Origin of the sequence: Desulfovibrio sp. JC022 (assembly GCF_010470665.1) — a bacterium.
Classification (GTDB): domain Bacteria; phylum Desulfobacterota; class Desulfovibrionia; order Desulfovibrionales; family Desulfovibrionaceae; genus Maridesulfovibrio.
The window spans coordinates 1-57,671 of record NZ_VOPZ01000004.1 but is presented as its reverse complement, the minus strand read 5'-3'; the positions used below and the strand labels follow the sequence as shown (position 1 = coordinate 57,671).

The window sequence follows — 57,671 nt, the reverse complement described above, 5'->3', positions numbered from 1 at the left end:
TTTTCTCATGGATCTCAACGTTGACGGCATGACTCTTTCCTCTGCTTTCAGCTATGAAGCGGCTGAAGATCAGGATGCATTCCTGACCCGTCCGCAGAGTGAAAAACTTTTCCGTGAAATTTTCACCATCGGTAAAGGCAAGAACTGGGATTTCAGCCACAGCAGCTTTTATCTCGACTTTCTTGCTGGAAACCAGCCTGATTACAAATGCTCCCCGTGGGGCAACCCCTGCCGTTCCGTGCATGGCTGGCAGCGTCCCTGTTATTTGCTGGAAGACGGCTTTGTTTCTTCCTACAAAGAACTAATGGAAGAGACTGACTGGGATAAGTTCGGTGTAGGTAACGATCCTCGCTGCGCAAACTGCATGGTCCATTGCGGTTTCGAACCCACAGCAGTTGCTGATTCCGTAAAGCGTCCCATCAAAGGTGCCATGCTTGCCCTGAAAGGCATAAGCGTAAAGTAGTTCTCTAAATTTACAGTAAAAGTAACTCCGCAATATTCTAGATGAGATTGCGGAGTTTTTTTTATTTTAAAATTGTACCAAGTGCTTTCAATGCCTTTGAATAATCTCGTCCCATGGGGATCAGTTCAAAAATTAAGGTGGGCCGTTTCATGATGGCTTTTAGGATGGGGCTTAGTTGCGTTTTTCCAGACTCATCTACACCGGAAAGTGATTCTTGGGGGATACCCCGTTTTGAATCGTCGCTGATGGCCCGGATGCACCCGAAAGGTATTTCCGCTTTTTTTGCTGCTTGAGCTACGGCGATGGATTCCATGTCTACTGCCAAAGCTCCGGTGCGTTCATGCATGAACAATTTATTCTGCGGGGTGAGTACTGCTTCCCCCGCAGTGATAAGCTTTCCACACTGAATCTCTCCGCAGGCAGGAATCAGTTCAATACGTTGCCTTGCGTCTTCATTTCCTTCAAACCACGAATCAAACTCCGCTATATCAGAATGAATGGTGGTGGCCGTAACAAGGGTTCCGGCTTCCAGTCCGGCTGCCAATCCTCCGGAAACACCGATACTTAGAATTAAATCCGGCTTTTCAGCGCAAAGCAGTTTTGCTGCCTCGGCAGCCCGAGCAGTTCCGATTCCAGAAATGATGCAGCGATAACTGACATTGTTTTTAAGCGTACCGCAAAGAAGTTGATATTTGCCGAGTGTCTTATGCTGCGGGGCGGGGCAGATAGCCTGTGCTTCCTGCTCCATGGCCGCGACGATGGCGATTTTTTTTAATTTCATTATTTTTCCTTAAATTGTTCTTGGGTAGAGAATAGATCAGATCTGAATATGGGTAAAGTTTAAGAATTACATGTAAGTTTATTTAAAATTCTGATGAAAACATATCTCAGTGCTATTCTATTACCATTAAACGTCAATATTGACACATAGCGAAAATGAAAATAACTAGCGCGACAGGGTTGTAGTGAGGGGATCATTTATAACTCTAATTAAGGTGGTGCCGAGATGAAATGGTTTAAAAATTTAAGAATGATGTACAAGATCATGCTGCCGGTGGGAGCTTTGCTCCTGTTGACTTTGGGTAGTATGGAGTATTTTGCGACTGTCAGCAGTTCAAAAGCTATTGAAAAGGTTGCACGAAAAGAAATTTCCGCCCTTGCGGGAGAATATAGCGGGCAGATCCTTAATTTTATGACCCATGCACAGGGTCAGGCTCAGGGACTTGCCAGTACTTTTGCTCAGTTCAGGCGTGAAAAGATAGAACTGAGCCGATCTGACGCTATATCCATGCTCGTCGGGCTGGTTAAAGGCGACGATAATTTTATCGGCGGCAGTAATGCTTGGGAGCCAAATGCTTTTGACGGCAGCGATGCTGAATATGCCAATACGGAATTGCACGACAAGACCGGACGGCACATTCCCTACGTTTACAGGGCCGGAGGCGGAATAGAGGTTGTGCCCCTTGCTGAATATTTTGTGCCCGGAGACGGTGATTATTACCTAAAGCCTATTGAAAGACGCAGGCCGTATATTACTCCGCCTTATCCTTATGATGTTGACGGCAAACGGCTCATGCTGACTACCATCGGTGCGCCGATCATGCTTGACGGGCGGCCTCTCGGTGTTGTCTGCGTGGATATGCCTATCACCAATATCAGTGATCTGGTTTCCGGAATCCGTCCTTACGGAACCGGTTATGCGTGGTTGATGATGCCTAATGGTGATTACATTTACCATCCCACTGACGAGCGTATCGGAAAGAATATTTTTGATACTGCTGAATTCGATGATGAAGCTGGACTCAGAAGAGCAATGGATGACGGTGAGCCTTTCTTTGAAGTGCGTATTGCAGCTGCAAACGGCGAGCGGTCCATGGTTCAGTATATTCCAATTGAATTCAAGGATAGCGGACAACGTTGGTACCTTGCCGTGAGTGCGCCCATGAACAAAATTCTTGCAGATGCGCACACTCTTACTTTTGATCTGCTGGCCATGGGCGGGGTTGCCCTCGTTCTGGTCATGATCGCAATTTTCTTTGTTGCCCGTTCTATTTCTAAGCCTATCGGAATTATGGCCGGTGCGGCTATGGAAGTTGCTGAAGGTAACTTCAAAGTCCGCCTTGACGGTTCCAAATTCGGTGGTGAGCTCAAAGATTTACATTCGGCTTTACGGGCTATGCTGAACGGGCTGGTGGAAAATATTTCCAAGGCTGAAAAAATGGCCGAGGAAGCCAAAGACCAGACTGATAAAGCTCAGGTAGCTCTTAAAGAGGCGGACGAAGCCCGCTCTGAAGCTGAAAATGCCAAACGAGAAGGGATGCTCCACGCTGCTGATCAGCTTGCAGGCATTGTTTCTCAGGTGGCCAGTGCAAGTCAGGAGCTTACCGCCCAGATTGATGAATCAAGCCGTGGTTCTGAAACCCAGCGTGAACGCACTGCTGAATCTGCAACCGCCATGGAACAGATGAATGCCAGTGTTATGGAAGTTGCCCGCAATGCCGCTGAAGCAGCTGACTCCGCTGATAACGCCCGTTCTGAGGCCGAGAATGGCGGAAATATCGTCAATGACGTTGTGGAGCGGATTAACCGGGTTCAGGGCATGACTGTTGAAATGGAAAAAGGTCTCGGCGTGCTCGGTGAGCAGGCTGACGGAATCGGCAAGATCATGAACGTGATCACCGACATCGCTGACCAGACCAACCTGCTGGCCTTGAACGCTGCCATTGAAGCTGCCAGAGCCGGTGATGCCGGACGCGGATTTGCAGTTGTTGCTGATGAAGTTCGCAAGCTGGCTGAAAAAACCATGGATGCCACCAAAGAAGTAGGGGATTTTATTTCCGCCATTCAGAGCGGAACCCGCGAGAACATTGACGGTATGACCAAGGCTGCGGCTGAAGTTTCCGCAAGTACCGACTCCGCCAACAAGGCCGGGGACGCGCTTAAGGATATTGTGGAGATTGTTGAAGAAACCGCAGGGCAGGTGCGCAGTATCGCCACTGCTTCTGAAGAACAGTCCGCCGCCAGCGAGCAGATTAACAGGGGCATTGAAGAGGTTAACCTCATTGCCAATGACAACGCACAGGCCATGCGTGAATCATCCACTGCTGTGGAAGAGCTTATGCATCTGGGTGAGCAGCTTTCCGAGCTTATCGAAGAGTTGCGCAGAGCATAGAGCTTGAGTTTATAAGTCTTATGAAAAGGTCGGGGTAATTCCCGGCCTTTTTTTTGTAGTGGGTGAGTAGTCCCTCGACTGATAGTGTTTGACTTGGGATTAACAGGAGAATATTCAGAGGTATCTTATACAATCGTTTAGTTAAGAGGTTTTCCCATTATGAATCAGCGGATGTTCTTTCTTGATAATCTGCGCGCTGTGACCATCTTTATGGTGGTGGTACTGCATGTATCCCTTTGCTATATGAAATTCGCACCGCAATGGTGGTTTGTTGTTGATCCGCAGCAGAGCATGTTTTTTACTTATGCTGTAATGCTCATTGATGTGCCCATTATGGCCATAATGTTTTTTCTGGCCGGGTATTTCGGGCTGCCGTCTTTGCAAAAGCACGGGCTGAGCGGATTCTGGTCCGCTAAATTCAGGCGGATTATTATTCCGTGGGTGCTGGGGGTGCTTTTTCTCTCTCCTCCGGCCATGTACATGATCCTGCTCTCTAGAGGTAAGGCTCCCGCCTTTATGGAGTTCTGGGCCGGGCCGTTCTGGACGACCATGTACAGCCAGTCTGTGTTCTGGTTTCTCGGGCTGCTGGCCCTGTTTTATCTGATTCTCAGCGGTTGCTATAAACTGTTTCCCAGCCTGCAAAGTCCGCCGAGGATCAGCCGCAATCCTTCTCCCTTGCTTCCGCTTCTGTTCATCACGCTGACTGCCGGTATTTTTCTGGGCATGAATCAGTTCTTCCCCGTGGATACATGGATAACCGACTATTACCTGATCGTTTTTCAACCTCTGAGGTTTTTCGTCTACTTGCTTTATTTCTGGCTTGGAATTCTGGCCTGGAAGCGGAACTGGTTTACCCGGCAGGGCTACACCCCGAAACTGCTGCCCTGGCTTATTGTGTGTGTTGTTTCAGCTGTTGTTTATCTTACTTTTAAAGGAATGATGGCTACCAGAGGTACCGAACTGCCTGTCCAGCTCGGCAATGCCCTCGGTTTCAACATTCTTGCCTACAGCACGCTCATGATCGGGATCGCTTTGTTTAAGCGTTTTGTAAACAGCTCCAACCCGTTCTGGAAGTCTTTTTCCGCCAGTTCATACGGGCTTTATCTTTTCCATTCACTTGCGGTCTATTATGGGGCTTATTACCTGCTGGGCATGGATGCTTCTCCGTTCATCAAGGCTCCCATCCTGCTGGTCGGTTCTACTGCGGCCTGCTGGGTGCTGACTGTTGCTTTGAAGAAGGTGAAGGGAATTTCTTCGGTGTTGTAAGTTGCTTTAAGTAGAATGACATTTGCGGGTTGCTTTTAAATGCTTACGCCTCGTTCCTTAGGAACGGGGCGTTTTTTTTGAGTTATGTAAGCCTTTTGTTGTGACATGTTATCTTCTTTGCTGTAACGTAGCCTGTGATATTCTGTTATTTGTTCTCAGGGTAAAAGTAATTTCAGGAGGGACTGATGGGCTGGTTTAAGAATCTTAAAATGCTTTACAAAATTTTGTTGCCTGTGGCTGCATTACTGTTGATTGCGCTTGTAAGCATTGAAGTCGTGGCGACTTATAAAAGTTCCGATGCTATCGAAGATGTTGCCGAAAGGGAGCTGTACGGACTTGCCGGAACTTACGGGGAAAAGGTGCTTGCCTATGTGGCAAAGGCACAGAATCAAGCTGAGGGATTTGCTGAAGCATTTGCCGGAATGAAAGCAGATGACAAAAGTATGGGCCGTGATGGTGTGATTTCCATGCTTAAGGGTTTTGTTTCTGCTAATCCCGAATTTGTAGGAGCCTGCGTTGGTTGGGAGCCTGATGCTTTTGATGGGCGGGATGCGGAATTTGCCGGAACACCCAACCATGATGAAAGCGGGCGTTTTGTTCCATATATTTACAGGGATGGCGGTAGTATTAAAGTGGACCCGCTGGTAGGGTATGATGTACCGGGTGACGGCGACTACTACCTGAAACCCAAGCAACTCCGATGCACATTTATCACCGATCCCTATTCATATAATGTTGGCGGGAAAGACGTAACCATGATCAGTATCTGCTCGCCAATTATAGCTGGCGGTGTTTTTCAGGGGGTTGTCTGTGTTGATTTACCTATAACTAATGTTATGGGACTCGTATCCAAGATCCGCCCTTATGAAACCGGATATGCATGGCTCATGAACCCGGACGGGGACTTTATCTACCATCCAAAGAAAGATTTTTTGGATAAAAATATTTACGACGTTGCAACATTTCAGGATGAAGCGGCTTTAAAAAGGGCGACTGAAGCCGGGGAGCCGTTTCTTGAATTCCGCAAGGCCGCTGCAACCGGACTTATGTCCATGGTGCAGTATGTTCCGGTGGAATTTCCCGGAATAGGACAGCGTTGGTATCTTGCGGTCAGTGCTCCCATGGATAAGATCCTGGCTAGTTCACAAAGTTTAACCAAGGATCTTATTGTTATTGGTATTGTCGCTTTTATTCTGGTTTTACTGGCCATCTTTTTTATTGCCAGATCCATATCTAAGCCTATCGGGGTTATTACTGAAGCAGCGCAGGATGTTGCCAAGGGTAATTTTGATGTCCGTCTTGACGAATCAATGTTCGGCGGTGAGTTGCATGATTTGAATATCTCGTTGCGGGATATGCTTACTTCTCTTGTTGATAATATATCCAAATCCGAAACAATGGCTAAAGAGGCTCAGGAGCAAACTGACAAGGCTCAAATTGCCCTTAGCGAGGCTGACGAAGCTCGTGCAGAGGCTGAAAATGCTAAACGTGAAGGTATGCTACAGGCTGCGGAAAGGCTTTCCGGTATTGTTTCACAGGTTTCCAGTGCTACTCAGGAATTAACTGCCCAGATTGATGAGTCCAGTCGCGGGTCAGAAACTCAGCGTGAACGTACTTCCGAATCCGCTACTGCCATGGAGCAGATGAATGCCAGTGTGTTGGAAGTTGCCCGTAACGCCGGAGATGCGTCTGATAGTGCTCTGGATGCAAAATCCAAAGCGGAAGACGGTGGTAAAATTGTTGCTAATGTGGTTTCCGCTATATCGGAAGTAAATCAGCATACGGAAGAAATGGTTGCCGGTCTTGATGTGCTTGGTGGGCATGCAGATGGCATCTCGCAAGTGATTACCGTCATTACCGATATTGCTGACCAGACCAACCTGTTGGCCTTGAACGCTGCCATTGAGGCTGCGCGAGCAGGCGATGCCGGGCGAGGGTTTGCCGTAGTTGCTGATGAGGTTCGAAAACTTGCTGAGAAGACCATGCAGGCTACGCAGGAAGTAGGGCAAGCCGTACATTCCATTCAGTCTGAAACACGCAGGAATATTGATAAGATGGGGAGTGCTGCAGAGATGGTCGGCTCCAGTACTGAATTGGCGGGCAGAGCCGGTGAAAGTCTTGAGGAGATTGTCGAAATTGTTGAGACTACTTCCGAACAGGTTCGCAGCATTGCAACTGCCTCTGAAGAGCAGTCTGCCGCCAGTGAACAGATTAACCGTGGCATTGAGGAAGTAAATCTTATTGCAAACGATAATGCGCAGGCAATGCGTGAATCAGCCACAGCGGTTGAAGAGTTGATGCGACTTGGAGAACAGTTGAGTGGGCTTATTGAGGAGTTGCGCAATTCGTAAATCCCAGTCCACAAATCCAAATTAAAATACCCGGCAATATTCTCGAAGATATTGCCGGGTTCTTAATTTGAAATTCGTCTTATCGCACTATACGCGAAGCGTACTGAAAAGTTTTGAGGGGATGGGGTCTGGGGAAGGGGAACTTTTGGAAAAGTTCCCCTTCCCCAGCCGCCGGAGGCATCTTTATTTTCCGCATCCGCAACTACCGCCGCTCTCCTTTTTCTTTTCATCCTTCTCATCATCCCCGCCGCCGAAGTTCTTCAGTCCTTCTGCCAGATCAGTGAGTCTTGCATCCACTTTTCCGTAGATGGATTCTTCAGGAAACTTACCTTCGTCGTTCGTTTCTCCTGCGGGCTGTCCGGTAAGGATTTCAATTCCCTGCTCAATGTTTTCCACCGACCAGATATGGAATTTCCCTTCGCGCACAGCTTCCACAACTTCCTTGCGCAGCATGAGATCTTTGACGTTGGGTTCGGGGATCATGACACCCTGATTTCCAGTCAGTCCGGCATGCTTGCAGCAGAGATAGAATCCTTCCACTTTCTGGTTTACGCCGCCGATGGGCTGGACCTCTCCTTTTTGGTTGACCGATCCGGTCACAGCAATGTCCTGCCGGATGGGCACTTCTGCAAGGGATGAAAGCAGGGCGTATAGTTCGGTGGATGAAGCTGAGTCGCCGTCAATGCCGCCGTAGGATTGCTCAAAGGCGATACTTGCGGTCAGCGAGAGCGGTTTGTCCTGCGCGAACTGGCGGCGCAGAAAACCGGAAAGGATAAATATACCCTTGTTATGGGTCGGGCCGGACATGTCGGCCTCGCGCTCAATGTTAATGATGCCGCCTTTACCCATGGCAGTTACTGCGGTTATGCGTGAAGGCTTGCCGAAAGAGTAATCACCCATGGAATAGACTGCCAGACCGTTGACCTGCCCGATAACCGTACCGTCGGTGTCAACGTAGATGCTGCCGCGGTCGATCATTTCCTGTAGCCGTTCTTCGGTCTGATTCGAACGTTTGCGGTGAGCATCAAGAGCCTGATCCACATGTTTCGCTTCTACTGCTGTAGAACCGTTGCGCGCTGCGTAGTAACTTGCTTCGCCGAGCAGGTCTGCCAGCAGAGGGAAGGCGGTGGATATTTTTTCCTGCCGCCCGGACATGCGCACAGCCTGTTCGATCATGGCGGCCACACCGCTGCGGTCGAAAGGCATCAGCTCGTCTTTATCCACCATGCGGCTGATGAAGTTGGATACGGAGTTAATGGCGTCCACGTCGCGGTCCATGGAAGTTTCAAAGTCCGCGCGGACCTTGAAGATTTTAGGAACATCAGGATCGTAATGGCGCAGCAGCTGGTAGAGGTAAGGTTCGCCCAGAACAACCACCTTCACATCCATATCAATGGGTTCCGGCTTCAGTCCGGTGGAAGATATGAAATAGTAGGGGTCGAAGGTCTGGATTTCGATTTTTTCTGTTTTCAGGGACCGTTTCAGGGTCGGCCAGACTCCCGGTTCCACAATGGCGTCCATAAGGTTGATGACCAGATATCCGCCGTTGGCCTTGATAAAAGAACCGGCTTTGATCTTGGTGAAGTCCGTGCGCCAGCCTCCGTGCCTGTCCATGACCCTTTCAATGGAGCCGAACAGGTTGCGGTAGGTGGGGTAGGATTCAAAGATTACCGGCGGGCTGTCCTGCTCGGTGTTGTCTACCAGCAGGTTTACCTTATAAGGATGCAGAATAGCGTCCGCCTGCGGAGGCATGAACATCATTCCGCCTTCCCCAGCCTGCGGTTTTTTGCCGATCATGCGTAGCGAGTCAAGGTCGTCGCTCATGTTTTCGAGCATGGCGTCAAAGTATTTAAGTATTTTTTCGTCAGTATATTTTTCTTGCAGGGGGCTGATCAGATCCTGTGCGAGAGTCATGAACATGAGCTTGTCCACGTCGTCGCTCTTTTTCTTTACTTCCTTCTGAAGTTTGCGGACCTGTGCGAGAATGTTATCAATTTCTTCTTTTAGTTCTTTTTGCTTCTCTTTAAGCCTGTCAAATTCCTCGCGGGGGAAACGGCCTTTTTCAACCTTTTCCTCCAGCTGGATCATGCGCAGGGGTTCTCCGTCCACCAGCGGAACCACGTCAGGCCTCTGGTACTGGCCCATCTGCATATTTACGATAACCAACCCTGAATCCTTGACCTTTTCTTCTATGCCCTGAAAGAATTCACGGGTCTGCTTTTCGTGCATCTCAATGATTTCATTTTTGCGGGCCATGTATTCCTGACTTTCGAATAGCTGCGGAACTTCCCGCTTGATGCCTTCCAGAAAGTCGTGGAGATTTTTTTTGAATGTACCGCCTTCACCGGCAGGCATGCGGATCAGGATAGGCGATTCAGTTGATTTGAAATTGTTGACGTAAAGTATGTCGTCCGGGCTTTTGTCAGACTTTGAAAGCTCGGTAAGCATTTTCTTTACTGTGGCCTGTTTGCCTGTGTTGGCGGGTCCGGTCACAAAAATGTTGTATCCCTTGAGGCCCATACCCATACCGAAGCGAAAGGCCTCAACACCCCGGCACTGGCCGATAATTTCATCCTCATGGTCAAGATCTTCTGTGGTGTTGAAGGGCAGTTCTTCCGGGTCAAGGGTCCATCTCAGTTTTTCAAGCGGCAGTTCTCTGTCTTTCAGGATGCTGGTCATGGCAGTCTCCGGGTTGATGACTATTCAGCGGTTATGGAAATAATTTTTTGAGGCTTGATGACGCATTTGTGAAGGACGATTTTAAGTACTCCGTCTTTGAACGTCGCGGTTACATTGTCCGGGTCCACTCTGCATGGCAGGGGGACTGTTTTTTTGAAATGGCTGGACTGAAGGCCGCCTTCAAAGGTTACATTCTTTTTTCCGGCAATGGTCATGGAAGTTTCAGTCACTTTTACTTCAAGGTCTTCGGCGTGGAATCCGGGCATGGTAGTGCTTACTTCAAGCGACTCACCATCTTCGTGCATATTAGTCTGCGGTGTGCAGTCGATGATTCCGCATACGGAAGGGATGCCGTAGTCATGGCAGAGGCTGTTGAACAGCCTGTCCATATCGGTTTTTAATCTGTCCAGTTCCCGGCTTCCCCACGAAGTAAGGTTTGGCATGTGCTCTCTCCTTGTTAGAACAGGTGGGAATATCAGTTAATTTGAGGTTAACACATGGCTGAAAAGATTAGCAACCGCTTTGCTGTTGGAAAGTACAAAAGATGTTGTATTTGTAATAACCGGAATATGCGGCCTTTTATTGCCCTGTTTTTTGGCATGATCCTCACATTTTTGACAAAAAAGGAGGTGTAAGTTCCGTTTTTGAGGAGATACAGTCTTGCAAGTTCGCGCTTCATGAGCTATTCCGTTCATCGCTTCTAATTTTAAAAGGCAGGATGGAAGCGTTTTCCGCAATGCCTTTTATAAATGTTACAGAAGCGGAATTTTACATTTTCTTTTTAGGAGTGACGCATGAAAAGGGTATTAGTAATTCTCATGGTTGCAATGATGCTGGCATTCGCAACCACCGCAATGGCAGGTGACGGTTCCCTCGAAAGAGTACAGAAAGCAGGCAAACTCGCTATCGGTCTTGATGACACTTTCGCTCCCATGGGTTTCCGTCAGGATGACGGTAAACTCGTTGGCTTTGACGTGGACGCAGCTGAAGAAGTCGGTAAACGTCTTGGTTTCAAAATTGTATGGCAGCCCACTGCATGGTCCGGCGTTATCCACTCCCTGAACGCCAAAAAATTTGACTGTATCTGGAACGGTATGACCATTACCCCCGAACGCCAGAAAGCAGTTTCTTTTTCCAAGCCTTACATTATGGATGGTCAGATCGCTGTTATCGCTATGGGCAACAAGTCCATCAAGGCTCATAAAGACCTCGGCGGTAAAGTTGTCGGCGTACAGAAAGGTTCCCCCGCTCTTGAGGCTGCAAAATCCCTCAAGCCCGCACCCAAGGAAATTCGCGAGTACGACACCAACGTTAAAGCTCTGCTTGACCTCGAATCCGGTCGTCTTGACGGTGTTGTTGTAGATAACATCGCAGGCCGCTACTCCATGGCTCAGCGTCCCGGTAAATACGTTGCGCTTCCCGGTTACATCACCAGTGAAGCTTTCGGTATTGCTTTCCGTCAGGGCGAAGATTCTCTGCGCGCAGCTGTACAGAAAACCATCGACGCTATGATCGCTGACGGCACCATGGGTAAAATCTCCCGCAAATGGTTCGGTGAAGATGTCACCAACCCCGCTAAATGGTAAGAAATGATTAGTATTACAAATAAACTCGGAAAGAGCGGGGCATTTGCCTCGCTCTTTCTGCTGTTTGCACTTCTGATTTTTCCGGCTGTTTCCACAGCCAGTGTGGACGCTGACGCTCTGCTCAAGCAGGCCCGCGATGCCCTGACAGTAGGGAAGATTGATCAGGCTCAGTCTTTATTCAAGCAGGTTCCCGCCCCCGGTTCTGACGGGGATGACGGGCAGTTTGTCTATTCCCGCATGCAGCTTGCGCGTATCAGCTATTCCATGAAAGATCCGGGCAAGGCCCGCGAATTTGCAGAGCAGGTTGTCGCTGTTTATCCCGACAACGTAGAAGCACAAAATTTCCTGACTTCCCTTGACCGTGAGACCAAGCCGGAATGGGAAAAGGCTGTTGAGGACTGTAAGCGGTTCATGCCCAATTTGCTCAAGGGCGCGTCCATGACACTCGTGCTGGTTTTCTTTACCATGATCGTTTCACCCATCGGCGGTTTGTTTATCGCCCTTGGCAAGATCAGCCGTATGCAGCCGTTCACGTTTATCAGCTGGTTCATCATTTGGTTTTTCCGTGGAACCCCGCTTCTGTTGCAGCTTTTTTTCATCTACTACGGGTTGCCTGCTATCGGCATTACTCTTTCCCCGCTTGCTGCGGCACTTATCGGTCTGGGGATCAACTATTCCGCGTATCTTGCTGAGATTATCAGGGCCGGTATCGAGTCCATTGATGACGGGCAGACCGAAGCTGCAAAAGCTATCGGCATGACCTACGGGCAGACTATGCGCCGGGTCATCATCCCGCAGACATACAAGCGGATCATTCCGCCTATTGCTAATGAATTCATCGCGCTGATCAAAGATACTGCGCTGGTTTCCACCATCGCCATGGTCGAACTCATGCGCGCTGCGGACCAGATGTTCAACGCATATTTCAACGTGACTGTACTGGTGATGGCTGCTGTTATTTATCTTATTTTTACCTCCGTATTTACCTTCGTTTTTGAGAAAATCGAATACAAGGTCGGGGTATACGAGAGGCGTTAAATGGAAACAATTTTAGAACTTAAAAAAGTCGTCAAGCGATTCGGTGAGCTGACTGCGGTCAACAATATCGACCTTAAGATCAGCCGTGGCGAAAAAGTGGTTATCGTCGGTCCCAGCGGGTCCGGTAAATCCACCCTGCTGCGGACCATGAACTTCCTAGAAACTATTGATTCCGGGGAAATTCAGTTCGAAGGCAAGCCCTGCGGATACATCTACAAAGATGGCAATCCGGTGCTTGACTCTCAGAAGAATCTCTGCGCCCTGCGTTCCGAGATCGGTATGGTCTTTCAGCAGTTCAACCTTTTTCCGCACATGACAGTTCTTCAGAATGTCATGGAAGGGCAGGTTACCGTGCTTGGTAAGTCCAAGGATGAAGCCCGAGAGGTTGCACTTCAGATGCTGGAAAAGGTCGGCCTTTCAGACCGCTCTACCGTTTTTCCGGTGACCCTGTCCGGTGGGCAGAAGCAGCGTGTGGCAATTGCCCGCGCCTTGGCTATGAAACCGAAGATGATGCTTTTTGACGAGCCTACTTCAGCTCTTGACCCGGAACTGGTCGGTGAGGTTTTCGATACCATCCGTTCACTTGCCGACGACGGTATGACCATGGTTATCGTTACCCACAACATGGGATTTGCCCGTGAGGTTGCTGATACCGTAATCTTTATGGAGACCGGGGATTTTATCGCTAAGGGAACTCCCAAAGAATTCTTCTCTGCCGAGACACGGCATCCTAGAATTAAAGAATTTATGGATAAGTTGCTGTAAGTAAATTTTAAATAGATCTGTTTGGAGACCGTAATATCTTTCACGATATTGCGGTCTTTTTTATTTTGTTTTGTGCTATTTGATGAGTGTCAGTTTAGATAAATTTGAATCCCAAGGAGTATTTCATGAAACTTAGCGGCCAACGTGTTTTGATGTTTATCGACAATGTTTTTGAGGATATGGAACTTCTTTATCCTTACTATCGTTTGATTGAGGAAGGCGCGGAAGTGGTTGTTGCCGGGCCGGAATATGGCGAAGTGTATACGGGCAAGAATGGTTATCCTTTCCGCTCTACCGCTGCCATTGAAGACATGAACGCTGCTGATTTTGACCTGCTGGTCATTGCGGGAGGGTTTGCCCCTGATAAATTGCGTCGTGATCCCAAAGTGCTCGAGCTTACTCGTGAGATTAACGAGGCCGGAAAGGTTGTGGCCCACATATGCCATGGGGGATGGATTCCTATTTCCGCCAAGATTATGCAGGGCTACAAATGCACATCCACTCCCGGTATTAAAGATGATCTTGAGAATGCTGGTGCTACATGGGTTGACGAAGAAGTGGTGGTGGATCGCAATCAGGTCTCATCCCGCAAGCCGGACGATCTGCCCGCATTCTGCCGCGAGATAATCAAACTCGCAGCCAAGTAGTAAAATATTACTTTATTATGATGTCTCCCCGCGCTATATGCAGATAATAATAAAAGAATTGATTTTTAAGATTTATATCTGACTATTAAGCGCGATCAGCGGCGAAGCCATAATAAAAGGTTTTGGGATTCTTAAACCCTTTTGCAAAAGGGTTTAAGGCCCCCGGCAGGGCCGCCGGAGGCATGTTATAACATATGAAAATAATTTCGGAATTTTATAGAATATTTATCAGGCCGGTTGATCCGGGTCTGTTCATGACCAAATATGCAGCCAAATCAATCTGCGCATGTCTGGTGGCTTTGCTGCTCGCTTATCTTGTGGGCATGAGTAATAAGTTTTTGCAATGGTCCGTTTACGGTTCCATGGTGGTGGTTGTTTTTCGGGCAGGTAGTACACTTGCTAAACGCAAGGCTGTGGCCCGCTGGCTGGCACTTGCGGTGATTTGTCTTGTGCCTGTTTCAACCCTGATCGGCAATTATCCGTACCTGCTGGAAATTTATTTGTTTCTACTCGCCTTTGCTGTTTTTTTTGTCCCGGTGCTGGGGGTGGCTGCTGCCACTGCTGCTATTGGGACACTTATTGTCAATTTGCTGGCACTTACCTCGCCGGCAACACTGCTTATCGGTCTGGAGCGGTCCGGGGCGGTCCTTTTTGGTGCCACGGTATCCTATCTGTTTATCTTTTATCTCTGGCCTATGAAACCTGAGAAAGTACTGACCAGAGCAGGGGCGGTGGCGTTAACTGATATCGGCGATTATTTTCGCGCAGTTGCATCATCTACTGGCAGCCGTCCTGATTTGAAGGAAATTTCCGAAATCCATGAGCGGTCTGTGGAATCCGTGCGCCGCTACCGTAGATTCATGGAAGCCATGAATGTGGACCCGGTCAAGGAGTTGGGCAGCTATGAGGGACCATCTGCATTATACGCACTGCTGGTGCGGATGATTGAGGCTGTGGTCGGGCTGGCAAACAGCCGTCAGTTTGCTGAGCACAGTGCCGTATTCTCGGATATGCGTTTCAAGTTCAGCGATATAGCAGGACGAAGTTCAATTGTTTTTGATGTGCTGGCGGCAAGCCTTTCTACAGGTTCGGGGGGTGTTGATCTGCAAGACATTGATGAAGGGATCGCTGAACTTGAAGGAGAGCTGCTTCGTTTGGGAGCTTACAAGCGTGACGAAGGATTGCGTGATGAATTTCTTGAGGCATGGGGCGCAATTTACGGTTTGCGCAACTTGAGCATGGAGTTTGCCGAGATGAGCAAGCTCTGTTGCAAAGGAGGGGCTTGCAGTGTTCGCTGATGAGCTTGCCACAATTAAAAAGGAATTCCGCTGGGATTCTGTGCCATTTCGCCATGCTCTCAAGGCAGCTATAGCGATTACTTTTGCCATTGTGGCTGCCCGTTTCCTGGAACTTCGGCATGCGGTCTGGCTGCCCATCAGTGTGATTGTGATCATGCGCCCTTCAGTGGGCGGGACTTTACGTATCGGCTGGAAACGGCTTTGGGGAACGGTCATCGGTGCGGCTCTCGGCGTGGGGATTTTGTTTTTGGAGCCAGCTACCTCGGTACTTGCTGGGTTGATTGTCTTATCATTTTTTCTGATGATTCTTGTGCGGGTCTTCAGCTATACTTTTTTCTCCGGTTGCCTGACTGTTGGCGTAATTTTACTGCTGGGCGTGCTCTTTACCGACGGCTGGCAGTTCGGGATTGAGCGAATTTTGGATACCGTGCTGGGTATAGCCATCGGCATTGCTGCATCGTTCGGGGTCTGGCCCAATATGGCTCGCAAGAATCTGCGGGCGAAGATGGCTAATCTGGTGGAATTGCAGTCCGCACATTTCAAGATTCTATCCGAATCCTACCTGCGTGGCGGGGTAAGTGAGGCTGAAATTGTTGAAAGCAGAATTCAAGCTTCCACCATGCTCGACACCTGTGCTGAGTCGTTTCGTGAGGCAGCTGCCGAGCCGGGTTTGCAGGGCTGGCAACGTGATGAGTTGACCCGGCTGATCCGCACCTTTACCCGTATGCACAGTTTGCTCATGACCATGGCGACGATCATCCGCAGGGGGTACGGCGGTCCGCTGCCGTCCATTGCTGATGGAATGGCGGAAATTCTCGGTGCTGCCGCTGATTATTATAAATGGCTGGAATGCTATTCATTGACCCCGGAGGATTGCCCTGATGAACCTGATTTTGATAAGGCTATCGATAACTTCATGGCAGCAGTGGGAGATGCCCGCATCCGGGGTGATTTCGAAGAAGTGCCGTTGGAACGACGTAATAATATTTCAGCATTCATTTGGAATATCCGGGCACTTGGCGGGGAAATCCGCAGGGCCGGAAAAAGGATGCATGAATTGCGCTACGGGCGTGGTAATTAATAGGAGATAAATATGCTGGACGACAATACCCCATATACTTTTGACCGCGTAATACGGCTGCTTTTAGCCGCCGGTTTCATCTGGGTAGCGGTAACCTTGCTTGATACCTTAAGTGCGGTGCTGGCTCCCTTTGCCGTGGCCCTGACCCTTGCTTATTTGCTGAATCCGCTGGTAAATTTCACTGCCCGGTTCATCAAGAACCGCACTGCTGCGGTACTGGCAACTCTGGTGGGGCTGTTGGTTCCGGCTACTTTTATTGTTTGGCGCGCGGTTCGTGCAGTAGGGGTGGAAATGAAACAGACCGGGGTGCTGCTGGCAAGTCTGGTAAATGATTCCACCGTGGCTCAGCGAGCGGCGGAGTATATACCGGAAGATCTCTGGCAGACAATAGTCGATCTGGCTAAACAGGAGAATGTGCGTTCATTCCTCAGTGAATCCGGTCTTACCGACATGCTCAAGGTGTCGGCCCAGAAGGCCCTGCCCGGAATCTGGAATCTGGTCAGCGGTTCGGCACATACTATAGGTGCTATTGCCGGGGTTTTTGTGATCATCCTTTACCTTGTCTTTCTGCTCACTGATTACGATAAACTCGGTAAATGGCGGGATCAGATTCCCAATAAGTACCGCGAAAAGGTCGCTTCATTCGTGGATGACTTCACCAACGTGACCAACCGTTATTTCCGCACACAGGCACTCATTGCCCTGATTATCGGGAGCCTGTTTTCACTGGGATTTTTGATCATAAAGCTTCCGCTGGCAATTCTGCTCGGCATGCTCATCGGGCTGCTGAATATGGTCCCCTATCTCCAGATAGCCGGGCTGATCCCGGCCTTTTTGCTTGCGGCTGTCAATGCGCTGGCAACAGGCGGTAACTTCTGGCTCGCTCTTGGCGGGGTAGGGGCTGTTTTTGCGGTGGTGCAGGTGTTGCAAGACGCGGTGCTGGTCCCGCGTTTGCAAGGCGAAAGCATGGGGTTATCCCCATGGATGATTTTATTGTCGCTCTCCATCTGGGGGCAGTTGCTAGGCTTCCTCGGGCTGGTAATGGCTCTTCCGCTGACCTGTATGGCCCTCGCGCTTTATCGCCAATGGGTGATGGAGCAGGGGGGGGGATCTAGTCAACGTTGAGCAATATAGGTTTAGTTGATCTGTGGATGTTCAATTTGTAGGATATAAGTATTTATTAAAAATGATAATTAATTAATTTGATTGGTGCACAGAACGGTTCGCGTTTTAGATTATGCCGCAATATGCGGGCTTGACAGAGATGTAAATATATGAGCTATCTCTTGCTCAAGGCGTATTTATGTCTTATTGTTATTTTGATTAGATATTAAAACGCCTATTCACGAGGTGTGTTATGAGTGTTTGTAATTGCTCAATTAGCGATTTCCCAATTAGGGGGTTTACTGGCTATACTAGATATTTGGTTGGTACGACATCTAATTGTGTTAATGTTGTTTCAACTCGAGTGGCTACGTTCTTTTGTTTGTGGCAGATAATTTTATTGTGCTATATTTTAAATTTTTTAAGTTCGGTAGCTCTTAAATTTACTGTTCGTCATTGGCAGTTTTTACTAACGATGGATGAATGTGAAAATTGTCAAATTGAGTTTTTGGATAATGTTAAAACAGTAAGAGATAATTTGGCTGAAGTTTATTCTTTATGTTCAAAATCTAAGGCTCCAAAATTACGAGGATTATCCGGGGGACTTATGGACTCCCTTGTAGAGTGGGATGATTTTGTTGAAGAGGTTGCTCTTTTTTCTGATGCTGAAATTCGTGATTTAACTTCTGAACTGTCTGAGCTTTTGTGATATATGGTAACTAGTGAAGAATTAGAGCCTTATCTTCTTAGGGAAAGAAAGATTTTTAAAAAGTATCCGCAAGCTAAATCTGATATGACTGAAGCTAAAGGGGCCTTAATTGATAATCCTACATTAGGTGATGTTTATCCGGGGCTTGCCATAGAGGCTGTGAGGAAAATAAGGGTTGGAATTAAGGCATTAAAGATGCCTCCTCGTTCAGCATTGAGATTTTATTACTTTTATGCAGTTGAAAAAAAGAAGATAGTGTACATACATCTTCTCAAAAAAGGGAAGCCTCAGCAAGAAAACAAGGTTATTAAAGAGGTAAAAAAAGCATTAAAAGAAATAATTAAAGAATTAAAATCCAAAACCGAAGATGTTACCTAAAGCCCTTGCAATGAAAATTGCGGGGCTTTTTAATTTTAAATCTTGTTCCGGGCGAGACACTATTATTCCAGCTTTTGAAATCGAACTGATAAATTTCCACGGCTGGACGGACTTGCATCAAGTACTTTCCAGCCAGTGGGGAGCGTGTAGATGACTCCGCCGGGAATTCCTCCGAGATTAAAGTTTCCTCTTAGAGTTGGAGCCTGAGTTCCATATTTAGGGAATACCCAGTTGCCGGCAATAAGATTTTGGGCTGCCATGCCTAAGCTGAAAGAAACTACGAGAGCTAAAATAAGTAAAAATTTACGCATAGAATTTCTCCGGAATATGTATGTGTTGTGTCTGGGGATTTTTATATCATTAATACCTGTTGTTGGGAAATGATTGGAAATACTCTACTGTACATGGTCCGAGAGGACGGAATTGATCTAGGCTATTGTTCTGCTGAGGATTTTGACCAAAGAAGTTTGCTTAATGAGATCCGCAAGGACTTTTTTTGATTTATTGCTCTTGAGAAATTCTATTCAAATACTGATCAAACATTGGAACCGTAAATGCATTGTCCCCGTGGGCGGGGCTGTAGATCATTCCTTTTTTGATTAGCGCGCTACGGAATGGAGCAACGTTTTGTACTCCTTTTTTTAGTACGCGGGCAATGTCTCCTGAACGGTGCGGGCCGGGGCCGAGGGAAGCCATGGCAAACAGGTATTGTTTTTCTGTCGGAGTCAGGCGGTCGAATCTTACCCGGAAGAAGCTTTCGTCAAGGTTTTTAATTACTTTGGGGGTAGCATTTCTTACATCATCAGCTGTGATGCTTTCACCTTCAGCTTCGTTCCATGCATAGTGGCCCCATGTCTGGAGGAAATATGGATACCCTTTGGTTAATGAGTATATATCTTCCAGTGCCTTTTTCGTTATATCTGCTCCTTCTTCTTTGATTGGCTCTCGGATTGCAAGGGCTGCGTCTTTGTTGTTCAAAGCACCGATTTCAGGGTAGTCAAAAAGTCTTTCTGCATAAGACTTGGAACGTCCAGCCTGTCCCACCAGCTGGGGCAATCCCCCGCCTATGAGAATTAAAGGGAGTCCGCGTTGGGCAACTCTGTGCATCGCCATTATGAGAGCACTCATCTCAGCTTCTTTGATGTATTGCAGTTCGTCTATTGAAAGGAGTAAAGCCGTCTCTCTTTCTTGTGCTGCCCGACCAACGGCTTCAAAGAGGTCTGCCAGATCAACTTCGAGATCACCGCTGTCGGCTGAGCCGAGTTCTGGGTCAATGGATAATCCTATTTCTACATCTCCGTAAGTTATTTTAATGGCGTTGGTGAAGGCAGCAAGAACCCCAAGTCCTCGTTTGGCAAGGGAAGATGTTTTTACTCCCCGGTCAAGGCGAATTAGCAACTGTCGGATTTTAGGGATAAGCAATGCGGGAAGGCTTTTGTCTTCATGTGCTTCTATTTGAGTTCCCAGATAACCTCGTTCTTCGGCTTTTTCATATATTTGATTGAGAAGAACGGTTTTTCCAACTCCCCGAAGTCCTACGATAATGAAACTTTTTGCGTTTCTTCCTGCTTTTACCCTCGCAAGGGTGATGCGGGTTTTGTCGAGCAGGTCATCGCGTCCGGCTAGTTTTGCAGGTGTTGTGCCTGCTCCTGGAACAAAGGGATTGAATATGGGGTCCATCGACTTGCCTCATTGTATGAATTTGTTAACAGTTTATAGTGATATTTTTATAAACTGTGTTTACTTTAGTCAATATGTTTTAGAAGCATAATAAAAAAAGCCCTTGCAACATCCATTGCAAGGGCTTTTAAATTTTATCTGGTCGGGATGAGAGGATTTGAACCTCCGGTCTCTGCGTCCCGAACGCAGCGCTCTACCAGACTGAGCCACATCCCGTGTGAGATTGGGTAACTATCTAATCCTCACGCGCTTGGCAAGGAAAAAATTAAGAAAAAAAATAATTTCAAAAAGTGCGCGCATGAATTTTTATATTCTTGCACATAAACTTCCAATGTTTTAAGGTGATAAAAGTGTGAGTATTAAAATCCGTTCTAAAAATCGATTTGTATGATTTTTTAGTGAAATTCGGGCAGTTTGTTGGACAAAAATACTCATCTGTGCCAAGTTTTATCTACGGTTGCGGTTCACTTTTATTTGAACGGCTGGATTTTTTTAAAAATCGTCTTTGTATACAAACTGTTAAAGCCCAAGATGAGCAGACGCCGTAGAGAAAGGAGATCGGGTTAGTGATAAATGTCGTAGTTGTAGATGATTCCGCTTTCATGCGTAAAGCTATCAGCACCATGTTGCAGAAGGATCCCGGCATCAAGGTGGTTGCCACCGCGCGTGACGGGGAGGAAGGTTTAAGGGTTATCCGGAAGCACAATCCGGATGTCGTTACCCTTGATATTGAGATGCCCAAGATGGACGGTCTTACCGCGCTGAGGCATATCATGATGGAAATGCCCCGGCCGGTACTCATGGTCAGTTCCCTGACGACCGAAGGAGCCGAGGCTACCCTTAAAGCCATGGATCTTGGGGCCGTTGACTTTATCCCCAAGCAGCTTTCAAAAGTTTCCCTCGACATTGTCAAAATTGAAAACGATCTGATTTCAAAAGTTAAAACTGTTGCCAGACGCAAAATGCGTCCGGTGCCCCGCATGCGGGCTGCTGCTGCCGCACGCAGACCTGCCGCCCCGGTGAGAACTCCGCGCGGACGTGCCAAGCGTGATGTGGTTGTTATCGGTGTCTCCACCGGTGGGCCGCCGGCAGTTCAGAAAATTCTTTCCTCACTCCCTAAAGATTTCCCGGCGGGAATCGTTATTGCGCAGCATATGCCCAAGGCTTTTACCGGCCCCTTTGCGAACCGTCTCAATGGAGTCAGTCAGCTTAAGGTCAAAGAAGCCGAAACCGGGGATAGACTGCTGCCCGGACACGCATTTGTTGCTCCCGGTGGTTCCCATCTGATTATTGACCAGAAAGTCAGCAGGATTGATTTGATTGTAACGCCTGAACCCAAGGAAGCTCTATACAAGCCTTCTGCAAACGTGCTTGCTTCGTCAGTTGCAAAGGCAGTCGGACGCAGAGCTCTCGGAGTTATTCTCACCGGTATGGGTAATGACGGTCGAGACGGGATCAGGGATCTTAAAAGCAAAGGCGGCAGGGCTATTGCACAGAGTGACTCTTCCTGTGTTGTTTACGGTATGCCTAAAGCAATCGTGGATGACGGACTCGCAGATGAAATCGTAGATATTGATGATATGGCAAATGCAATCATCAACAATCTTTACCTGTAATTTTATTTTTGAAGCAACCGTAAGATGTCTTGCGGATTTAAACAAAATGGGGACTTGCAATGACGGATTGTTCTAAGGTTCTGGATGAACTTAAAAGCGACGACAATGAAGTTGTCCGTGAGGCCGCGTTTCAGGCTGGGGAGTTGAAATGTGCAGATGCCGTTCCTCTGCTGGCCGATCTTTTAAAGTCCAACCATCTGGGATTACAGGAAGCTGCTGATCAGGCTTTACGCAGTATCGGCGGCAAGGGAGCTGTTCAGGTTGTGGTACCCCTGCTGCGATCTGATGATGCCCCGGTCAGGAACCTTTCCATGGACATCTTGCGTGAAGTCGGAGCGCAGGATTTTGCTTCTTTGGTGGCACTTGTCCATGACGATGATGCTGATATCAGAATTTTCGCAACCGACATTCTGGGCTCCACCAACAGTTTCATGGCTGTTGAGCCTTTGTGCGATGCTTTGCTTAAAGACCCTGAAGTTAATGTCCGCTATCAGGCTGCGGTGAGCCTTGGTGATCTTGCCAATCCCGCAGCTGCCCGGTGCTTGAACAAGGCCATGCAGGACGATGAATGGGTGCAGTATGCAGTGATCGAGGCTTTGGCAAAGATCAAGCATTCCAGCTCAGTTGATGCTCTGGTTAAGGCTTTGAATTCCAGTTCCGACCTTGTGGCTTCCATGATTGTGGATGCTCTCGGCGAAGTTGGTAATATTAAGGCTGTTACCATGTTGCTCAGACATCTGGATAAAAGTCCGACCGCCCTGCGTAATAAAATTGTTAAGGCTATTGTAAGCATTCTTGGTGGCAAATCGCTCAAGCTTCTTTCCGCCAACGAGCGGGAAAAACTCCGGGAATATATGCTGGTTGCCCTTAAAGACGAAGATGAAGATGTGCAGGACGCCGCTATTTCCGGTTTAAGTTACGTGGGCGGGGAAAAAGCAACTGAAGAAGTGCTTAACCTAGCCAGCGAACTTGACCCGGATCGTGATCGTGATCGGCTTGCTATCATTGTTGATGATCTTTCAAATCTCGGCATGAACGAAGCTATGGTTGCCGCACTGAACAGCGGTAATTTCAAGAAAGCGGCAATTGTAATAGAACTGATGTCCAGACTGGAAGGTCCGGAAGTTTCCAAGGCCCTGATGGATGCTTTTGGGAACGGTGACCGGGACATTAAACGGGGAATTCTTGAAGCTCTTGTCGGTACAGCCGGAGAAGAGGCTAAAGACTTTTTCGAAAATGTTCTCGAGAGCGAGCAGGACGGCTCCATGCTTAAGTCGGCCATCAATTTCCTTGGCGGCAAGCTTAAGGACGTTGAGGCTGTGGACGCAATTTTCGGGCTGCTCACTCATTCGTATGATGACGTGAAAGAAGCTGCGCTCAATGCCTGTGTTGCTATCGGCGGCGAGGATGTTAATAAGCGTTTCGTAGAACTGTTCAGCAGTGATGAACCTATTGAAAGGCTGATGGCGGTCTTTGCCATGGGTAAAATCGATGCTCACGGCAATCTTGAACAGATCAGGATTGCTCTTGAGGACGAGGTTCCTGATATCAGGAAAATCGCTCTTGAAGCATTGCATGATTGTTACTCGGACCCCGAAAGCATGTCCCTTATTTTTTCAAGATTGCATGATGAAAATCGCGATGTGCGCTTGACTGTGATCGAACTTCTGGGAAGTTGCTACACAGAAGAAGCTATTCCCTACATTATACAGGCTCTTCAGGATGACGACGACTGGGTGCAGATAAGAGCTGCGGAAGCCCTCGGCGATCATCGTGAAGAAAGTGCATTGCCTCAACTTATAACTATGTTGGATTCTCCACATAAGCTTGTGGTCCTTAAAGTGATTGAAGTATTAGGCGCCATCGGCGGAACTATGGCGTTTCAGGCTCTTCTGGAAGCGTCCAATTCCGATTCCGATCCCGAGGTTATTCAGGCTGCCGAAGAAGCTATTTTGAGAATTCAGGAAGAGCAAGGAGAAGGAGACTAGATGTCTTCTCTGTTTTCAAAGACAATATCGCTGCGGAAAGAGCTGAAGATCTCCGATCTGGAGTTCACACAGCTTAGGGATTTTATTTACGATCAGGCAGGTATTTTTATTGCGGGTAACCGTAAGTATCTGCTTGAAAACCGTCTTGCCAATCGTTTGAAGGAGCTTAACCTCAAGAGTTTTGGCGAGTATTATTACTACTTGCAATATGATCCGGGTAAAAAAGCGGAACTTAACAAGCTCTTTGAGGTCATTACCACCAACGAGACAAGTTTTTACCGTAACCCGCCTCAACTGAAGGTTTTTCAAACCAAGGTACTGCCGGCTGTTTTGGACGAGTTGCGTAAAAAAAGACGCAAACGTCTGCGTATCTGGTCTGCCGGTTGCTCTACCGGTGAGGAACCATACACATTGTCCATGATTATTCATGACGTGCTTGGTCCCGAACTGAGCAGCTGGGATATCAAAATTACAGCCAATGACCTTTCCGAAAGAGTGCTTAAGTCTGCACGCCGTGCTGTTTACAGCGAATATTCATTGCGGACCACTCCCAAGGATAAGATTGCAAAGTTTTTTGATAAGGACGGCAAGCAGTATAAGGTAAAGCCTGCAATCAAACAGTTGGTCAGTTTCGGCCAGATCAACCTGAGCGACCGTATGCAGGTCAAGCGGGTTGAAAGATCTGAAATCGTGTTTTGCAGAAACGTGATCATCTATTTTGATGAGGCCATGAAGAAAAAGGTTATTAATGCTTACTACGATAATCTTGTCCCCGGCGGTTATTTGATAATCGGGCATTCCGAATCCCTGCATAATATTACCAGGGCTTTCAAACCGGTTCATCATCCGGGTGCGATTATTTATCAGAAGCTGGAATAATACCGGTCTGCGGTTAACTTTATTTAAAACTGCGGGCTGATATGGAAAGTAATAATACAAAGCAGTCGGACGGAACTGCATCGCTGGCGAAAGTTTACGCTATCGCCAACCAGAAAGGAGGAGTAGGCAAGACGACAACGGCGCTGACCCTTGGGCAGGCGTTAACCAGACTTTCAAAAAAAGTTCTTGTTATCGACCTTGATCCCCATGCGAACGCTTCAGTCCACATGTCCTACTTTCCTGAAACCGTCACCACCTCGGCTCATGATCTGTTTTTTGATAATGCGGATTTCAAGAGCCTCTGGGGCGAGATAGTCAAAAAACGCGATTGGGTGGGCTTTGACTTTGTTCCGGCCAGCATTCGGTTATCCGAGCTGGAGGTTGATCTTAAAGACAGGAAGAATAAGGGGATGGTCCTCTCCAATTCATTGGATGAGATAAAAGAGTATTATGATTACATACTCATCGACTGTCCGCCCCATGTGGGAGTGCTGCTGGTTAACGCCATTGTGGCTGCGGATACAGTTTTGATCCCTATTCAGACTGACTTTTTGGCTCTTTACGGTATCCGGTTGCTCTTTGATACGATTAAGATTTTGAATAAAGTGCTTCCAAGCCCGGTCAAATTCAGGGCTTTGCCAACTATGTATGACGGCAGGGCGGGGGCATGCAGGAAGATTTTGAATCTGATCAGGAGAAAGTTGGGGGACAAGGTCTTCAGCTCAGTTATCCATATGGATACCAAGTTCAGAGAGGCCTGTGCCAGCGGAAAGATCATTTTTGATATTGATCCCAAAACGCGAGGCGCTCAGGAATATATGCAGTTGGCAAGAGAGATAGTCAGAAATGAAGACGCCTGAAGAATATTTTGTTGAAAATGTGAATCTGCCCAGCGAAGAAAAGCAGGCCGATGGATATACTGATGCCGAAGAAGCTTTCATGGATAAGTATATGGGCATCGGCGGGCAGGCAGCATTTAACAGTCTTGAGAGGGTTGATCCCCGCGGTGATGCGGCTCTTCCCGGATTCGGGGCCGGCCCTGTTGACGATTACGGAGGAGAAGGAAGCTCCGCAGACTTTGAGGAAAAACTCAAGGACGAGGATGAGATCCAGCTCGTTAGTTTTGTTGTCGGGGACAGGGAGTACGGATTGCCGATTATGGTAATTCAAGAGGTGGTCAGGAAAGTTCCTGTGACTCTCCTGCCTGCGGCTCCCCGTTTCATGCAGGGCATTATCAATCTTAGAGGCCGGGTCACTCCGGTGCTTGATTTGAGATTTCTTTTGCATGACGGAATGGGTATCCATGATAAGTTTGTGGTTATTTGCAGACATAAAGGGTTGCAGATAGGTTTGGCCATCAGCGCAGTCAGGACCATGTATCGCGCGGACAGTAAAGATATGGTCTGGGGGGTGGAATCAGAGGTGGGTGTGAGCTCTGATTTTCTGCTCGGTCTTTATAAAAATGGTGAAAAACTGGTCAATGTTCTTTCCGTGGATCGGCTGGTGGAACAAATTTTAAAGAGTGAAGGAGAGGGAAATGCCTAAACATATTCTGATAGTTGACGATTCAAAGACTGTAAGGAACCTCGTCGCCTTCATCATGAAAAAAGAAGGGTTCAAGGTAACTACCGCGGAAGATGGGTTGGACGGCCTTGAAAAGCTTTACAGTCTGGACAAAGTTGATCTAATTATTTCCGATGTAAACATGCCGAGAATGGACGGGTTTACTTACATTAAAACAGTCCGTGAGCAGGATGCGTATAAAGATATTCCGATTATCGTGCTCTCGACTGAAGGTCAGGAAAAAGATATTCAGACCGGCCTGAGCCTGGGGGCTAACCTTTATATGGTTAAACCGGCGCAGCCTGAAAAGATGGTTAAGAATATTAAAATGCTTCTCGGATAATGTATTTGCGGTTCGACCCTGATGGGCTGATACCGGACTTGGCTGCAACTGACCAATGCAGAAGAACTTTTAAGACAGGGGTCTCTAGATGAGCCAGGATTTCATGGATCCTGAAATTTTTGCGGATTTCATTATTGAAGCTAAAGAGCATCTCGAAACGATTGAGCCCAACTTGCTTGAGCTTGAAAATAATCCCGAGAATCTTGATCTTCTGAATGAGATATTCAGACCGATGCACTCCCTAAAAGGTGCCTCCGGTTTTCTGGGACTGAACATCATCAACGGACTCGCCCATAGGGCGGAAAATATTCTCGACGAACTCCGGAAGGGCGAAATAGGGGTTACATCTGAAATTATGGATGTAATTCTCGCTGCTACCGATTTGCTGCGTCAGTTGATTGATAATCTTGATGAGCTGGGCAATGAAGGGGAAGTTGATACTTCCATTACCATTGAAAGAATCGATGCCATCATGGCTGGAGAAACCCCCGAACCTTCCGTTCCCTCGCAGGAGGAAGCAGAACCGGAACCTGAGCCTGAGCCTGATCCGGAACCTGTTCTGGAAGAAGTAGAGCCGGAACCGGTTGAAGAATACGCTGAAGCAGAGACAGATTTGCCGGAGACCCAAATTGAGCAGGAGTCCAATATGCCCGAGTCAGGACGCAAACAGGCTTTTCAGTTCGTAGCTATTGTCAATGAGGAAGCCGAATCCTACAAGCTGACAACAGTAGGGGAAGGTCATCTGGCCGATTTTCTCGAAGAAGCCCATGAAATCATCGAGAACCTTACAAATGGTCTGCTTGAACTTGAACAGGACCCTGAAGGCAACGATGATCTCATCAATGATATATTCAGATATTTCCATAATCTTAAGGGCAATAGCGGAATTATCGGTTTCCGAGAACTTAATTCGCTGACCCACGAAGCCGAAACTCTGCTGAACAAGGTCCGCAAAGGTGAAGTCGCAGCCACCAGGTCCATGATTGACCTGCTTTTGGCTGTAGTTGACGGGATTGAGTCGCTTATCGCGCATGTTTCTCCGAAAAACGGCGAAGTCCAGTCCCTCGATATAGAGCAACTAGTCACTCCGCTGCAGGATGCTGTAGAAAAGGGTGAGGTTGTAGCAGCTGTGGTCCCCGAAGAAGATGAAGTTGTTGACGAACCTGAACCTGAGCTTGAACAGACAGAAGACGGATTGGACCCGGAAGACGTTGCAATTTTTGAGCAGACTGTCCGCCAGCAGGTGGATAATATTGATCTGGCCCTGAAAACTCTCGCTGAAGATTCCGGGCAGAAGGATTATATTGACGGCCTCTACAGAAGCCTTGTTTCCATTCAGAATTCTGGTGGATATATGGGCTTTGACGATCTGAGGGAGTACGCAGAAAGGACAGCCGGGCTGGTTGATCAGGCTCGTTCCTCTGATATGGATTTTGGGCTGATGCTCGATCTGCTGCGTCAGGAATGTGGAATTATTTCTGAGATGATTGATTCTGCTGTAGGAGAACTCAAGGGCGGCGCAGGCGGTCCGGCTGAAGAAGAACCTAAGCCGGAACCGAAGCCTAAGCCGGAACCGAAGCCCGAGCCTAAGCCGGAACCGAAGCCTGAGCCTAAGCCGGAACCGAAGCCCGAGCCTAAGCCGGAACCGAAGCCTGAGCCTAAGCCGGAACCGAAACCCGAGCCTAAGCCGGAACCAAAACCCGCAGCTAAACCCGCTCCTGCTAAACCCGCAGCCAAGCCTGTAAAAGCCAAGCCTGCGGCCAGTGCACCTGTTAAGAGCTCCAAGCCTAAAGCGATGTCCACCATCAGGGTTGACCACCAGAAGCTGGATCATCTTATGAACCTGATCGGTGAGCTTATCATCAGCAGGGGACGCTATACCATGCTTGCCCGAGGTCTTGAGGAAGGACACCTTGAAGTCCCGGTTGTTGCCCAGCAGCTGACCGAGACAACATATGCTCTGTCCAGAATTTCTGATGATTTGCAGGACACCATCATGAAGGTCCGGATGGTCGCTGTTCAAACTGTATTTTCCAGATTCCCGCGTTTGGTTCGCGACCTGAGCCGTAAGAGCGGCAAGCGGGTCGAATTGATAACCGAAGGCGAAGAGACTGAACTCGATAAGAGTGTTGTCGAGGAAATCGGCGATCCTCTTGTCCACCTGATCAGGAACTCGGTAGACCACGGTCTTGAGCCTGAAGAAGAACGTATAGCCAACGGCAAGACCCCGCAGGGCCATGTCTGGCTGCGCGCTTACCACAAGGGTAACTCGGTTGCCATTGAGGTTGAGGACGATGGTCGCGGAATTGATCCTGAAAAAATGCGTAACGTGGCTATCAAGAAAGGCGTCATCTCCGCAGATGAAGCCCGCAACCTTGATGACCGTGAGGCTATTGAGCTGATTTTTGCTCCGGGCTTCTCATCCGCTGAAAAGGTCACCGACATTTCCGGTCGAGGCGTAGGTATGGATGTTGTGCGTAACAACATCAAGGATCTCAAAGGAAGCGTCCACATTTCATCGGAAGTGGGCAAGGGGTCCAAGTTTACCCTGACCCTGCCGCTGACCTTGGCGATTATCGATGCGCTTATGGTTCAGATCAACGGTGCCAACTACGCCATTCCTCTTGATGCGGTTTCTGAAACTACCAAGATCGAAGCTGAAAGACTTACTGAAGTTAACGGTCGTAAGGCTGTTACCCTGCGCGGTGAAGTTCTCGGTATTGCCGAACTTGCCGAACTGCTGGAGCAGCCGGTCAGCGATCCTGAGCGCGAAGTCCTGCCCGTGGTTATCATTCACGATAACGAGCGCAGACTCGGTCTTGTTGTGGATAGGCTGCTTGAGCGTCAGGAAATTGTTATTAAACCGCTTGGTAATTATCTTAACGGTTTTGACCTCAAAGGCGTATCAGGTGCGACCATCATGGGTGATGGTAGCGTAGTTCTCATTCTTGATCCTCACGAAGTGTACAGCATGGCGACCGTTAAGGGCGGGGCTATTTAGTCATTTCAAGTCATATAAAGTAAAAGCAAATCCCCCTGATGCAGATGCGTCAGGGGGATTTTTGTTTACATAATCAAATTCTAAAATCATAGGGGCGAAGCCCTGTCAAAAAGTTTTGGGATTATTAAACCCTTTTTCAAAAGGGTTTAAGGTCCCCGGCAGGGTTGCCGAAGGCAATTAAGACAGACTCAGGTATAAACTCATGGTTCCTGCCATGAGCGTTGCATGGGCAAGTATTACCAGAATCGGTGCCAGTCCGAGGCCTATCTTATGGCGCATGGGTGTTTCGCTTCTACAGGTCACAATCCAGATTGCGCAGCAGATCAGGGTCAGTAGCAGGGAGGTGCCGAAGCTTAAAGCTACAGGCAGGTTGCTGTAGAGCAGGGCAATGTTGGGACCGCAGATATAGTAGACTACACCGCCTGAAGCAGCCAGTTGCAGCAGAGTGGGAAGTAAGGCCCAGCGGGCAACTACCGGAAGAGTGAATTTGTAATAATCGCGGCCGAAGTCGTCTTTATTGCGTCTGAGTACCAGATAAAGACCGGATGCTGTGGCGGCAAAAGCGATGGACATGATCAGGTAAATCCCCGCCAGACAAAGGCCTGCTTTGCCGGGAAGTTGCTGAAAATGGGTGTAGAAGGGAAGGGCTGGAACTGCCGGGTTGGGGCTTTCAATCTGCAAGGTAAAAAATCTTTGCATGATTACGGTGGCAACATGGATGGAGGCAACTCCGCCTAAAGCACCAATCGTTCCGAGCATGATGTGTAGCGGCTTATTCTTTTTTAGCTTTTTCCATGAGTACCTATAAGGAATAAGCCCGAGCAGCGCGATTCCCAGAGTGATGTAAAACATCATTACCGGGGAAGCTGGATTTACGAACCAATCCTGAAGCCACGGCATCTGGCGGCTGAAAAAAACGGCAGCACTTCCAAGGCAGAGGGTAAAGAGCAGGTAAAGTACAAGAGTAAGTGCCGTAACCTGCTGGGCGAGTTTGTCGAAAAAAATCTTTTTGCGGGCCTTAGCCGTAATTTCGAGGATCACAGCCATGATCGGGGCACCGATAGCCGCAAGCGTGGCAAAGTCCACCAGTGCTTTGGGCAGCATCTGGGCACTCATCATTGCCGTGAGCCGAATGGGTTCCATGGGGATATTCATATTTGCTTTCCTAAAATAAGGGTTTTAAAGACTTCTTTTGTGTGCACTTTTTGCCCTAAATTTGCACAGGACGCAAGGGCAGGGGGTTGTTCATTGTGTAAAAGCTTAGATATGCTTGCCAAATCTAATTAAGTGGCCTACTTTAATTTTGTTGAAACTTGAACCAAATTCACCAGTTAGATTCAACATGTCTTCCGGAGAATATTTGATGCAGTACTTACGAATCCTACTTATTACTATTCTGGCTTTTACCGTTTGCGGATGTTTTGCCACAAAGCAGCCTGAAGAGCCTGCAAAGCCCGCATGGGGCGGCAGTGAAGAATGGCGTTTAAAAAGCCTTGAGGAAAATTTTCTTAATTTCAAGGAAGGATTGCGCCAGCAGAATGACCTGATTGAAAGTAATCATAAAGATACAACTGCCCAGATTGAAAAGCTTCAAGAGCGGATGACCGAGCTGGACAGCACCCTTGTTGAACTCAAGGAAAATCAGCAGAAGATGATGGCCATGAAGGTGGAGCAGGAAATCCCTGCTGAAGAAACCGTAGTGGCTGAAGAAGTTGTCATGGGCGGAAATGCCAGTAGTGAGGAAAAACCGTGGATGGTTGTTCCCGGTGAAAACGTAGCCCCGGCAGAAGTCGCTGCCCGGCCTGCCGCACCTGTCTCATCCCTGAGCGGGGATAAGCTCTATCAGGAAGGTGTGCGGCTGGTAATGAATGATAAACCGCTGGAAGCGCGTGGCCTGCTGGAACAGTATCTGGCCCAGAATCCTTCATCCAAACTTGCTCCCAATTCTTTGTACTGGATCGGTGAAACTTACTATTCTGAAAAGAGTTTTGCTCAGTCTATTCTTAAGTTCAAGGAAGTGAGCAGACGTTTTCCCAAGGCCGGGAAAATTCCCGCTGCCATGCTCAAGATCGGTCTGGCTTACGATAAGCTTGGTGACCGCGAAAACGCCGTATTTTATTTACGCACTTTGATTGAGGATTATCCCAAGTCTGATCCTGCTAAGATCGGTAGGGAACGGTTGCGTGCAATCGAAGGTTAGTCCCTTCAGCGGCGGCAACCGGTGAGTTCCCTTCAGGAAGAATATTTTGCATGTCTGGCCCTGCGCTATACGCCGGGCCTTGGGCCTAAATCGTGGTCTCCCATTCTACGCCACTACAGCACTGCCTATGAAGGGTTGAAAGACGCAGCCAACTGGCACTCTCTTTCGCTGGCCTCGGAAAAAAGTGCTACAGCGGCAATCAAGGAACTCTGGCGCACTAAAGCCGAGCAGGAATACCGTGAAGCGATCCGGCTCGGTTTCGGAATTCTGCCCTGGACCCACCCTTTATTTCCCCGCCTGCTCAAAGAACTCCCCGATCCTCCCACCTGCCTGTATTATTTCGGTGACCCGGAACTTTTGGGTAATCCGGCTGTGGGTGTTGTCGGTTCGCGTAAAAGCGGAGCTTTAGGTCAGGAGTATGCCGCAAGGATTGCTGCTGATCTTTCGAAGAGCGGGATTACAATTGTTTCCGGCTTTGCAAAGGGTATAGATTCCTGTGCCCATGAAGCGGCTTTGCAGGGAATCGGGTCGACAATAGCGGTGCTGGGTGCTGGTTTGGATGTTGAATCATATCCCCCGGATAGTGCGTGGCTGAGAAAAAGCGTTATTGAGTCCGGGTTGATTATTTCTGAGTTTCCACCGGGAACAAAGCCGTTTGCCCGTAATTTTCCATTTCGCAACCGTTTGATCAGCGGGTTGAGTACCGGAGTTCTGGTGGTTGAGGCTGAAATAGCCAGCGGCAGTCTGGTTACTGCCCGGTTAGCCGGGGAGCAGGGCAGGGAAGTTATGGCTATGCCCGGTCCCATCGGCAATAGCAGCTTTGCCGGATGCCTTAAATTGATTAAGGAAGGCGCAGCCCTTGTGGAGACCGCCGATGATGTAATAATGAATATCGGGCATGCGCTTGATCTGTCTACTCAGGGAAAAACAGTTGAAATTGAGCGCAGGTTTCCGGCAGAAAAAAAAGTGCTCAAAAGCAAGCCCATTGCACAGGTTCCTGTTCAGCAGGAAGTGGAGTCAGCTGTTCTTACATTTGATATTGATGCATTGGAGCCTCCTGAATCAGATGTCGCAAAATCTCTTGAGAGTGGTGGTAGGATGCATATTGATGAAATAGCCCGTGCTGCGGGGATTGATGTTTCCATAGCCGGGGCGGTTATTCTCGGCATGGAAGTAAAGGGAATGGTTGTGCGCTTTCCCGGCATGTATTATGATCTAAAGCGTTGTTGATATGAGGCGGGGATTTATGATTTTTTATGAGGAGAATTCCGACTGATGCAGAAAATTCCGGTTAAACTTGCGGCTCCGGGGATGAAGCTTGCCAAGCCTGTTACCCGCGATAACGGTATGGTTGTCCTTGCTGAAGGGCTGGAACTGACTGAGGGGATTATCCAGAAGCTGGAGTCCATGGACGTTGAGCGTATTGTTGTAAAGGGCAATCCCGTTGACCTGGGGGATAATGACAACTCCTCATGGTCCAAGAAATCGGAACGACTGGACCATCTCTTTCGCCGTTACGCCAAGGATAAGTGGATGTTCCGGGTTAAGGGATTTTTTAAGGAATATTTCGATTTGAAAGCAGCAGCTCAGAAGGCTGAGGAGGAAGCTGAGAGACTGGCTGAAGAGCAGGCCGCAGCAGAAGCAGCCGCCGCAGCAGAGGCTGCTGAAAACGAGGAGGAAGGATAAATGGCTGATCAAGACCTTAAAACCAGCGTCAAAGGGCAGATTCTTTCTACCTCAGACCTGCCTACCCTGCCTTCCGTCCTTGATGAAGTTACCAAGCTTGTTGATGATCCCAACTCCTCAACCGAACAGGTAGCCAAAGTTATTTCTCAGGACCAGGTGCTTTCCGCCAAGGTCCTTAAGATGGTAAACTCGCCCATTTACGGTTTTCCGGGCAGAATCACCACCATCCAGCATGCCCTTGTTCTGCTTGGCCTGAACGTTATCCGGGGTATTATTATTTCTACATCTGTTTTTGATATGATCCAGCAGGCCATGTCAGGGCTCTGGGAGCACAGCCTCGGTTGCGCCATGGCCAGTGGTGCCATTGCCAAGGCCGCAGGATTTGAAGATCCAGAAGAATTCACCGTTGCCGGACTTCTTCATGATCTTGGAAAGGTTGTTACCGCAGTGCAGCTGCCGGAGCTCAATGAAGCCGTGCGTATGACTGTGAAGGAAAAGGATTTAAGTTATTACGAAGCTGAAAGGCATATTCTTGGCTTTGGTCATGATCGCATCAATGCTTGGCTGGCCCGTCATTGGCATCTTCCGCCCAATGTGCGCGAAGCCATGACTTTTCACCATCACCCGGACCGGGCCCAGTTTTATCAGCAGACCGCCGCAGTGGTCCATGTGGGGGATTTTATGGTCCGCCTTTTTGAATACGGAAACGGCGGGGATGACCAGATTGCTTACTTTAAGCCCGCAGCCATGAAGATTCTGAAGTTGAAAATGAAAGATCTTGAGCCGGTCATGGATGAGGTCTCCGATAAGTTTATGGAAATTTCAGACCTCACTTTCTAGTTCTACCTGTTATTTTTTTAAATTTTTATGAATCGTGGTCCGCTTGAGCTTTGACGTTATATAATAGTTGATGTTAATGCGTAGGCTATGGACAAGAATAAGGATCACGGCCTGTTGGGGCTGGTAAAACATAAAGCTATTCTGGTTTCCCCTGATAACTCCTTGCGGGACCTTTTGTTTGAAATCTGGCCGCAGGATGTGCTGGATTTCACCTGCTATACAGAAGCACGCGGGGCAGTGGAAGATCTTTTTAATGAACCGCCGGATCTGCTCATTGTTGACAGCCGGGTGGAGGATGTTCCGGCGCAGGAACTGGCCCGGCTGGTAAAGAGCGAAAATGTTTACCGCCAGCTTCCGGTTATTATCTGCCTTGATGATACAGATCTTCAGCATCCATGGGACTGGAACGAAGTTGAGGTTGACGATTTTCTGGTCCGTCCTTTTTTTCTGCCCGTTGTACGTGAAAGGGTAAACCTCACTCTATGCCGTGCCTTGCGGGCACTTGATGCCAACCCCCTTTCAAAGCTTCCGGGCAACACTTCCATCATCCAGAGAATTCAAACTCTCATTGATCGCGAGCAGGATTTCGCTCTTGCGTATTGCGATCTTGATTATTTCAAGTCCTTTAACGACAAGTACGGCTTTTCGCGTGGTGACGAGGTGCTGATGATGAGTGCCCGCATTATCGTCAATACGGTGAAAAGTTTTGCCGGAGAGCAGACTTTTGTGGGTCACGTGGGCGGCGATGATTTTGTGGTAATTACCTCACCGGATATCATTGAAGAAGTCTGCCAGCGGATTATCTTTTCTTTTGACGGCATTGTGCCTAATTTTTATGACATGGAAGACCGCCAGCGCAAATCCATTGTTTCCAAAGACCGGCAGGGCAATACCCAGACTTTTCCGTTGATGGCTATTTCCATTGCCGTTGTCTTTAATATCGACGGCAGGATGAAGCATTTTGGTGAAGCTTCGGCCATTGCCATGAGCCTGAAGAAGAAAGCAAAAGAAAATCCCAAGAGCAATTATGTCCTCGACCGCAGGAACAAATAAAGACCTTCCCGAGCCTGTCCAAGTCTTCATGACCTATCTGGATGTGGAGAAGCGTGCATCCGCTGCAACTTTGCGCTCCTATGCAAAGGACCTTACCCAGTTTGAGGAATTCTTGGAGACTCGCAAAAGTTCTCTTGCCAAGCCTGAAAAGGTAATCCCGGACCATGTGCGCGGTTTTCTAGCCAAACTTCATGGGCAACGGCTTGCCAAGTCGACCATGTCGCGCAAGCTTTCTTCTTTGCGTTCATTTTTCAAGTATATGACCAAGCATCGGTTCATTAAAAATGACCCCATGACCGGGATCAGAAATCCCAAGCAGGAAATCCGTCATCCACGTTCGCTTAATGTTGATCAGGCCGTAAACCTCATGGATGCACATGTCGGTGATGAACCTGCGGATAAACGTGATCTTGCCCTGGCTGAAATGCTTTACGGTTCCGGTTTGCGGGTCAGTGAGGCAATTGCCTTTGACCTGTTTGATGTTGATACCTCAAGCGCGGTAGCCCGTGTTTCCGGTAAAGGGAACAAGGAACGCCTTTCTCCGCTTAGTGATGCAGCCTGCAAGGCTGTGAATGATTATCTGGCAGTACGTGCCGAGCTTGGGCCGTCCCTTGAAGAACAGGCCCTTTTTGTGGGGAACCGTGGCGGTCGTTTGAATCGCAGGCAGGTTAACCGTATCCTTGCTCGTATGGCCGAGGGAGCAGGGTTGCATGAGGGCGTGCATCCGCACATGCTCAGGCACAGTTTCGCTTCGCATATGCTGCAATCAGGGGCTGATATGCGCTCTGTGCAGGAACTTCTGGGGCATGAGCACCTCAGTACCACCCAGCGATACACTCATTTGAATCTGCAACAGATTATGAATGTTTATGACAAGGCTCATCCGTTGGCAGGCAACCAGTCTCCGGATTCAGATGGAGAGAAAAAGGAATAGAATTTTATAAATGAGTGTGTTAAGCAAAACTTAACTTAGCAATTCTGGAGGAAATTCAATGAAAAAGCAGACCGCAGCGGCAGTGACTAATGCAATTAATGACAAGAGTGAGGATGCACGCAAGGATGCGCTTTTTGAAATTCGCAGCCTGAAGAAGGATCTGGCCCAGCTTGAAAAAGAGCTTTCCTCCAAAAAATGTGAGATTGAAGATCCGGCCTTTGATCTAGTCCACAGTGCTTTTGAAATTTTCCGGCACACTCAGGTTATGGCTGAGAACCGCAAGCTTACAGTACAGATTGACGAAAGCCTCGAGAAGGCATCATTCAAGGATTACCTTGATGCAAAGGGGGCCCGAGTGCTTAAAAAGCCCGAAGGATGGCACTGGATTTCCCCGCAGGGCGAAATGCATTATCTAGGCGAGTCCGGTGATACTCAGGCTGCTGCTGAAAAATTGGAGTCTTTGATTTCCAAGCGCAAGAAACCTGCGGCTAAGAAAGCTGCAAAGCCCGTGGCTCCCAAGCCTGAAGTAAAAAAGCCTGCACCCAAGAAAGAGACTGCTCCCAAAGCTGAGCCTAAGAAAGAAGAAAAGAAAGCGGCTGAAAAGAAGTAGATTGAATTTTAAAATGCCAGACGGTTGGTTGAATGTGGTGGCGAAGCCTTACTAAATGAAAGAGGGCGTTCTACTAATTAGTAGAACGCCCTTTTTTATTATCTATGGAGAAGTCAGCTTAGCGTGCGACGGCGCGGTCGAATTCAGATTTAAGATCTGAGATTAGCTGCTTAACGGTGATGATCTTTTCGGTTCTCCAAGCATTGGAGCCGGCAAAGGCAAAACCGTTTTTCAGCTTGCCGCGCTGGGCATTGATCAGGGCGGCTGCGATGCAGTAGGGGCTTTCCTCTACTTTGCAGCTCTTGATGCAATGGAACGGGCATTTGAAGGGAGATTTTTTGCCATCGGTAACCGCTTCAAGGAAGTCGTTTTTTACTGCCCTGCCGGGAAGTCCGACCGGACTCTGGATGATGGCCATATCTTCTTTAGTGGAGTTTACATAAGCTTGTTTGAATTCTTCATCAGCATCGCATTCGTGAGTGGCGACAAAGCGGGTTCCCATCTGGACCCCGGCAGCTCCCATGTGGAGGAACTTGTTAATGTCTTCACCGGAATAAACACCGCCGGCGGCGATAACGGGAATGGTTCTGCCTGCTTTTTCTTCGAAAGGTCTAACAGCTTTGATGACTTCGGGTAGGATGTTTTCGAGGGCGAATTTGGGATCGTTGAGCTGCTCGCGTTTGAAGCCGAGGTGACCGCCTGCCATGGGGCCTTCAACTACGAATGCATCAGGCAGGTAATCGAACTTGGAGATCCATTTTTTGCAGATGATGGATGCTGCGCGGCCTGAAGATACGATGGGAACCAGTTTGGTCTTTGCGCCATCGTGCAGGTACTTGGGCAGATCCAGAGGCAGTCCGGCACCGGAAAAGATTACATCTGCGCCTTCTTTGACGGAAGTGCTGACCATGTCCGCGAAGTTGGACAGGGCAACCATGATGTTTACACCGAGGATGCCGGAGGTCATTTCTTTGGCCTTGCGGATTTCTTCGGCCAGAGTGTCGATGTGTGCTCTTGCGTGATCCTTACCGCCGTTCTTGTTGGTAAGGCCGATCATTGCAGCAGCGATAACGCCGATGCCGCCTTCTTTGGCAACTGCGGAAGCAAGGCCGGAGAGGGAAATACCCACACCCATGCCGCCCTGAATGACGGGGACCTTGGCAACGAGATCACCAATTTTAAGCTGAGGAAGATTCATACTAAAGTTCTCCTGTGACTTGTATATTTAAGAGTTGCCATTGGTTGATAAACAATACTGTCAGCAAAAACGCTTTGTGGCAGGTATCTGAAAGATACATACAGCGGTGTATTTATTGTTTAGAGGCAACTTTGAAGTCCGAGAAAAGTTTTTTCCTGTATGAGGCTTAAAGTCAAGTTCTTTTTGTCTGTTACAGCTTGGTGACGCTCTGTAAAAAAGCTTGTTTTGCAATGCAGAATACATACATTTCCTAGTGTATGTATTTCTCCACAATCATTTCAGCGAAGTACATGGAGCTGGTGAAGGCAGGTGAAATAGCGTTGAGTACGTGCACACTCTTTTTATCACTTTCCACAAGAAAGTCCATCACAAGTTCATTACGTTTCAGGTCTACTAATTGCGGGCGGATACCCACTTTGGGAGAGTTTTCAATATCATCAGGGGAAAGTTCTTTGACCAGTTCCTTTGCATCATTGAAGAAACATTTGAAAAAGTATTTACGCGGCTCTTCAAATGCAACGGAACGGAATTTTGGATTAGTAAAAAAGAGTATAGCGTCGCGTAACATTATGTCGAATGCTTCTTTATCCAGACCGCTCAGGATACCGTAGTTTTCGCGTCCAAAGGCGGGGATAGCGGTGGGGCCGAGATATACATCTCCGCCTGCTCCGCGGGTGAAGTGGATTCCGAGGAAGGGATTTTTGATATTGGGCACAGGGTAGATGCTGCCTTTGATGGTGTGCGCTTTTTCTTTTTTCAGTTTTTTATAGATGCCCTTGAAAGGGATGAGCTGATAGCCCTCACCGAATCCGAAAGGACGGGCTACCTGATCGCTGTATGCCCCGGCGGCATTGATGAACAGCCCGCAGCTTATTTCGCCTTTGTCGGTGACGATAGTATTGTTGCTTTTTGCAGTAATGAATTTGGTACCGAGCATGAAAGAGACTTTACCGCTGGATTCAAGATCATTATACAATGATTTCATCACTGCACGCGGGTCAACTACTGCGGTGTAGTGAGAAAACAACGCTTCTTTGGTTGTTTTTGCATTGGGTTCTATTTCGGAGAGCTGCTGTTCATCAATTATATCGACCTTGGCTCCGTTAGCAGTGGCCCGGCTGTACAGCTCATGCAGGGTGGGAAGTTCGGATTCATTACGGGCGACAATTACTTTGCCTGTTTCCAGCAGGGGTAATCCTTTTTCTCGGCAGTATTCTTTCATTCTGAAATTACCGGAAAGGCAGGAAACTGCACGCAAACTGCCCGGAGCATAATAAATTCCGGCATGCAGTACTCCGCTGTTACGCCCTGAAGCATGCTTTGCTATTTCAGATTCCTTATCGATAATCAGAATGTCCTTGTATCCTCTGGAAATAAGTTCCCGCGCCACAGTAAGGCCTACAATTCCAGCTCCGCAGATCATGATCTCAGCTGTTTTCATAGCTATATCCTTTTGGGAATCGTTAATTGTTTAGAAAGAATTAGCTTCCGCAGGCTTCCCGGTATGCACACCAATCACACATGTTGGAGCGGATGGGTTTGAAATCTTCCTCTAACAGCATGTTGTTGATGATCACTTTGCTCAGGGCCGGGATTTTTGTCTCAATGATTTCTTCGCGCTCTTCATCGCTTGTTTTGGAATCAAAGAGTCCTTTTTCCCGTCCGTCTGTGACCAGTTCCACCAGTGCGGCCTGTCTTGGCAGTTCACCAGAAGTGTGCTGGTCCATGAGTAGATAGAGTGGAAGTTGCAGACTGTTCGCCGTTCCCTTGATTTTTTCAAGAAAGGGTGTGCCGTCATGGTAGATCGCCTGCGGATCATCCAGCAACGGACCCCAGATGGATTCATCATCCCAGAAGGATTTGCGGGGCAAATGGAGTCGGCCGGTCTTGTAGTCCAGCACGTATCGTTCCCCGGCCCGTTCATCCACCCGGTCCACACGTCCGTGGATTCTGACTTTGAAATCATCCATTTCAAGCTCGGCCTGTGAGTCTGATTCCAGTTCTACTATTTTGGTCGGCTTCATATTTTTTAAGAATAGGGAGAGTCGATTTTTCCCGGCCTGTTCTAAAGATTTTTTTATGTCGTAGGCAAGGTTGGGATAGAGCGAATCCCGTTCCAGCCGGAGCATGAACAAATCCTGTAATTGATCTGCATCCAGATCTGCGCCGCTGATATCTTTATTCAGGTGCGGTTCAAGAAAATCCTTGAGCACGGAATGAATCAGATCCCCAAATCCGGCGCGGTCTCCGTCCTGATCCACAGTTACGCTCTCACGTACATTGGAAAGGTAACGGAAAAAAAACAGCTTAGGGCATCCCACGTAACAGTCGATGGCAGATGGGGAGAGTCCTTTGAACTTGAGCAGGTTTTGCAGTTTGTCCTGCAATGGTTCTTTTGGAATGGATGCTGGACTGTTTACGATGGCTCCCACGGGGAAATTAACGGCTTTGAGTGGGAAGTCATCACCCGGAGTGATGATTTCCTTACGTTGCTGTTCCATTTCCCAGAGTAGCTGTTCCACAAAACGGGAGCGGATGGATTTTGAATCCAGCAGACCGGGCTGCACACCGCTTTGATAAAAGATGCAGGATTCTTCGCTGCCCATGATTAAGCGGTAGAAGTTGTAGGTAGCAACAGATTCCCTTTCCCGTGAATCCGGCAGGTCCAGCAGGTGCCGCAACTGGTCCGGGAGCAGAGGGTCATAGGGATCAGTGCCGGGCAGTTTTTCATCAACGGTATCAAGAATAAAAGTTCGCTTAAAATTTAAAAGGCGACTTTCCAGCATACCGAGCACCTGCATACCGGAAATTGGGTCCGGCTCAAATGATACGCGCTGTGATGAGAGCAATTGCCGAAAAATGGAAAAGCAGAGCGATTGCCCGAAAATTTCATTGCTGATGGAGCTTTCGCGCAGTTCGGGGATGACTTCGTTCATGAGCCGGAATAGACATTCCGAATCCAGCAGGTAGCGGTTCCAGAGGGTGCCGCCTCGCTGGCGGAGCATTTCTGCCATAGCTTGCAGACTGTCCGCAAGCTCAGAGAGAGTCTCAATATCCTTGAATCCGTCGATGCAGACCTGTACCGCTTCAGCGCGCAGTTCCTCGGTGGTTTCCGGGTTGTCCACCAGATTGCCGTTGTCGTCGCTGTAGACCGGGACAAAATCTTTCACGTTTGCATAAGGCGCGCCGTGACGAAGTGCGTTTTCCCATTGGTGGAAGATGGTCCGCAAGGGCTGGTCGCCGTTTACTTCCAGCATTTTCAGGTAGGGATGGCGGATCAGTCCCAGAATATCTTTCCAGTAAAAGTTATGGACGTTGCGGTTTTCCTGTAATTTGAGGACGGCTTCCACTAATCCGTTCAGGGCTGAGCGTTCCAGCGGATATCCCATACTGATGTTGATGTCCTGTTCCGGCAAATGGTGCATGACCGGGAGCAGCAAAGAGGTGTCCGGTAGGACCACGGCGCAGCCTTCCACTTTTTGTGAGCACAGTTCATCGCGCATGGCGCAGAGCTGTGAATGGCGGTCGAACCCTTCAAAGAATTTCAGTTCCGGCAGTTTGCAGCTTCCTTTTGCAGAATGCTCCGAAACTGCTTCAGCTTTCCAGTTTTGCAGCCAGAGTCGATGTTCACGCACAGCAAAGTGTCCTTTGCGACCTTCAGCAAGTCCGGGATCACTGTGCCAGATGACCTGTAGACCCAGATTTTCCCAGAGGTAGCGGAAGAACATATCTTCCACGCCGCTGACTCCGTAGAATCCTGCCAAGTAAAGTTTGCGGTCCTTGAGGATATCATCAAGGCCGCTGAAATTTTCAACTAAGGTGCGGTTTTCCAGACCGGAAGTAGCCCAGCCGCGTTTCTCCAGCTCTTCTAGGTAACGGACGAAAATTATTTCCAGTTCTTCGAGCAGGGCAGCGGCCCATTCCAGCACTTCGCCCTGAAGCATGGTCAGGTTGCGCGGTTTGATATCCTGACGCAGCAGATCTTCAAGCAGGGAAGCCAGTCGGGTACCCCACGGGAAAAACATTTGCAGATCCGTAGGCATTTTGGAAAGCATGCCCGTGGATTCACTGCGCAGTTTTTCAATGATATCAAAGAGCAGTCCGACTTGATCCAACTTGCCGATCTTGCGTGGAAACTCGGCGGTAAGTTTGGGGATAAGTGAGGATACGAAGTCGGAGAATGAATAAATTTCCGGCAGGATGCACGGCTTAGGCAGTTGCTCCGAGCCCGCAAGGGCCTTTTTCAAATAACGGGCCGGGCGGTGGTGCGGGACAATGACCGTGACTTTGCTCAGGTCGCCGTCAGAATCATTGATTATAGTAGTGGCAAGATTTTCAATGAAATCTTCTTTCCACGAGATTATCTGGATATTTTTTTTATTTGTCATAGTATGCCTCCGGCGGCTCTGCCGAGGGCCTTAAACCCTAAACCCTTTTGGGAAAAGGGTTTAAGAATCCCAAAACTTTTTAGTATGGCTTCGCCGCTTCGCATTTTAAAACGCAAAAATATTTTATATAAAGGACATTCTAAAACTATTAAAAGTTTTAGGAGAGTCCAGAGAACCCTTTTTCAAAAGGGTTCTTTGGCCCCCGGAGGGCCGCCGGAGGCAATCATAAATTGATTTCTCTGGTAAATTTTCCATCTAAATAGACCAACAGGCCGCGTAATTCTTTCTCGTCACCGTACATGTCTCGTAATAGCTTCAAATATCTTTTGACCTGCTTTTCGTTTTCAGGCGAAGGCTGTCCGGTCTTGTATTCAACTACCAGTGCCCGTTTATCTTCCAAGAGCAGCAAATCGGCGCGATGGGTTTCGCCTTTCGCATCCATAATGGCTACTTCCGGCCTGCCGCGTTCGATAGCGGTACGTACATCCGGGACCGATAAGGCCCAGAGGGCCATGTTTGTCACTTCCGGGACCAGCACGTCTTCCTCCTCGGTCACTGCCGGGAACTTGGCAAAGGCGGCCTCGGCACTGCGGAGACAGTCGGCCTCGTCATCCCCGGTGAGGATCAGGTTTTCCATGGCGTTGTGGGCCAGTTCCCCGCGCATACGCGCATCATAGGAATAATCTTCGAGGTTATGGCGGTAAACGCGCAGTCTCGGCAGCCAGCCCATGAGTTCCGGTTCGGGGAGTCCATTGGCTTCTGGTTCGCAGAAATCGTCAGCTGAAGCTGTCTGCGATTCTTCTGGTTCGGGGGCGGGAGTTTGTTCTTCTTTTTCAGGATTCACGCCATATTCCAGCAAACCGAGATCATCGAATTTGTCTTCCAGAATCATTTCAATGGCAGCAAGTGCCGGACTTACACCCCGTGTCTTTTCCGAGGGCAGAAAACCGTAAAGTTCTTGTCCTGCTCGGGTCCAAGCCACATAGAGCAGGTTAAGCTGTTCGCTGAACATGCGGGTGCGGTTCTCGTAATAAATATCGCCCAGTGAGCTGCTCATGGGAGTGAGCATAGTCTGTCCATCTATTTGAATGTCTGCCAGAGAACTGTCCGGGCCGGATACAGACCAGTTATGGAAGGGCACCACAATGACCGGGAATTCCAGCCCCTTGGATTTATGAATAGTCATGATGCGTACCGCGTTGACTGATTCCGGCAGGGGGACTTTTTCCTCGGCGGATGAAAGTTCCCAGAAATCAAGAAATGCAGCCAGCGATGTACCGCGTTTTTCCTCGGCAAGGTGAACCACTTCAAGGAAGCGGCGGATGTATAGTTCATCCTGCGGGTAGGTTTCGATAAGTTTGAAGCGGGAAACCATTTCGCTGGCAAGGTCGTACGGGGTCATCAAGCCGGACTTGCGCAGGAAGGGCGAAATGTGCGTGTTCCAAAAATCCGGGTATTCTTCGGAAAAGCGGCGGTGCAGCGGTCCTTTGTCGCGTTCGGCCAGCCATTTGAAGAGGGCTTCGTGTTCAATCTTTGAGATGTGTCCGAATATTTCCTGTCCGCAAATGAATTCAAGAAAAGCGAGGTCGTCCTGCGGGTAATCAAGGAATTTGAGCAGGGAAACCATCTGGCGCACGATGGGATGGCGGTCCAGTTGCAAGCTGTTTTCAGTGATCACCGGGATGGATTTTTCTACCAGCCAATCGCAGACCAGCTGTGCATGCCCGTTGGAGCGAACCAATACGCAGACATCCCGGTATTCGCGGCGGGGGAACAACTTATCCATGAGCAGGTCAAAATTGCGGCGGGTTTCGTCCACGATTTCTTGTGAGCTGGAAGCGAAAACCCTTTGCAGCCGTACGTACCCGCCTGCGCGATCCTGTCCCGGAGGCAGCTGCTGGGATGCTTTTTCAAATGAATGGGAAATGTTTTGGGCCAGTTCGATCTGCTGTTCTTCCGGGCTGTTGGGGTAGAGCTTTTCTGAAAGGTCGAGGGCAAGATCATAGTCCGCCAAGGCCTCAAAGAATTCATTGTTGAATCCGATAACGTGCTCAAGGCTGCGCCAGTTGTAATCAAGATTAGCAGGAGTGAATTCGGAAAGAGCGTAGAGTTCCGGGTCCTGTCCTACTTCATCAAAAAGTTCGGAACGGCCCCCGCGCCAACTGTAGATGGCCTGCTTAACATCGCCCACATAAAAAAGACTGCCCGCCTTGGATAAGCATTCCACAGCCAGCGGAATCATGGCCTGCCACTGGGCAAGGCTTGTGTCCTGAAATTCGTCAACCAGCAAGTGGTGCAGCCGGGAACCCATGCGGCAAAATGCATCGGGCAAAGCGCTACCGCCTTGCAGTACGTAGCTTGCCACTTTAGGTAAATCCGCACTGAGCAGCATGCCGTTGCGGGTCTGGTATTCAATGATGTCGGCCCGGATTTCCTCTACAATGCGTACAAACGGGGCCAGTGCATAGGCCCCGCGTAGAATGGTGGCCTTGTCGCGGTAAATTTCATGGGCTTGCTTCAGGTCCGCGTATACTTTTTCGTGATAGGAACCGATGTCGCCTTTGGATTTTTTATTAACGCAATCCTCAAAGCTGTCCTTGGCAACCATGGTTGATTCCTTGGGCAGGTCCATGAAATCAATGGTTGCGGTATGGGCCAGATATTTCTTCAGATGGGCCGAGGCCGCAAGCTTGTCTGCATCAATGAGTGCCGACAGGTCGCGCACTGCTTTCTGGAATGCGTCGAATTCCATTTGCAGCAGTCCGGCTATTGCCTCCTGATCCGTAAGCCTCTCCGCCGGATGGTCGATGACGTGGGTCAGGATGGAGAGCAAGCGCATGCGCATTTGTTCGGAGAGCCAGAACCCCTGCTTTTCTTCCTTGAGCACTAGGCTGTCCACTGCATCGTCCAGTAGCTCTTTGCGCAGCAGGTCGCCTTCTTCGCATTGGGCTAGGAATTTGTTGAAGTTCGGCTCGAATAGGGCTTGCGGTTCAAAGAGCAGTTCGAATTCCGGGCTTAGTCCCAGTTCAAGGGCGAAGATGCGCACCAGCAGGTTCAGCAAGCTATCAATAGTACGGATATTCAGCCGATTGTAGCGTTGCAGGATGGGGATGAGTTGCTTTTTTGCGTCCAGAGGTTTCCAGTCCGCGCCCAGTCCGTCGCCTTCAATGTCCAGAGCGCGGTTTTTCAGGGAACGGATGACGCGTTCTTTCATCTCTGCCGCAGCCTTATTGGTAAAGGTAACGGCCATGATCTCAGGCCAGCAGTATCCTTTTCCCTGTGAGCTTTTACATACCGGGACGGAATCTTCTTCCTGCGCCCCTGCTAAGAGGGACAGGAATCGTGCAGTAAGTTCGTAGGTCTTACCAGACCCGGCAGAAGCCTTAACTTGTTTTAGCATTTACTTTTTGGGCTCCAGAGGCAAAAAATGCGATAATTTTATTTTCCATTACAATCATAAGCACTGCTGAAATAATCAGCGCACTGCCGATGTATCCGGTCCAGTCAAAGCTTTCGTTCCACCACAGCCATGCGAGAATGGCGGCGATTACGGGTTCGATGGTGGCTATTACCGAGGCGGATGTTGGTTCCAGCCATTTCAGGCCCGCGTAGTAAATAGAGTATGCGCCGTAGGTGCAGATCAGGGCCAGCGCGATGAGGCTCATCCATGAGGTTCCGGTTTTGGGGGTGAACTCAAAAAAGGGCAGCAGGAAGATTGCCCCCACGGGCAGGGCATAGAGAAATATTGTCGGTGTGGTGTAGCGTGCGAAGATGGTCTTACCGTAGATGTAGTAGAGGGCGTAGGTGAACCCGGAAGTCAGACCGAAGATGATGCCCGGCCAGGTGAAGGTCATTTCAGTCCCGGTTCCGAAAATCTGGGGTCCGAGAGAAACACAGGCTACTCCGCTGATGGTTATCAGCATGGCGGAAATCTTGACCGGAGTCATTTTTTCACCCAGCAGCAGCCATGACATGAAGGCCACCCATACCGGGGCTGTGTAGAGCAAGACCGAGGCAAGGGCCGCGCCTACATCCTGTACCGCCAACTGGTAGGAACCGTAAAAGATGGTCACGCCCACAAAGCCGAAACCTAGAATCTGGGGCAGGTCTTTAAGGTCGATTTTGATTGCCCGGATGCGGCAGGCATGGACAGCAAAGAGCATCCATGCGAAAACTGCCCGCCAGAAGGCATTCTCAAGTGGTGCAACTCCCTGTTCTATGGGGAATTTGGAAATGGGGCCGATCAGACCCCACATGATCGCGGCACAGATGACGAAGATACAGCCTTTAATATTCACGGCAAAACCTGCTATCTTGGGAAAAGGTTGATTAAGACCGTTTGGCAGCTTAGAAGTAGGTACTTGCTGTAAAAACGGCAGGTTGAATAAATTTCATTGCGCTTAGTGAGTTGTATGCTGTTTCCCTTGCAGCGTAAACCCTGTTTGATTGATTGGATTGGGGATCAACTAACAGAAACGGAAGATATAAAATTGAATGAAATTGACAAAAGAATAGCTGAAGATAGCGACGAAGGTCAGCGGCTGGATAAATTTATGCTCAAGATGCTTCCTGAAAGCGGACTTCGTGAGCGCAGGCGGCTTATTGAGAGTGGATGTGTTACCGTCAATGGTCGCAGCTGCCGTTCCGGTCTGAAGATGTTTTCCGGCGCGGAAGTTGTTCTATTTGACGCTGAGGACCGCTCTTGCGCTGTGGAGATTTTGTCTCGGGTAAAGGTGGTCAAGCAGGGTGATGGGTTCGGTGCTGTTTACAAACCTGAAGGTCTTCATTCAGCGGCAGTTGCAGGAAGCCCGGCACCTTCAGTAGAAGAATGTCTGGACGGAATTTTTTCGGGACAGGACCCTATTCTTGCTAACAGGCTGGACTTTCTTACTTCCGGGATGTTGCTGGTCGCCTTCGGAGTGGAAAGGGAAAATGAATTTCGCGCATACGAGGATTCAAGTACCGTGGATAAAATTTACCATGCCAAGGTGCATGGCATCCCTGATGAATCTTTTATCGTAAAGAACAGACTCGATACCGAAGATCGCAAGCGCACAAAAGTGCTCGATGAGCAGGCTTCACCGGAACGCTGGACCAGTGCAGAGGTGGTGAAAAGCTATGAAGACGGCACATCTCTTTTAGATATACGGATAGCCAAGGGCGCCCGCCACCAGATTCGCGCCCACCTCGCCCATGCGGGATTTCCTATTGTTGGTGATTCTCTTTATGGTCGCGAGGACGGGGCGGACAGGATGTATCTGCATCACCGGAAGATTATTCTGCCCGGTTTTGAGGCGGTTTGTGAGACGGGGTGGTAAGTCTTTTAATTTCTGTATTCTTATTTGTTTGTATAAAAAATCCCGTCCAGCTCAACCGCCGGACGGGATTTCCAATTTTATATTCTTTTAAACCTTACGACAGCAACAAAGCCTTAGCAAAGTCCTCGCCGTTAAACGGTCTGAGGTCTTCCATTTTCTCGCCCAAACCGATGTGGGTGATGGGGATTTTGTGCTGCATGGTAACTGATATCATGACTCCGCCTTTGGCTGTTCCGTCAAGCTTGGTCAGGATCAGTTCATCAACGCCGATTTCTTCGTTGAAGATCTTGGTCTGGGAGAGGGCGTTCTGTCCGGTGGTGGCATCGATGACCAGCACGCTGCGGTGCGGTGCTTCATCGTGCTTCTTGCCGAGGACCCTGCGGATTTTAAGCAGTTCTTCCATAAGGTTGGCTTTGTTGTGCAGACGTCCGGCAGTATCGAGCAGCATGAGGTCGTAGCCGTTTTTGACTGCGTAGTCGATGGCTTCAAATGCTACGGCTGCTGGGTCAGAGCCTTCTTCCTTGGCGTAGAATCCAGCACCCACGCGGCGGGCCCAGACTTCGAGCTGACCGATGGCGGCAGCGCGGAAAGTATCACCGGCAACGATGAGTACCTTGCGGCCCTGCATCTGAGCGCGGTGGGCCAGTTTTGCGATTGTGGTGGTTTTACCGACACCGTTTACGCCGATCATCATGACGACTTCCGGCGGGTTGAATGCTTTGATGCGTTTGGGGACTTTAAAAATATCGTCCAGTTCTTCACGCAACAAGTCTTTGAAATTCTCAGGGTTGGTTTCCCCGGCCTTGCGGATGCGCTCTTTCATGCGCTCCACCAGTTCCATGGAAGCATCGTAACCGACATCAGCCATGATCAGGATTTCCTCGAATTCTTCCCAGAAATCATCATCAAAGTCGGTATGGCTGGAGAGCATGGAATCGATACGCTTGGTGATCTGCTCACGGGTCTTGTTCAGACCTTCGGAAAGCTTGATGAACAGGCGACTGCGTTCGTCTTCCTCATCCTCAAGTTCAAGGGCGAGGGCCAGACGGTACTGGAGTTCGGAGCGGAAATCATCCACATACTCGTAATCCATGTCTTCGAGCCAATCTTTGAAGCGGACGATGAAGTCTTCGGCTTCATTCCTCGGTGCTTCAAGTGCTTCCAGCAGGAAGGCAAGGCGATCCCAGAGATCGTCTCCGGCTTCCTCGATTCCCTCAAGGATCAGGCCCAGCCATACGGAAAGTCGCGGTTCTGCCTGTTGCAGGGATTTGGTCAGCTCAATCTGCCACTGCGGCTTGTCTTCCGCGGGCTGAGCTTCGGTTTCCATAACCGGTTCAAGGATGGTCGGTCCGGCTGGCGCAACTGTTTTTTTCGCAACAGGTTCCATTTCAGCAGCGGGAGTTTCTTCGATAACTTCCTGCGCAGGTTCGGCAACTGGTTCCGGTTCCACTTCTACAGCTGGAGTATCTACGATTATTTCCTGCTCAGGTTCGGCAACAGGTTCCACTTCTGCAACAGGAGTTTGCTCGGTGATTTCCGGCTCAGAAGCAGGCTCTTCGATAATCGGCTCTTCTGCCGGGATTTCAGCTTTTTCTTCAACTTGTTCCGGCTCTGCTTCGACTTTGGTTTCAACAGGTTCCGGTTCAACGCGCTCCGGCTCAGGAGTCGGTTCAGGTTCGGGTGCGGGCTCAGGTTCCGGCTGAGCTTTAACTTCCGGTTCTTCTACTTCTTCTTGCGGCTCATAATCATCGCCGAGATAGTCTTTAAGTGCTTGTTCAGCCTTTTCTTCAGGGCTGCTCCACAATTTTTTTACTTTAGAAAAGAATCCCATTGAAATCCCCTTTGCAGTCTATTTTGAACAGGCGAAGATAGCGCAGTAAGCGCGGATACGCAACTATCCGGATTCGGCTCTATTCGCTGTCAGCTTAACAGATATATCCTGAATGAAATTAGTCCAGAGGGTTGTGGTTTTATGAATGAAAAAGCCCCGCACGCATTAGATGCGGGCGGGGCTAAAGAGGTAGCTAAAAAGATAGGTCGTTGAAAACAGGAGTGGGTTTAGTCCACTTTGCTGTAAGCCTTGGGAGCGGCTCCGCAGATAGGACACTTTTCAGTTGCAGCACCGTTCTGAGTGTGTCCGCATACTGAACAGATGTAGAATTCAGCTTCTGCAAACTTGTCTCCGTCAGCGTTGAGTGCTTCAGTGTACAGATTCGCATGAATTTTTTCCGCTTCATTTGCAAAACCGAAGTAGCGCAGTACTGCATTTTCGCCTTCAGCTTTGGCATCTTCCATCATCTCGGGATACATGGATTCGAATTCGTAGCTTTCGCCTTCAATAGCCTGTTTCAGGTTTTCTTCCGTGGAGCCGATACCTTTCATAAGGCGCAGATGAGCGTGAGCGTGAATAGTTTCTGCTGCTGCGGCTGCGCGGAAAAGTTTGGCTACGCCGGGTTTGCCTTCAGCTTCTGCTTTTTCAGCGAAAGCGAGATATTTACGGTTAGCCTGAGATTCGCCTGCAAAAGCTGCTTTAAGATTTTCAAGTGTTTTGGTCATTGGAGTTCTCCTTGTTGTTCAATTTGAATCTGAATTTATTGTTAAAAAACTTTGTTCCGTTTCGTTGAAATAATTAATAACGATTCCTATTATGAAATGCAAGCAGAAAATGAAATTAATTTAAAGAAAGATCACATCTTTTCCACTGCCATATACATATATATTAATGATGCATAAGTTGGTTGAAATTTAGCCGCCTAGCAGCTACATCTTACGCGAAGCGCAATTATCGGCGTTAAACCAAGTGATTGGAGACAATTTATGAGAAGAACATGCGTTAAAGATATTTTGAATGCGGAAAGTGCAACAGCTGAAATTTTGCTTAAAGGCTGGGTCCGCACCAAGCGTGATAATAAAGGCTTTTCATTTCTGGAGGTTAACGACGGCTCCTGCCTGAAGAACGTGCAGGTTATCATCGATCATACTCCTGAAATTGAAGCTGAGTTGGAGAAAATATCCACAGGAGCCTCCGTGGGTGTTGTCGGTGAATTGGTCGAATCGCCCGGTAAGGGGCAGAAGTGGGAAGTGCGCGGCAAGTCCATCGAGTTGATCGGCTATGCGGATCCTGAAACTTTTCCGCTTCAGAAGAAACGTCATTCTGATGAATTCCTGCGTTCCATTGCCCATCTGCGTCCGCGCTCAAATAAATTCGGGGCCATGTTTCGCATCCGTTCCGAGCTTTCCTACGCCATTCATAAATTTTACCGTGATAAGGGATTCTTTTACGTACATACCCCGATCATTACCGGCTCCGACTGTGAAGGCGCGGGCGAAATGTTCCGGGTTACTTCCCTTGACAGCGAAGCCCTTTCTTCCATGAAAAAGGAAGATCAGGCAGCCAACGACTTCTTCGGTAAGGAAGCGCACCTGACTGTTTCCGGTCAGCTTGATGCTGAAATGTACGCCCTTTCCCTCGGGAAGGTGTATACTTTCGGACCTACTTTCCGTGCTGAAAAGTCCAATACTCCGCGCCACGCCGCCGAGTTCTGGATGATTGAACCCGAAGTTGCCTTCGCCGACCTCAACGACAACATGGATCTCGGCGAGGAGATGGTCAAATATCTCATCAATCATGTTCTTGAAAATTGTGCTGACGATATCGAGCTGTTTGCGAAATTCGTGGACAAAACCCTCATGGATACACTGCGCAATACTCTTGATAACGAGTTCGAACGCATCCGTTATGAAGACGCAGTGAACCTGCTTCAGCGTTGCAAGAAAGCCAAGAAGTTTGAATATTATCCTGAATACGGTCAGGATTTGCAGACCGAGCATGAAAGATATCTTACTGAGAAGCATTTCAAAAAACCGGTAATTGTTTATGATTATCCCAGAGAAATTAAACCTTTCTACATGCGTGTGAACGATGACGGCAAAACCGTGGCTGCCATGGACTTGCTTGTTCCCAGAATAGGTGAGCTGGTCGGCGGTTCGCAGCGTGAGGAAAGACTTGATGTTCTGGAAAGCAGAATTGCTGAAACCGGAATGGATTCCGAAGAATACTGGTGGTATCTGGATACCCGCCGTTTCGGAACCGCACCCCACGCAGGGTTTGGTATGGGCTTCGAACGCATGCTTATGCTGCTCACCGGAGTGACCAATATCCGTGACGTTATTCCTTTCCCCAGAACTCCCAAGAATCTTGAATTCTAATTAGTAAATTATGGGGCCGCCTTGAGCGGCCCTTTTTTCTTTTATGCTTACAATCCCTCGTTTTATCCAAAAATCCTCGGATTTTGCCGACATCACTGTGGATGGCATTACTTTTGTGCAATTTCAGAGCAGGAGTTCGGAGATTCGTCATGAAGTATGTGTTTCGCAGCATTCTCTTGTTTTTGTCCTTGAGGGTACAAAATATATTCATTCTGCTGACGGGGATATGGTGGTTCGCAAAGGGGAAGCTTTCTTCTGCCGTAAGGGTTGCCACCTCATGTCTGAGATGATCCCGGAAAATGGCGGGACATTTGATACTGTTCTTTTCTTTTTTGATGACCCCATGTTCGCGAATTTTGTGAATCTGCTTTCCGTAAAAAAGATTAATTCTACAAGACTTGAGCGGTCTGCTTTTAATATAAAAGTGGCAGATCCGGTCGGTATCTACCTGGCGTCAATGCTGTCTTTGTTTGATTCTCCGCTGGGTAGGAATAATGATTTTTTGCGGCTGAAGGTTGAGGAACTGCTACATTATATATGTATCACTCCGGGTAATGATGAATTTCTCAGCTTTTTAATTTCATGCAGGGATGTGGGAAGGGAGGATTTGTCTGTGGTTATGGAGCGGTATTTTAATAAAAATATCAGCCTTGAAACCATTGCAGAACTCTCAGGAAGAAGCCTTTCCTCTTTTAAACGCGAATTCAAAAAAACGTTTGATACCACTCCCGCGCGCTGGATTCGCCAAAGGCGCATGTCTTGGGCGGAACAGCTTATCCGCAATTCAAATAAAAATATTACCGAGATTTCTTATGAATCCGGCTACGAAAGTCTGTCTCATTTCAGCACTCTTTTCCGTAAAAATTACGGAGTCACTCCTCGCGAATATCGAGCTGAACTGAATTCAGCAAAATCTGGTCTTTAATCGCAAGTCCTGTTCCGTCCTTTGCGCTAGCTTCTTCTTTAAACAGAACAAGGAGAAATTTTATGCGTAAATATTCAATCAGCGCAATTTGTCTTTTTATGGTCTTGCAGCTTGTAGCCTGCTCATCAAAGACTACCATTGTGGACGGCTTTTCCGCGCCGGAAAGTGTAATTTCTGACGGAACATATTTTTATGTTTCAAATGTAGGCGAAAAGCTTAAGCCTATGGACAAGGATGGCGACGGTTATATTTCCCGGTTATCGGCTGAAGGCGATGTCTTGGAGAGGAAATATATCAGCGGTCTGAACGCACCCAAGGGAACGACGGTTTTAAACGGAATCCTCTATGTAAATGATATTGATCATCTTCAAGGTTATTCTTTGGCAGATGGGAAACAGGTTGTAGATCTTGATTTTTCCGCTGAGGGGACTTCGTTTCTGAATGGTATAGCCGTCATTGATGATAAGTTGCTCATCTCCGCAATGGATACTGGTGATCTTTTTGTTGTTGATGTCTCATCCTCTCCAACTGTCACCAAACTTGAATGTACTACCGACCTTTTCGGTCCTAACGGTCTTTCGTACGATGCCAAGACTGGAGCTATTTATCTTTGTTCGTTCGGCAAGGACCACAAGCCTAATGGTATTGTGGGTAAAGGGCGCATTGACGGCAATAAGTTTTACTTCAAGAAGATCAGTTCGAGAAATGGATTGTACGACGGAATGGTCTATCATGATGGAAATGTCATCTTTTCCGACTGGGTTGATTTCAAAAAAGAGGGCGTTTTGATTCGTCAAGATGTTGAAACAGGAGAGCTCTCTACTCTTGATCTTGGTGAAAAGATCGGCGGCCCTGCTGATTTCTATCTGGATAAGGAAGGTAAAAGACTTTGGATTCCCATGATGCTGGAAAATAAAGTTATGATTGCCAGATATTAATCTGGCTGAGAAAGGTTAACGCCCCGCTTTCGTGTATACGAAAGCGGGGCGCTTCTTTATCTCTATTTCAATGGCATGAGCAATACAGTTACTAAATGTTCCGGTTTTGTGTTGGTAGGATCATTCATATACTGCTCGTAGCAGGGAGCTTCTGCATGGGTTTCTCCGCTTTGCGGAAGCCATTTTTCGTAAAATTCGGTCCATGAATCTTTGAGTTTTTCGTAAGGACCGAGGTGAGTGGTGACGGCATATTTTCCACCGGGGAAATCTTTAAATTTGATTTCAGCAGGAGCATTACTTTCATTTTCTATGGTTATGCAGGCTTCTGAGCGCAGCTCTGCCGCAGGAACCTGTCCCGGATCATCATGATAAACTCCGTAGAATCTGGTCTTGGGGTTGAAAATTCCAGCTGGACCAGCCCACCCACAAAGCTTTTCCCAAGCTTTACCTACTTCTTCATAAGGTCCTACGTGTTCAGCATAAGCCATTTTTGCCGGATCAAGGGTCCAAATCTGTACGTCCATTTTTAGCACTCCATGTTATATATTAATATATGGCCAGCCAGATTTCCGTAACCGCTTCTTCGGGCGGAACATCCGGTGGAACTTTTATGTACTTTTCAAATGATGGGATAGTGTTTTTCAGCTGATATCCACTACTGGGTAACCATTTACCGTAAAGTTCCCGGTAGATGCCGTGCATTTTTTCGTAAGGTCCGTAATGAGTTGTAACTGCGTATTTACCGCCGGGGATAACCTGAATTCCCATTTCAGGAGGAGTTTCAACTTCCTTATTAATGGTAAAGCAGGCATCGTAGCGGATCTTTTCTTCCGGGGTGATGTCCGGATCATCGTAAGAAAGCCCTAGAAATTCGGTTTTCTCATCAAGGAGACCATTGCCGTAGCCCCAACCGCAAAGTTTTTCCCACGCCTTTTCAACTTTAGGGTAGGGACCGACGTGGCGGATAAACACAACTTGAACTTCCTCTCGGGTGCGGACTTCTACCTTGCAGGAATGTGGTGTGTCATCCAGTTCAAAGCCTTCAATGCTCGGGTCCGGGCGGTAGTGGATTTTTCCGTCACCTCCGGGAGCCAGCATGGCCCGCGAGCTATTTCTGAAATCGCTGGGTGAAACAAGAAATCTTTTTTTGAATGCTCTACTGAACGTTTCCGGAGATTCAAACCCGGCATCAAGCGCAATAGCCATGACAGTGGTATCCGAGTAGCAAAGTCGGTAGGAGGCACGTTCCAGGCGAAGCCTGCGGACGTGTTCCTTTAGGCTTTCACCTACCATGCCTTTGAAAATACGGTGGAAGTGAGCCACGGAAAAGCAGGCCTGTTCAGCCAATGTTTCCGGGGAAAGGTCTCCGTCCAGATTGCGCTGGATGTAGAGCAGGACTTCCATCATTCTTTCATTATATGGATTTAATATTGTGGACATGTATTTCCCTTGAATTTGTTTCGTTAATTAATACTAAACATGTTTTGCTGGCGTTGACATGACATTTTTTATCATTCGTAAATTTAATTGAAAAGTGGGGATGAACGAGCAACTGTATGCAGTTGATGATTTGAATCATCTGGGGTTAGAATAGGGGCATGAATAAATTGATATCAGCAGCCCTGCTGGGGGTTACACTTTTTATAGCCTGTTCCTGCACTCCGGTGAAGCAGTTTGTCGGCAATCCTTGTATCAGCAATTCTTCGACAGTGATGCAGCGTATTGTCGATTCATCTGTCTGTGCACTTAATCATATGCGGACCAAAGACAGCCTGTCTCATATTGATCATTTGCTGGAAGACGCCAGAGCTGTTTTCATTTTTCCGGATGTATACAAAGCCGCTTTTATGGTCGGGGCTGAGGCTGGGCCCGGAGTGCTTTGCGCCAAGGATGATACCGGATTCTGGAACGGCCCTGCTTTTTTTAATATGGCAGGGATCGATATCGGCTTGCAGGGTGGGGTGGAAGGTAAGAGCTTGTTGGTCTTTCTCATGGATGATCAGGCCCTCGAAGATGCTCTTGGCGGGAAAATCGACCTTTCGCTGGGTGCTGATCTTGCGGTGGGGCACACTGCCGAGCGCAGCAGCCGGGGGACTTTTGATGCAGAAGGAAACATTTTGCTGCTGGTGGATCAGGCCGGGGCTTATGGGGGTATGACATATCGCACCGGGGCGTTTATGGTCAGCAATGATTTCAATAAACGTTATTACGGCAAAAAAGTCAGCGTGCGTGAATTGCTCATGACCCACAAGCACGACAAGCCTGAAGCGGATAAACTTCTACTTAGTCTGGCAGGCATCTACTGATTTTTAGTGATCTTGGCGTTGGTCTTTTTTCTTTCCCGAGTGTAGCGCAGCAGGTCTTCGCAAATAAATTGTGCGCTGTGATAGAAGGCAAAAAACTGTATCATTTTTTGTAAATAGAATCTGCGGGTAGCTCCTTCATTGCGCAGGGTTTCCAGTTTCTTTTGCGAGGCAACAAGGGCATCATGTAAAGATTTCTCATCTGGAATTCTCTTTGAGCCAATATCGCGCATGGCCTGCGAGGTTGCTTTCGCTAGCTGGCGAAGCTCATCTTCCATTATTATATGATAGCCTTCGCCGTGAACATGGCTCAGTGCATGGAGCATGGCCCGCAGGTGTGAAGCACATTTCTCTAAGATCTCCACCTTCATGCCCAGCAGTTGTGTGTCTTCTATGTATATGAAGCGTTCGAGACGGATTACCTTGGCGTATGTTTCACGGTTCTTGGTCAGTCTGCTGTTAAAAGCTTCAAGCGCGCTGGGAATCAGGCAGCTCTGTTTATCAAGGAAACCATCCATCAGGGTTTCATAGTTTGCTGCACATTCTTCGAATTGATTGAAAAGTTCTTTTTTCAATGTCTCAGATGCGCGCATGGGCCAAAGTGCTATACTGGTAACAAAGGCACTGCCAACTCCAATCCCAATTTCGAGTACCCTGAATAAACCGAATTCAACACGGTTAGGTTCACCGAGACTGGCTAAAGTTACGATAGTAGTCGTTATGGCGGCCATTTTGTAGCGGTTGTTATAGCGGGTCATGTAAGCGCAGAAACCTACCGAAACGAAAAGCGCAAGCATGGTCATATGCGGGGTTTCCGGGAAGGCCAGAATACACAAGACCCCGATGAATGCGCCTATGGCTGTGCCTGAAAAGCGGTACCAGCACATCTTAATGGAATCGGCAACGTTGATCTGCATGACAATTACCGCAGAAAGGGCGGCCCAATATCCGAACTTCAAACTGCACAGATCTGCAACGATATAGGCGAGAACTGCGGCAATTCCGGTTTTCAGTCCGTGTTTAATGTGGGCCTGATGGGCACTTATAGTTTTAAAATTCATAATAGGTCAGTAAGCCTGATTGGTTATGTGTTTCAAGACAGGAGTCTTAATATGTATAGTATATGTGGATTGGCAATAGGTTGTTAGTGAAATTTTAGAATATATAACTTTATCAGCAAAACCCGCACCATTAAGCCATCCTTATAAATTAACACTCAAATATACCACAAATAATTCAAAAACCCCTTGACCCCGTCCGTTGTTTTCCATAGAACCTCTTTCTCGAAGCAGCAACGGCTGAAAGCCACGAGCTTGTCGGGGATTTTTTTTCTGACTGACCGGACATTAGCGGTTGACATTCGGATCGGGTTTGCATAGATTCCCAATCCGCGCTTAGCGAAAGCAAGGCACTGAGATCATTGAAAAAATATTTTGCGAGAACATGAAAATTAATGATTGAC

The 57,671-nt window shown here is 48.3% G+C and carries 49 protein-coding genes, 1 tRNA gene and 1 pseudogene (1 of these 51 running past the window's edge); 33 read left to right on the top strand and 18 right to left on the bottom strand.

Annotated features, from left to right (window positions below):
- Positions 1-463, top strand: the final stretch of a protein-coding gene (gene hpnH / locus FMS18_RS07365) for an adenosyl-hopene transferase HpnH (protein WP_163293111.1). It extends 554 nt beyond the left edge of the window; the window shows 463 of its 1,017 coding nt (coding positions 555-1,017); its start codon lies beyond the left edge, outside the window; it ends in the stop codon at positions 461-463.
- A 61-nt stretch (positions 464-524) separates the two neighbouring features.
- On the opposite strand, the gene FMS18_RS07360 is transcribed toward hpnH, so the two are convergent.
- Positions 525-1,244 (bottom strand): phosphorylase, encoded by a 720-nt coding sequence (locus tag FMS18_RS07360; RefSeq protein ID WP_163293110.1) that lies wholly within the window; start codon positions 1,242-1,244, stop codon positions 525-527.
- Between the two features lie 225 nt (positions 1,245-1,469).
- On the opposite strand from FMS18_RS07360, the gene FMS18_RS07355 reads away from it, so the two are divergent.
- The 3 genes from FMS18_RS07355 to FMS18_RS07345 all read left to right on the top strand — a co-directional run bounded on the left by FMS18_RS07355 (position 1,470) and on the right by FMS18_RS07345 (position 7,252).
- Positions 1,470-3,635, top strand: a complete 2,166-nt coding sequence (locus tag FMS18_RS07355; protein ID WP_203544566.1) for a methyl-accepting chemotaxis protein — start codon at positions 1,470-1,472, stop codon at positions 3,633-3,635.
- Positions 3,636-3,794: 159 nt separating this feature from the next.
- Positions 3,795-4,901, top strand: a complete 1,107-nt coding sequence (locus FMS18_RS07350) for an acyltransferase family protein (RefSeq protein WP_163293109.1) — start codon at positions 3,795-3,797, stop codon at positions 4,899-4,901.
- A gap of 185 nt (positions 4,902-5,086) precedes the next feature.
- Positions 5,087-7,252 carry a methyl-accepting chemotaxis protein gene (locus tag FMS18_RS07345; RefSeq protein WP_163293108.1) on the top strand — a complete coding sequence of 722 codons (2,166 nt, stop codon included), beginning with the start codon at positions 5,087-5,089 and terminating at the stop codon, positions 7,250-7,252.
- Positions 7,253-7,435: 183 nt separating this feature from the next.
- Here FMS18_RS07345 and FMS18_RS07340 read toward each other — a convergent pair whose 3' ends face one another.
- Both FMS18_RS07340 and FMS18_RS07335 read right to left on the bottom strand, forming a co-directional pair.
- Positions 7,436-9,931: a Lon protease family protein gene (locus tag FMS18_RS07340; RefSeq protein ID WP_163293107.1), complete on the bottom strand. Its 2,496-nt coding sequence runs from the start codon at positions 9,929-9,931 to the stop codon at positions 7,436-7,438.
- 20 nt (positions 9,932-9,951) lie between these two features.
- Positions 9,952-10,374 (bottom strand): Hsp20/alpha crystallin family protein, encoded by a 423-nt coding sequence (locus tag FMS18_RS07335; protein WP_163293106.1) that lies wholly within the window; start codon positions 10,372-10,374, stop codon positions 9,952-9,954.
- A 351-nt stretch (positions 10,375-10,725) separates the two neighbouring features.
- On the opposite strand from FMS18_RS07335, the gene FMS18_RS07330 reads away from it, so the two are divergent.
- The 9 genes from FMS18_RS07330 (at position 10,726) to FMS18_RS07290 (ending at position 18,537) form a co-directional block, all read left to right on the top strand.
- On the top strand, positions 10,726-11,517 hold the full coding sequence (locus tag FMS18_RS07330) for an amino acid ABC transporter substrate-binding protein (protein WP_163293105.1): 792 nt from the start codon (positions 10,726-10,728) through the stop codon (positions 11,515-11,517).
- 3 nt (positions 11,518-11,520) lie between these two features.
- Positions 11,521-12,555, top strand: a complete 1,035-nt coding sequence (locus tag FMS18_RS07325) for an amino acid ABC transporter permease (RefSeq protein WP_163293104.1) — start codon at positions 11,521-11,523, stop codon at positions 12,553-12,555.
- Positions 12,556-13,320 (top strand): amino acid ABC transporter ATP-binding protein, encoded by a 765-nt coding sequence (locus tag FMS18_RS07320; protein ID WP_163293103.1) that lies wholly within the window; start codon positions 12,556-12,558, stop codon positions 13,318-13,320.
- A gap of 125 nt (positions 13,321-13,445) precedes the next feature.
- The gene (locus FMS18_RS07315; protein WP_163293102.1) at positions 13,446-13,967 is read left to right on the top strand and encodes a type 1 glutamine amidotransferase domain-containing protein; all 522 of its coding nucleotides are present in this window, start codon (positions 13,446-13,448) and stop codon (positions 13,965-13,967) included.
- Positions 13,968-14,161: 194 nt separating this feature from the next.
- Complete coding sequence (locus FMS18_RS07310) at positions 14,162-15,265, top strand: FUSC family membrane protein (RefSeq protein ID WP_163293101.1); 1,104 nt, start codon at positions 14,162-14,164, stop codon at positions 15,263-15,265.
- Positions 15,255-16,346, top strand: a complete 1,092-nt coding sequence (locus FMS18_RS07305; RefSeq protein ID WP_163293100.1) for an FUSC family protein — start codon at positions 15,255-15,257, stop codon at positions 16,344-16,346. Before FMS18_RS07310 ends, FMS18_RS07305 begins: the two co-directional genes overlap by 11 nt.
- Positions 16,347-16,358: 12 nt before the next feature.
- Positions 16,359-17,471, top strand: a complete 1,113-nt coding sequence (locus FMS18_RS07300; RefSeq protein ID WP_163293099.1) for an AI-2E family transporter — start codon at positions 16,359-16,361, stop codon at positions 17,469-17,471.
- A 232-nt stretch (positions 17,472-17,703) separates the two neighbouring features.
- Entirely contained in the window at positions 17,704-18,159 is a 456-nt protein-coding gene (locus FMS18_RS07295) for a DUF2281 domain-containing protein (RefSeq protein WP_163293098.1), read from the top strand.
- A gap of 3 nt (positions 18,160-18,162) precedes the next feature.
- Entirely contained in the window at positions 18,163-18,537 is a 375-nt protein-coding gene (locus FMS18_RS07290; protein WP_163293097.1) for a hypothetical protein, read from the top strand.
- Positions 18,538-18,599: 62 nt separating this feature from the next.
- On the opposite strand, the gene FMS18_RS07285 is transcribed toward FMS18_RS07290, so the two are convergent.
- The 3 genes from FMS18_RS07285 to FMS18_RS07275 form a co-directional block, all read right to left on the bottom strand.
- Positions 18,600-18,848 (bottom strand): hypothetical protein, encoded by a 249-nt coding sequence (locus tag FMS18_RS07285; protein ID WP_163293096.1) that lies wholly within the window; start codon positions 18,846-18,848, stop codon positions 18,600-18,602.
- Positions 18,849-19,038: 190 nt separating this feature from the next.
- Positions 19,039-20,217 carry an ATP-binding protein gene (locus tag FMS18_RS07280; RefSeq protein ID WP_163293095.1) on the bottom strand — a complete coding sequence of 393 codons (1,179 nt, stop codon included), beginning with the start codon at positions 20,215-20,217 and terminating at the stop codon, positions 19,039-19,041.
- Between the two features lie 139 nt (positions 20,218-20,356).
- A tRNA-Pro gene (locus FMS18_RS07275) sits at positions 20,357-20,433 on the bottom strand.
- A 350-nt stretch (positions 20,434-20,783) separates the two neighbouring features.
- Here FMS18_RS07275 and FMS18_RS07270 point away from each other — a divergent pair.
- The 7 genes and pseudogenes from FMS18_RS07270 to FMS18_RS07240 all read left to right on the top strand — a co-directional run.
- Positions 20,784-21,833 (top strand): chemotaxis response regulator protein-glutamate methylesterase, encoded by a 1,050-nt coding sequence (locus FMS18_RS07270; protein ID WP_163293094.1) that lies wholly within the window; start codon positions 20,784-20,786, stop codon positions 21,831-21,833.
- A gap of 59 nt (positions 21,834-21,892) precedes the next feature.
- On the top strand, positions 21,893-23,821 hold the full coding sequence (locus tag FMS18_RS07265) for a HEAT repeat domain-containing protein (RefSeq protein ID WP_163293093.1): 1,929 nt from the start codon (positions 21,893-21,895) through the stop codon (positions 23,819-23,821).
- Positions 23,822-24,700, top strand: a complete 879-nt coding sequence (locus tag FMS18_RS07260) for a protein-glutamate O-methyltransferase CheR (protein ID WP_163293092.1) — start codon at positions 23,822-23,824, stop codon at positions 24,698-24,700.
- Positions 24,701-24,741: 41 nt separating this feature from the next.
- Entirely contained in the window at positions 24,742-25,560 is an 819-nt protein-coding gene (locus FMS18_RS07255) for a ParA family protein (RefSeq protein ID WP_163293091.1), read from the top strand.
- Entirely contained in the window at positions 25,547-26,245 is a 699-nt protein-coding gene (locus tag FMS18_RS07250) for a chemotaxis protein CheW (RefSeq protein ID WP_163293090.1), read from the top strand. Before FMS18_RS07255 ends, FMS18_RS07250 begins: the two co-directional genes overlap by 14 nt.
- A complete protein-coding gene (locus FMS18_RS07245; RefSeq protein ID WP_015852595.1) occupies positions 26,238-26,606 on the top strand; it encodes a response regulator in 369 nt (122 codons plus the stop codon). Before FMS18_RS07250 ends, FMS18_RS07245 begins: the two co-directional genes overlap by 8 nt.
- An 88-nt stretch (positions 26,607-26,694) precedes the next feature.
- Positions 26,695-29,160: pseudogene (locus FMS18_RS07240) on the top strand (Hpt domain-containing protein); the annotation flags it as partial.
- Here the strand turns inward: FMS18_RS07240 and FMS18_RS21030 are convergent.
- On the bottom strand, positions 29,122-29,235 hold the full coding sequence (locus tag FMS18_RS21030; protein WP_368854156.1) for a hypothetical protein: 114 nt from the start codon (positions 29,233-29,235) through the stop codon (positions 29,122-29,124). The pseudogene FMS18_RS07240 and the gene FMS18_RS21030 sit on opposite strands and share 39 nt — an antisense overlap.
- Here FMS18_RS21030 and FMS18_RS21025 point away from each other — a divergent pair.
- Positions 29,194-29,607 carry a chemotaxis protein CheW gene (locus tag FMS18_RS21025; RefSeq protein ID WP_368854155.1) on the top strand — a complete coding sequence of 138 codons (414 nt, stop codon included), beginning with the start codon at positions 29,194-29,196 and terminating at the stop codon, positions 29,605-29,607. The genes FMS18_RS21030 and FMS18_RS21025 overlap by 42 nt on opposite strands.
- Before the next feature lie 177 nt (positions 29,608-29,784).
- Here FMS18_RS21025 and FMS18_RS07235 read toward each other — a convergent pair whose 3' ends face one another.
- Positions 29,785-30,762: a hypothetical protein gene (locus FMS18_RS07235; protein WP_163293088.1), complete on the bottom strand. Its 978-nt coding sequence runs from the start codon at positions 30,760-30,762 to the stop codon at positions 29,785-29,787.
- A gap of 208 nt (positions 30,763-30,970) precedes the next feature.
- Here FMS18_RS07235 and ybgF point away from each other — a divergent pair, with 208 nt between their 5' ends.
- The 7 genes from ybgF to FMS18_RS07200 all read left to right on the top strand — a co-directional run bounded on the left by ybgF (position 30,971) and on the right by FMS18_RS07200 (position 36,930).
- On the top strand, positions 30,971-31,807 hold the full coding sequence (gene ybgF / locus FMS18_RS07230; protein WP_163293087.1) for a tol-pal system protein YbgF: 837 nt from the start codon (positions 30,971-30,973) through the stop codon (positions 31,805-31,807).
- A 21-nt stretch (positions 31,808-31,828) separates the two neighbouring features.
- Positions 31,829-33,037 carry a DNA-processing protein DprA gene (gene dprA / locus FMS18_RS07225; protein WP_163293086.1) on the top strand — a complete coding sequence of 403 codons (1,209 nt, stop codon included), beginning with the start codon at positions 31,829-31,831 and terminating at the stop codon, positions 33,035-33,037.
- A gap of 45 nt (positions 33,038-33,082) precedes the next feature.
- Positions 33,083-33,493 carry a hypothetical protein gene (locus tag FMS18_RS07220; RefSeq protein WP_163293085.1) on the top strand — a complete coding sequence of 137 codons (411 nt, stop codon included), beginning with the start codon at positions 33,083-33,085 and terminating at the stop codon, positions 33,491-33,493.
- The gene (locus FMS18_RS07215) at positions 33,494-34,333 is read left to right on the top strand and encodes an HDOD domain-containing protein (protein WP_136675570.1); all 840 of its coding nucleotides are present in this window, start codon (positions 33,494-33,496) and stop codon (positions 34,331-34,333) included.
- Positions 34,334-34,420: 87 nt separating this feature from the next.
- Positions 34,421-35,386 carry a diguanylate cyclase gene (locus FMS18_RS07210; protein ID WP_163293084.1) on the top strand — a complete coding sequence of 322 codons (966 nt, stop codon included), beginning with the start codon at positions 34,421-34,423 and terminating at the stop codon, positions 35,384-35,386.
- Complete coding sequence (xerC, locus tag FMS18_RS07205) at positions 35,361-36,320, top strand: tyrosine recombinase XerC (protein ID WP_163293083.1); 960 nt, start codon at positions 35,361-35,363, stop codon at positions 36,318-36,320. Before FMS18_RS07210 ends, xerC begins: the two co-directional genes overlap by 26 nt.
- Positions 36,321-36,378: 58 nt before the next feature.
- Positions 36,379-36,930: a hypothetical protein gene (locus FMS18_RS07200; RefSeq protein WP_163293082.1), complete on the top strand. Its 552-nt coding sequence runs from the start codon at positions 36,379-36,381 to the stop codon at positions 36,928-36,930.
- Positions 36,931-37,048: 118 nt separating this feature from the next.
- On the opposite strand, the gene FMS18_RS07195 is transcribed toward FMS18_RS07200, so the two are convergent.
- From FMS18_RS07195 to FMS18_RS07175, 5 genes are all read right to left on the bottom strand, one after another.
- On the bottom strand, positions 37,049-38,128 hold the full coding sequence (locus tag FMS18_RS07195) for a nitronate monooxygenase family protein (RefSeq protein ID WP_163293081.1): 1,080 nt from the start codon (positions 38,126-38,128) through the stop codon (positions 37,049-37,051).
- A 250-nt stretch (positions 38,129-38,378) separates the two neighbouring features.
- Positions 38,379-39,569 carry an L-2-hydroxyglutarate oxidase gene (gene lhgO / locus FMS18_RS07190; protein ID WP_203544565.1) on the bottom strand — a complete coding sequence of 397 codons (1,191 nt, stop codon included), beginning with the start codon at positions 39,567-39,569 and terminating at the stop codon, positions 38,379-38,381.
- Between the two features lie 40 nt (positions 39,570-39,609).
- On the bottom strand, positions 39,610-42,516 hold the full coding sequence (locus FMS18_RS07185; protein WP_163293080.1) for a PD-(D/E)XK nuclease family protein: 2,907 nt from the start codon (positions 42,514-42,516) through the stop codon (positions 39,610-39,612).
- A gap of 223 nt (positions 42,517-42,739) precedes the next feature.
- Positions 42,740-45,916, bottom strand: a complete 3,177-nt coding sequence (locus FMS18_RS07180; protein WP_163293079.1) for an exodeoxyribonuclease V subunit beta — start codon at positions 45,914-45,916, stop codon at positions 42,740-42,742.
- On the bottom strand, positions 45,900-46,814 hold the full coding sequence (locus FMS18_RS07175) for an EamA family transporter (protein ID WP_163293078.1): 915 nt from the start codon (positions 46,812-46,814) through the stop codon (positions 45,900-45,902). The genes FMS18_RS07180 and FMS18_RS07175 overlap by 17 nt, the downstream gene beginning before the upstream one ends.
- Before the next feature lie 192 nt (positions 46,815-47,006).
- Here FMS18_RS07175 and FMS18_RS07170 point away from each other — a divergent pair, with 192 nt between their 5' ends.
- Positions 47,007-47,834, top strand: coding sequence for an RluA family pseudouridine synthase (locus tag FMS18_RS07170; protein ID WP_239060979.1), 828 nt, complete (start codon positions 47,007-47,009; stop codon positions 47,832-47,834).
- Between the two features lie 94 nt (positions 47,835-47,928).
- Here FMS18_RS07170 and ftsY read toward each other — a convergent pair whose 3' ends face one another.
- Positions 47,929-49,665, bottom strand: coding sequence for a signal recognition particle-docking protein FtsY (ftsY, locus tag FMS18_RS07165; RefSeq protein ID WP_163293076.1), 1,737 nt, complete (start codon positions 49,663-49,665; stop codon positions 47,929-47,931).
- A 227-nt stretch (positions 49,666-49,892) separates the two neighbouring features.
- Entirely contained in the window at positions 49,893-50,390 is a 498-nt protein-coding gene (locus FMS18_RS07160) for a rubrerythrin family protein (RefSeq protein ID WP_163293075.1), read from the bottom strand.
- A gap of 261 nt (positions 50,391-50,651) precedes the next feature.
- On the opposite strand from FMS18_RS07160, the gene asnS reads away from it, so the two are divergent.
- The 3 genes from asnS (at position 50,652) to FMS18_RS07145 (ending at position 53,906) form a co-directional block, all read left to right on the top strand.
- Positions 50,652-52,043: an asparagine--tRNA ligase gene (asnS, locus tag FMS18_RS07155; protein ID WP_163293074.1), complete on the top strand. Its 1,392-nt coding sequence runs from the start codon at positions 50,652-50,654 to the stop codon at positions 52,041-52,043.
- A gap of 43 nt (positions 52,044-52,086) precedes the next feature.
- Positions 52,087-52,968, top strand: coding sequence for a helix-turn-helix transcriptional regulator (locus FMS18_RS07150; RefSeq protein ID WP_163293073.1), 882 nt, complete (start codon positions 52,087-52,089; stop codon positions 52,966-52,968).
- 62 nt (positions 52,969-53,030) lie between these two features.
- A complete protein-coding gene (locus tag FMS18_RS07145) occupies positions 53,031-53,906 on the top strand; it encodes a hypothetical protein (protein ID WP_163293072.1) in 876 nt (291 codons plus the stop codon).
- Between the two features lie 62 nt (positions 53,907-53,968).
- On the opposite strand, the gene FMS18_RS07140 is transcribed toward FMS18_RS07145, so the two are convergent.
- Positions 53,969-54,430, bottom strand: coding sequence for a GyrI-like domain-containing protein (locus FMS18_RS07140; protein ID WP_163293071.1), 462 nt, complete (start codon positions 54,428-54,430; stop codon positions 53,969-53,971).
- A gap of 22 nt (positions 54,431-54,452) precedes the next feature.
- On the bottom strand, positions 54,453-55,346 hold the full coding sequence (locus FMS18_RS07135; protein WP_163293070.1) for a GyrI-like domain-containing protein: 894 nt from the start codon (positions 55,344-55,346) through the stop codon (positions 54,453-54,455).
- A 158-nt stretch (positions 55,347-55,504) separates the two neighbouring features.
- Between FMS18_RS07135 and FMS18_RS07130 the strand changes: the two genes are divergently transcribed.
- Positions 55,505-56,212, top strand: coding sequence for a lipid-binding SYLF domain-containing protein (locus tag FMS18_RS07130; protein WP_163293069.1), 708 nt, complete (start codon positions 55,505-55,507; stop codon positions 56,210-56,212).
- Here the strand turns inward: FMS18_RS07130 and FMS18_RS07125 are convergent.
- The gene (locus FMS18_RS07125) at positions 56,206-57,270 is read right to left on the bottom strand and encodes an FUSC family protein (protein WP_163293068.1); all 1,065 of its coding nucleotides are present in this window, start codon (positions 57,268-57,270) and stop codon (positions 56,206-56,208) included. The two genes, FMS18_RS07130 and FMS18_RS07125, sit on opposite strands and share 7 nt — an antisense overlap.
- Between the last annotated feature and the right edge of the window lie 401 nt (positions 57,271-57,671).

Excerpts from the sequence above, each read along its gene's own strand:
- FMS18_RS07140 (WP_163293071.1), bottom strand. The coding sequence starts at position 54,430 with ATGGACGTACAGATTTGGACCCTTGATCCGGCAAAAATGGCTTATGCT.
- FMS18_RS07195 (WP_163293081.1), bottom strand. The coding sequence starts at position 38,128 with ATGAATCTTCCTCAGCTTAAAATTGGTGATCTCGTTGCCAAGGTCCCC.
- FMS18_RS07215 (WP_136675570.1), top strand. The coding sequence starts at position 33,494 with ATGGCTGATCAAGACCTTAAAACCAGCGTCAAAGGGCAGATTCTTTCT.
- FMS18_RS07235 (WP_163293088.1), bottom strand. The coding sequence starts at position 30,762 with ATGAATATCCCCATGGAACCCATTCGGCTCACGGCAATGATGAGTGCC.
- FMS18_RS07330 (WP_163293105.1), top strand. The coding sequence starts at position 10,726 with ATGAAAAGGGTATTAGTAATTCTCATGGTTGCAATGATGCTGGCATTC.
- FMS18_RS07145 (WP_163293072.1), top strand. The coding sequence starts at position 53,031 with ATGCGTAAATATTCAATCAGCGCAATTTGTCTTTTTATGGTCTTGCAG.
- FMS18_RS07350 (WP_163293109.1), top strand. The coding sequence starts at position 3,795 with ATGAATCAGCGGATGTTCTTTCTTGATAATCTGCGCGCTGTGACCATC.
- FMS18_RS07200 (WP_163293082.1), top strand. The coding sequence starts at position 36,379 with ATGAAAAAGCAGACCGCAGCGGCAGTGACTAATGCAATTAATGACAAG.
- FMS18_RS07300 (WP_163293099.1), top strand. The coding sequence starts at position 16,359 with ATGCTGGACGACAATACCCCATATACTTTTGACCGCGTAATACGGCTG.
- FMS18_RS07320 (WP_163293103.1), top strand. The coding sequence starts at position 12,556 with ATGGAAACAATTTTAGAACTTAAAAAAGTCGTCAAGCGATTCGGTGAG.
- FMS18_RS07315 (WP_163293102.1), top strand. The coding sequence starts at position 13,446 with ATGAAACTTAGCGGCCAACGTGTTTTGATGTTTATCGACAATGTTTTT.
- FMS18_RS07340 (WP_163293107.1), bottom strand. The coding sequence starts at position 9,931 with ATGACCAGCATCCTGAAAGACAGAGAACTGCCGCTTGAAAAACTGAGA.
- FMS18_RS07285 (WP_163293096.1), bottom strand. The coding sequence starts at position 18,848 with ATGCGTAAATTTTTACTTATTTTAGCTCTCGTAGTTTCTTTCAGCTTA.
- FMS18_RS07245 (WP_015852595.1), top strand. The coding sequence starts at position 26,238 with ATGCCTAAACATATTCTGATAGTTGACGATTCAAAGACTGTAAGGAAC.
- FMS18_RS07180 (WP_163293079.1), bottom strand. The coding sequence starts at position 45,916 with ATGCTAAAACAAGTTAAGGCTTCTGCCGGGTCTGGTAAGACCTACGAA.
- FMS18_RS07125 (WP_163293068.1), bottom strand. The coding sequence starts at position 57,270 with ATGAATTTTAAAACTATAAGTGCCCATCAGGCCCACATTAAACACGGA.
- FMS18_RS07325 (WP_163293104.1), top strand. The coding sequence starts at position 11,521 with ATGATTAGTATTACAAATAAACTCGGAAAGAGCGGGGCATTTGCCTCG.
- ftsY (WP_163293076.1), bottom strand. The coding sequence starts at position 49,665 with ATGGGATTCTTTTCTAAAGTAAAAAAATTGTGGAGCAGCCCTGAAGAA.
- asnS (WP_163293074.1), top strand. The coding sequence starts at position 50,652 with ATGAGAAGAACATGCGTTAAAGATATTTTGAATGCGGAAAGTGCAACA.
- FMS18_RS07310 (WP_163293101.1), top strand. The coding sequence starts at position 14,162 with ATGAAAATAATTTCGGAATTTTATAGAATATTTATCAGGCCGGTTGAT.
- FMS18_RS07160 (WP_163293075.1), bottom strand. The coding sequence starts at position 50,390 with ATGACCAAAACACTTGAAAATCTTAAAGCAGCTTTTGCAGGCGAATCT.
- FMS18_RS21025 (WP_368854155.1), top strand. The coding sequence starts at position 29,194 with ATGGTTCAGATCAACGGTGCCAACTACGCCATTCCTCTTGATGCGGTT.
- FMS18_RS07150 (WP_163293073.1), top strand. The coding sequence starts at position 52,087 with ATGCTTACAATCCCTCGTTTTATCCAAAAATCCTCGGATTTTGCCGAC.
- ybgF (WP_163293087.1), top strand. The coding sequence starts at position 30,971 with ATGCAGTACTTACGAATCCTACTTATTACTATTCTGGCTTTTACCGTT.
- FMS18_RS07265 (WP_163293093.1), top strand. The coding sequence starts at position 21,893 with ATGACGGATTGTTCTAAGGTTCTGGATGAACTTAAAAGCGACGACAAT.
- xerC (WP_163293083.1), top strand. The coding sequence starts at position 35,361 with ATGTCCTCGACCGCAGGAACAAATAAAGACCTTCCCGAGCCTGTCCAA.
- FMS18_RS07130 (WP_163293069.1), top strand. The coding sequence starts at position 55,505 with ATGAATAAATTGATATCAGCAGCCCTGCTGGGGGTTACACTTTTTATA.
- FMS18_RS07290 (WP_163293097.1), top strand. The coding sequence starts at position 18,163 with ATGGTAACTAGTGAAGAATTAGAGCCTTATCTTCTTAGGGAAAGAAAG.
- FMS18_RS07210 (WP_163293084.1), top strand. The coding sequence starts at position 34,421 with ATGGACAAGAATAAGGATCACGGCCTGTTGGGGCTGGTAAAACATAAA.
- FMS18_RS07135 (WP_163293070.1), bottom strand. The coding sequence starts at position 55,346 with ATGTCCACAATATTAAATCCATATAATGAAAGAATGATGGAAGTCCTG.
- FMS18_RS07185 (WP_163293080.1), bottom strand. The coding sequence starts at position 42,516 with ATGACAAATAAAAAAAATATCCAGATAATCTCGTGGAAAGAAGATTTC.
- FMS18_RS07355 (WP_203544566.1), top strand. The coding sequence starts at position 1,470 with ATGAAATGGTTTAAAAATTTAAGAATGATGTACAAGATCATGCTGCCG.
- FMS18_RS07360 (WP_163293110.1), bottom strand. The coding sequence starts at position 1,244 with ATGAAATTAAAAAAAATCGCCATCGTCGCGGCCATGGAGCAGGAAGCA.
- FMS18_RS07220 (WP_163293085.1), top strand. The coding sequence starts at position 33,083 with ATGCAGAAAATTCCGGTTAAACTTGCGGCTCCGGGGATGAAGCTTGCC.
- FMS18_RS07260 (WP_163293092.1), top strand. The coding sequence starts at position 23,822 with ATGTCTTCTCTGTTTTCAAAGACAATATCGCTGCGGAAAGAGCTGAAG.
- FMS18_RS07295 (WP_163293098.1), top strand. The coding sequence starts at position 17,704 with ATGAGTGTTTGTAATTGCTCAATTAGCGATTTCCCAATTAGGGGGTTT.
- lhgO (WP_203544565.1), bottom strand. The coding sequence starts at position 39,569 with ATGAAAACAGCTGAGATCATGATCTGCGGAGCTGGAATTGTAGGCCTT.
- FMS18_RS07345 (WP_163293108.1), top strand. The coding sequence starts at position 5,087 with ATGGGCTGGTTTAAGAATCTTAAAATGCTTTACAAAATTTTGTTGCCT.
- FMS18_RS07250 (WP_163293090.1), top strand. The coding sequence starts at position 25,547 with ATGAAGACGCCTGAAGAATATTTTGTTGAAAATGTGAATCTGCCCAGC.
- FMS18_RS07280 (WP_163293095.1), bottom strand. The coding sequence starts at position 20,217 with ATGGACCCCATATTCAATCCCTTTGTTCCAGGAGCAGGCACAACACCT.
- FMS18_RS07255 (WP_163293091.1), top strand. The coding sequence starts at position 24,742 with ATGGAAAGTAATAATACAAAGCAGTCGGACGGAACTGCATCGCTGGCG.
- FMS18_RS07335 (WP_163293106.1), bottom strand. The coding sequence starts at position 10,374 with ATGCCAAACCTTACTTCGTGGGGAAGCCGGGAACTGGACAGATTAAAA.